We start from the raw sequence: 56,999 nt of genomic DNA, 5'->3' as shown, positions 1-56,999 counted from the left end.
GCCGGCTGCGTGCTGGCCAACCGCCTCAGCGAAGATCCCGACGCCCGGGTGCTGTTGATCGAAGCCGGTCCGCGCGACCGCCACCCCTTCATCCACATGCCCGCCGGGCTGGCCAAGCTGGTCGGCAAGAAAGGCGTGAACTGGAATTACGACACCGCGCCGGAAGCGCAGCTCAATCAGCGGGTGCTGTGGTGGCCGCGCGGCAAGGTGCTCGGCGGCTCCAGCTCGATCAACGCCATGTGCTACATCCGCGGCGTGCCCGGCGACTACGACGACTGGGCCGCGGCCGGCGCCAGCGGCTGGAGCTGGAACGACGTGCTGCCCTATTTCCGCCGTTCCGAGCGCAACAGCCGAGGCGACAGCCCGCTGCACGGCAGCCTGGGCCCGCTCTACGTCTCCGACCTGCGCTATACCAATCCGCTGTCGGGCGTGTTCATCGAAGCCGGGCAACAGGCCGGCTTCGCCGCGAACCCGGATTTCAACGGCCCGCAGCAGGAAGGCTTCGGCCTGTACCAGGTGACCCAGAAGAACGGCGCGCGCTGTTCGAGCGCGGTCGCCTACCTGGACCCGGCACGCGAACGCCATAACCTGCACGTCGTCACCGGCGCCCTGGTCAGCCGCATCACCATCGAACGCGGCCGCGCCACTGGCGTGACCTACAGCGTCGGCGGCCGCGCCTATCACCAGCACGCCGCGCGCGAAGTGCTGTTGAGCGGCGGCGCGATCAATTCGCCGCAGTTGCTGATGCTGTCGGGCATCGGTCCGGCCGAGGAACTGCGTCGCCACGGCATCGAGGTGCTGCACGACGCGCCGCAGGTCGGGCAGAACCTGCAGGACCATCTCGACATCTGCACCCTGCAGCACTCGACCCGGCGCGTGACCTACGACCGCCTCAGCGACCTGCGCATCGCCTTCGACTATTACCTGCGCGGCCACAGCGGCCCGGGCAGCAGCAACATCGCCGAAGCCGGCGCCTTCGTGCGCTCGTCGCTGGCGCCCGACCAGCGCCCCGACATCCAGATGCATTTCGTGCCGGCGATGCTCGACGACCACGGCCGCCATCGCCTGCCCGGCGACGGCTACACCGCCCATGCCTGCTTCCTGCGTCCGCGCAGCCGAGGCCGCATCGGCCTGGCCAGCGCCAGCGCCGGCGACAAGGCGCGCATCGAAGCCAATTACCTGAGCGACCCGGAAGGCTTCGACCTGAAGATGATGCTCGAGTGCGCCAAGCTCTCGCGCACCGTGTTCGCGCAGAAGGCCTTCGACCCGTATCGAGGCGCGCCGATCTTCCCGGCCCGCGACGACCTCAGCGACGCCGAACTGGTCGAGTTCGTGCGCGCCAAGGCCGAAAGCGTCTACCACCCGGTCGGCACCTGCCGCATGGGCGACGACCCGGCCTCGGTGGTCGACTCGCAACTGCGCGTGCGCGGGGTGGCGGGCTTGCGCGTGGTCGACGCCTCGGTCATGCCAAGCCTGATCGGCGGCAATACCAATGCGCCGACGATGATGATCGCCGAGCGCGCCTCGGACCTGATCAGCGGGCGGATCTGAGCCGGGCGGGCGCGCCCGGCCGAGCGCCGACCGAGCATCGATCGGGCCGCCGCGACGCGAGCGGGGCCTGCAACCGGATCGCCGCGACCGCCGGTCGCCTATGCGGGCGACTATCTGAACGAGGACCGCGCTGAGCCATTCATTCGGGCCATTAATGCCTGAAAAATCAGAATCCTGAATGCGCTTGTTGTCCAATTCCCTGAGATCGGCGCTAGAATCGTTGCAACCCGGCTCACGCAGGCGCTGCGACCGATGAAACACGACAAGCATCCGGGCTCGCCCCGGCGGTCACTCAATCCCTGGCGCCTGGGCACGCTCGCTGCCCTGTTGACCTTGACCCTGGGTTCGACCGCACAAACCTCGCTGCGCTGGCAGAGTCCGCAGGCGCCGGTCGCGCGCGCGCAAGGCGTCGACGGCACGCTCGCGCCGGGCCAACGCCTGATGCCGGCGCAGAATCCGAACGGCCGCGCGCTGCCGCTCGCCGCCGATTTCGACATCCGCCAGTTCGAGGCGATGGCGCAGCATCTGGTCGCCGATCAGCGCATTCCCGGCATGGCCATGGCGGTCGTGCACAACGGCCAGGTGCTGAGCGCGCGCGGCTACGGCATCACCGACGTACGCAACGCCGAGCCGATCGACGGCCACACCGTGTTCCGCCTGGCCTCGTTGTCGAAGAGCTTCGCCGGCACCCTGACCGGCCTGCTCGTCAACGACGGCACCCTGCGCTGGGACAGCAAGCTGGTCGACTACATGCCCAGCTTCCAGTTGGTCGACCCGGGCGCGGCGCGCCAGATCACCGTCGCCGACCTGCTGAGCCATCGCGTCGGCCTGACCCACAACACCTACGACCGCGATCTGGAGAACTACGCCGACTACCGCGTGCTGACCCAGAAGCTGGCGTATGCGCCGATGACCTGCCAGCCGGGCACCTGCTACGGCTACCAGAACATCGCCTTCAGCCTGATCGGCGACGTCGTGTTCGCCGCGACCGGCGACTTCTACAGCCAGGAAGTGCAGCGCCGCCTGTTCAAGCCGCTCGGCATGAACGACGCCAGCCTCGGCCTGGAAGGCATCACCGCCAGCGCGCGCTGGGCCAAGCCGCACGTGCGCGGCCGCGGCAACTGGGTGTCGCTGACGCCGAAGCCGACCTATTACCAGCTGCCGCCGGCCGCAGGCGTCAACGCCAGCGCCAGCGACATGGCGCAGTGGCTGATCGCCCAGACCGGCCACCGCCCCGACGTGCTGCCGCTGCCCCTGCTGGCGACCTTGCACCAGCCCCTGGTCGACACGCCGACCGAGATCCGCGGTTCGAGCTGGCGCCGCCAGCGCCTGAGCTCGGCCGGCTACGCGCTCGGCTGGCGCGTCTACGACTACGCCGGCCATCGCATGGTGTTCCATGCCGGCGCCGTGCAGGGCTATCGCGGCGTGGTGGCGCTGCTGCCCGAACGCGACCTAGGCATCGCCCTGCTGTGGAACAGCGAAAGCGGTCTGCCGACCGGCCTGCTGCCGACCATGCTCGATCGCGCGATCGGCTTGCCGCCGGAACGTTGGCTCGATGTCGGCTTCGACGATCCCGGCCTGTACGCGGCCGAATCCAACCCGGCCCAGCCGCGCGATCCCAACGGCAGCAACGCCCAGAAAGCGACCGCCGCACCGCGCTGAGACGGGCGCTTCCCGGCGCGACCGGTCGATCGAAACCAGACGGGCCGCGGCATTGCCGCGGCCCGTTTCGTTTGAACTAGGTCTCGCTGGATTCAGCCGGACGCCGACTGGGTTTCAGATCCGCCGACGCGGTCCGATGCGGCCGCTGCGCAGGCCCTCGCCGGTGGACGGCATGCCCTCATTGCGGCTGTTCTTCGAGCACCCGCTTGAGCTTGGCCAGGCCCTTGTCGTAATCCTTGCCGACCATCTTGTCGAGGACCAGGCCGAACCAGCGCGAGACCAGGTTGTTGCCGTGCGCGCTGTCGAGCGACCAGGTCACCCGGGTGCCGTCGCCCTCGGCCTTGAGGTCGAAGGTGCCGACCGCCTGGGTGCCGTCGAAGTCGAGCGCGTTGACGACCTTTTGCTGCGGCACCGACTCGGCGATGCGCTGGCTGCCCTTGCCGACCTTCGCGCCTTCCCAGGCCAGCGAGGCGCCGACGCCGGATTCGGGCCCGCTGAAGACGTACTTCGCGGTCGGCTCCAGTTCGTACCACGGCGACCACTCGTTGAAGCGCTTGTAGGAATCGAGCATGGCATGTACTTCGCCGGGCGGCCGATCGACCACGATGGATCGTTCGACATGGGTCTTGTCGGGCAGCAGGAAGCCGCCGGCGACGAACACCAGAGCCAGCAGTACGACGAGATACAGCAATCCCTTCAGCAAGGCTTTCATGACGCTCCCCCCGGGCTTAGGACCAGGCCCGATCCTAACCGCTGCCGCGGCGGCGGGAAGCGGCGGCGGCGGGTTCGCCGACGAGAGGCGCGTGGGGTTGGAAGTCGGGACTTGGGACTCGGGACTCGGGACTCGGGACTTGGGACTTGGGACTTGGGACTTGGGACTCGGGACTCGGGACTTGGGACTTGGGACTTGGGACTCGGGACTCGGGACTCGGGACTCGGGACTCGGGACTCGGGACTCGGGACTTGGGACTTGGGACTTGGGACTTGGGACTCGGGACTCGGGACTCGGGACTTGGGACTTGGGACTTGGGACTCGGGACTCGGGACTTGGGACTTGGGACTTGGGACTTGGGACTTGGGACTTGGGAACGGGAGTCGGGAGTCGGGAGTCTGATGGAGGGCTGGTGGCGCACGAGCCGGCCTGTCGTGGCTCGCCCGGGAGGGCAGCCGTCATCGCTAGTTCGGACGGCTGGAGCGGGACCGCCGCACCGCCCTCACGGCCTGATTCCGCGAAGGCAGACTCCAGAGAGTCATAAGGCATGGCGCTGAACTCTTCTGCCGTCCGGCCAGGGCGAGCAGCGCTCGGGCGTTCGCAAAGGCGCGAGCCAGTGGCTGGGAGTCTTTCGCACGCCCGGCCCTCGCGCACAGCGCTCGGGCGTTCGCAAAGGCGCGAGCCAGTGGCTGGGAGTCTTTCGCACGCCCGGCCCTCGCGCACAGCGCTCGGGCGTTCGCAAAGGCGCGAGCCAGTGGCTCGCGAGCGCCTTTGCTCACCCCAAAAAAAAACTCTCTCCCCGCCTGGGCTGCGGGGAGAGAGCTTGATTACGGCTTAATCGGGGTCTTTCTTATTTAGATCAGCGGAGCCGGGGTGGCCGGCAACGCAGCTGCAGCCTTGGACTTGCGGGCCTTCTTGGCGGCCTTCTTCGGGGCCTTCTTGGCGGCCTTCTTAGCAGTCTTCTTGGTCGCCTTCTTGGCGGTCTTCTTGGTGGCCTTCTTAGCCGCCTTCTTGGCGGTCTTCTTGGCGGCCTTCTTCACAGCCTTCTTGGCGGTCTTCTTGGTCGCCTTCTTGGCTGCCTTCTTGGCGGTCTTCTTAGCAGTCTTCTTGGTCGCCTTCTTCGCAGTCTTCTTGGCCGTCTTCTTGGTGGCCTTGCGTGCGGTCTTCTTGGCGGCCTTCTTCACGGTCTTCTTGGCTGCCTTCTTGGCGGTCTTCTTGGTGGCCTTCTTGGCAACCTTCTTCGCGCCAGTTTTCTTGACAGCCTTCTTCGTCGCCTTCTTGGCGGCGGACTTCTTAGCAGCTTTCTTAACGGCCATGTGATGGCTCCTCGTCAGTGGTGATCAGGGATTGATCAGTGGTGGTGCGGTAAGCCCAGTGGAAAGGGACTCTGTGAAGACAGAGCCGCGGGAGTCGGACCCGCGTGCAACCGCCGACGCGCAGTGCGCGCCGGAACGGATCGGGGATCGCATCCGGCCGCAGGCGCGGCGGGACCGATGGCGCGTCCGCCCGGAAGGCGGACGGAGGGGGCCGCAAAGGGGCGCGGCCAAACAAAAACCCGGCCCGCCGAACGCGAACCAGGTTGCATGGAACAGGACGCCAACGATGTCATCTGGGTTTTGGATGTCATCGGCGAAGAGAGTGCGGTCAACATTTCTGCAGAGGAAGCGAATCCTGCGTCCACCGTTTTGACTGTCCGGGCGGAGGTCCGTTTTGTGCTGCATGTTGTCGCGCTGGGTTTTCTCACTCTCGTCTGCAGGAAACGTCTGCTGGGCGAAACCTAATCACGCTTTTTCATACTGTCAACAACCGAGCCTGTTTTTTTTCAGGCCCGCCCGCCCCGGCGGCGGCGGCGTCGGTCGCGCGCTCGTTCGTCGAATACGCGCGCACGCATCCGGTCGATTCGCGACGGGTCTCTTTCGACATCGCTGAAACCCAAGCGTGGCGCGGGTTTCGGCGATGCGATGTTTTTTCGCGCGGAGTTTTTTCGATAACGCGCACGGTCGCGCAAGGCTGTCGAAGGCGATCTTCGAAGGCGAATCCGGAAGAAAAAATTCCGCTCCGCGGCGGCCGCCGATTTCGCGTCGCACAAGCCGAATTGCGCGAAACTGCGCGAACCGTTTTCGGCCTCGAGCGGCGCTCGGCCACCGTCTCGACGGAACGAGGAGCGCGCCGACGCGACGACGCGCTCGGTCGAACGACGGCGACGGACGACGTCGCCGAGCATGTGTGTCTGCGCCTCGGCGGCGCCGACGAACGGCGACGCCGGCATGCGCGGCGACGACCGTTCGTCTGCCGAAGTCGCCGCGCTCGCGCCTCGATGCGGCGCGAGCACGGCGAACTGGAAAGCGTTTTCCGAAGTCGGCCAAGACCGACCCCACCAGCGTGCCCGGCGTTCGCCGACGCTGTCGCCGGCCTGCCTCGAAGATTCGCCGAAACGCAAAAAACCGCTTGTTTTACGCACTGTGGCGCCGAGCGCGCCGTTCGCGCACGACTCCGCCCGTCGCGTCGCGGAGCGCCGCACCGGTCGCGGCGCGCTCGCCTCGGGCGCGACGCGGCGAGGCGACGCGAGCGGCGCGCGGGTGGCTTCGCCGCCAGATCGGCGGCGAGCAAACGGTGCGCTCTTCACGCCGAGTCCACGCGCCGCGCTCGGCTCGTCGTGTCGGGCGAGCAGCGTCGTCGTCGGTCGCGACCGTGCGTCCGACGGACCGGCGACGACGCCTCGCCGCGCACGACCGCGTCGATGGCGTCGCGACCACCTCCGGCATCGGAGCGCATCGCCGGTCGCCGACTCGCCGTCATGTCGTTCGCCTTGCCGCCCTCGCGTCGACCGCTCGTCGGCCGAGTCGCCGAGCGCCGCGGCGAAACCGGAATCGCACCCGCGCTCGCCTCGCCCCAGCCGAAGCAAAAACGGGAACGCGACACCGGCCGCCGCGTTCGCGATCCAGGTCTGCGTTCTCCCGCGTCGGCCGCACTCGCCCGCCGCGGCGCAACCGGACCGCCGAACCCGCGCTCCGCCGCCGCATCGCCCGAACGAAAACGGGAAGCGGGGCCGGCCGCCGCGCTTGCGGTCGGGGTCGATGCACCCCGCCGCCCGCGTCGGCCGCACTCGCGTCGCGGCGAAACCCATCCCGAACCCGCGCTGCGCCGCCCAAACGAAAACGGGGAGCGGAGAACCGGCGGCCGCGTTCGCGGTCCGGTTCTGCGCTCCCCGCTGCCGCCGCCCTCAGGGCGACGGTGCCGGATCGGCCGGGATCAGTGGTCGTCTTCTTCGAGCAGTTCGGCGTAGTCGTCCGGGCCCAGCAGCTCGTTGAGCTGATCCGGCTCGTCGATCTCGACGGTGTAGATCCAACCCTCGCCGTAGGCGTCTTCGTTGATCGTTTCCGGCTTGTCCGCCAGCGCGGCGTTGACCGCGGTCACGGTGCCGGAGACCGGCGAATAAACGTCGGAGGCGGCCTTGACCGACTCGACCACCGCCGAGGCGGTGCCGGCTTCGACGCGGTCGCCGATGTTCGGCAGTTCGACGTAGACCAGGTCGCCGAGCAGGCCTTGGGCATGGTCGGAGATACCGACCGTGACTTTGCCGTCGCCTTCGACGCGGGCCCACTCGTGGGATTTCATAAACTTCAGATCGCCGGGGATTTCACTCATGGCTGGCCTCGAACGTGACGGGAGCGGCTGGTAATGGCGGGTAGTTTAACGATGCGGGAGCTACATGCCACAGGGACGGCGGCCGGAACGTCGGCGGGCGCGTTCAACCCGCCCTCCCGCCGTCGTCGACCCGGTACGGCGCGCGAGCGCTGAGCAGCGCCTCGCGCAACGCCTCGACGCGGTCCTGGCCCCAGAACGGTTCGCCGTGCAGCACGTAGCCGGGCAGGCCCGGCAGGTCGGCGGCGATCGCCTGTGCGGTGTAATCCTGATAGCGCGCGGCGACCTCGGCGGTGTCGGCAGCGGCGATGATCGCCTCCGCATCGTGACCGCGATCGCGCAACAGGCGCGCGACCGTGTTGCGGTCGGCCAGGTCCCGGTCGTGCGCCCAGATCGCCCGGAACGCGGCGTCCATGTAGTCGGCCGGATCGGCGCCGGCCTCGACCAGGGCGATCGCGCAACGATCGGCCAGGCCGGGATCGACCGGGAAGAACTTCGGCGCCAGGTTTAAGGGCAAGGCGCGCTGCTCGCGGGCGCGCTGCAACTCGTACAGGCGATAACGCTGCCGCGCCGGCGCGCGCTGGCCGAGCGGCAGGCCGCCGTTGGCGGCGAACAGCTCGAAGATGCGCACCGGCTTGTAGACCAGGCGCGCGCCGCCCGCCTGCGCCGCCTCGAGCACGGCGGCGTGGCCCAGGTAGGCATAGGGCGAGATCAGGCTGAAGTAGTAATCGACGTGGACCATGGCGGTGGCGACGTCAGACCAGCACGCCGTCCTGGGCCTGGCCGTCGCGCACGAACGGGAACTTCACCACCCGCACCGGCACTTCCTTGCCGCGGATGTCGACGCGGACGTTGCCGGCGGTGCCGAACGGAATCTCGCCGGCCGGCACGCGTGCGAAGGCGATCGACTTGTTCAGCGTCGGCGAGAAGGTGCCCGAGAGGATCTCGCCCTCGCCGTGCGCGGTGAGCACTTTCTGGCCGTGGCGCAGCACGCCCTTCTCGTCCATCACCAGGCCGATCATCTGGCGCGCGGCGCCGCTGGCCTTGAGCTGTTCGAGCGGCTGGCGGCCGATGAAGTCGCGGCCCTCGTCGAGGGCGATGGTCCAGGCCAGCGCGGCTTCGTACGGCGACACGCTGTCGTCCATGTCCTGGCCGTAGAGGTTCATGCCGGCTTCCAGGCGCAGGGTGTCGCGCGCGCCGAGACCGGCCGGCTTGACCCCGGCGGCGAGCAGCGCATCCCACAGCGCCACCGCGCGGTCTTCGGGCACGACCACTTCGAAACCGTCCTCGCCGGTGTAGCCGGTGCGGGCGACGAACAGTTCTATGCCGTCGGCGGTTCGGGCCTGCCCGGCGACGAACTTGCCGAGCTTGCCGATGCGCGCGCGGTCTTCCTCGCGCAGCAGGCCGATCAGCTTGTCGCGCGCGCTCGGGCCCTGCACCGCGATCATCGCCAGTTCCGGACGCTCCTGGACCTCGACGCCGAAGGCCCGGGCCTGCCCGCCGATCCAGGCCAGGTCTTTCTCGCGGGTGGCGGCGTTGACCACCAGGCGGAAGAATTCTTCCTCGAGGAAGTACACGATCAGATCGTCGATCACCCCGCCCTGCGGATTGAGCATGCAGGTGTACAGCGCCTTGCCCGGTTTCTGCAGCTTGTCGACCGAATTGGCGACCAGGTGGCGCAGGAACTCGCGGGTGCGCGCGCCGCGCAGGTCGACCACGGTCATGTGGCTGACGTCGAACATGCCGGCGTCGCGGCGCACCTGATGATGCTCTTCGATCTGCGAGCCGTAGCTGATCGGCATGTCCCAGCCGCCGAAATCCACCATCTTGGCGCCGAGTGCGCGGTGGGCGTCGTTGAGGATGGTCTTCTGGCTCATGGGGCGCTGCCTGCTCTGCTGGGGAGGTTGAGCCGGCGATTATCCCAGAAGCGCGCGTCGCCCGTGGGGCCCGCATTCGGTACGCAAGCGCATGGAGACGCGCCGCGTGCTCCAAAGAGCAGGAGCGGCGCGAAGCGCGTCCGCGAAACTGAGCTCAGATGCCAAGGAGCACGCTCGCGGTTTACAGGTCCGGCCACGCGGCGAAGCGCTGCGGCGACCGATGCCGGGGGCGGCGGCTGCAGAGCTCTGCGACCAACCTCGCAAGCGTGCCGCATTGCGATCCCGCCGCCGGTTCTACTCCCCTTCGGCGCCTTCGTTGTAACAACTTACTTCGGTTGGCTTGACTTCGACGAAGCGTCCCTTGCGGCGATCCAGGCGTACCGCCCAGCGCGAGGCGTCGAACATCTCGCGCGCGTCGGCGTTCTCGACCGCGGTATCGATGATCGCGATCACGCCCGGATCGCCGACGCCATCGATGACACAGGTCGAAATCGACACGCGTTCGCCGCGCAGCAGTTTCGGATAAGGCACCACGTCGGTGATCTTCCAGCGCGCTTCGTTGCCGATCCGGCCGACCAGTTCGGCGGCGTAGAGCTTGAGCGAGCGGTCCTCGGCGTCGTCGATGGTGCCGATGCTGCGGGCGCAGATCTGCTCGGCGCTGCGCCCGGAGCCGACGCAGCCGCCGGTGTTGGATTTGAAGCCGTCCGGGAACGGCGGCACCACGCGGCCGATCCAGGTCTCGGCGCCGCCCGGTTGGCCGGCCAGGCAGGGAACGGCCGTGCACAGCAACGCGAGCATCGCCGATGTGCGCATGGCCGTCATCGTCTCAGTCCACCGCTTCGACCCGCAGGGTCATGCCGTCGGTGCCGATCACCCGCACCGCCGCGCCGGCCGGCAACTCGGGGCCGCTGACGTCCCAGTACGCGTCGGCGATCTGCACTCGTCCGCTGCCCTGGACGATGCCGCGCTCCAGGGTCACCACCCGGCCGACCAACTGTTCGGCGCGGCGGTTGAGCAGGGGCCGGTCGCTCTGGCGCTCGCGGCCGCGGAACCAGGTGCGGTAGACCTGGATCGAGACGAAGCTGAGCAACACGAACGCGGCCACCTGGGCCAGCACGCTCAGTCCCGGGAACACCAGTACCAGCCCGAACATCACCGCCGCGGCCAGGCCGAGCCAGAGCATGAAGGCGCCGGGCGCCATCGCTTCGGCCGCGAACAGCAGCAGCGCGATCGCGGCCCAGGTCACGGTCTGCCAGTTCCAAGCCATGGTTCAGCCTCCGCTGCGCGGCACGGGCGGCGGCACCACCCGGCTGGGCTGGCGCTCCAGCGCTTCCTTGGCCAACTCGCCGATGCCGGCGAGCGAGCCGATGATGCCGGCCGATTCCATCGGCATCATCACGAACTTCTGGTTCGGCGCTTCGGCCAGCGACTTGAAGGCCTCGATGTATTTTTGCGCGATGAAGTAATTGATCGCCTGCACGTTGCCTTGCGAAATCGCGTTGGACACCATCTCGGTCGCCTTGGCCTCGGCCTGGGCCAGGCGCTCGCGCGCTTCGGCCTGGCGGAACGCGGCCTCCCTCTCGCCCTCGGCTTCGAGGATCACCGACTGCTTCTCGCCTTCGGCCTTGAGGATCGCCGCCTGGCGGAAGCCCTCGGCCTCGAGGATGTTGGCGCGCTTCTCGCGCTCGGCCTTCATCTGCCGCGCCATCGAGTCGACCAGATCGCGCGGCGGCTGGATGTCCTTGAGTTCGATGCGGTTGACCTTCAGCCCCCAGGGGTGGGTCGCCGCGTCGACCGCGTTGAGCACCTTGGTGTTGATCTCGTCGCGCTTGGACAACGACTCGTCCAGGTCCATCGAACCGATCGCGGTGCGGATGTTGGTCATGACCAGGTTCAGGATCGCGATTTCGAGCGTCGCGACTTCGTAGGCGGCCTTGGCCGCATCCTGGACCTGGAAGAACACGATGCCGTCGACCTTGACCACCGCATTGTCCTTGGTGATCACGTCCTGGCTCGGCACTTCCAGCACCTGTTCCATCATGTTGATCTTGCGGCCGACGCCGTAGATCACCGGGACCAGAAAGTGCAGGCCCGGGTCCATGGTGTGGGTGTAGCGGCCGAAGCGCTCGACCGTCCATTGATAGCCCTGCGGCACCATGCGCACGGTCTTGAACAGCAGCACCACGCCGGCGAACACCAGTACCGCAGCGAGCAATGTCGCTCCCATGTCTCCCCTCCTCCCTGTCCGTTGACTCAGTATAGGGCTTGGCCGCGGCTGCGACCCTTCACGCCCCTGGCGCATCCTTGTCCTGGAATGCCGACCGAAACCCCGCCCCCGCCGTCCCTCCCGCCCGATCCGGCGCGCCCGGTGTCGAGCTTCGCCATAGACGTGCCGGAGGCGCTGCTGACCCGCGCCCGCTCCGGCGAAGGCGCGGCGTTCGAGCAGATCTACCGCTGGTTCGAGCGGCCGGTATTCACCCTGGCGATGCGGATCGCCGGCGACCGCGACGAGGCCACCGAAGTGTTGCAGGACACCATGCTCAAAGTGTTGACCCGGATCGGCGATTTCCGCGGCCATCGCGACGGCAGCGGCACTCCGTTCTGGGGCTGGCTGCGGCAGATCGCGGTCAACGAATCGCTGATGCGTCTGCGCAGCCGGCGCCGCGACCATGCGGCCGAGCCGGACGACGAATACCTCGCCGACGACCGTACCCCGCCGCCGCCCGCGGCGGCCGACGCGGCGGCGCTGGGCCGCGCCCTGGCGCAGTTGCCGGCGCCGACCCGCAGCGTGCTCTGGCTGTACCACGCCGAGGGCTACACCCACGAGGAGATCGCGGCGCTGATGCAGCGCACGCCGAGCTTCTCCAAATCGCAACTCGCTCGTGGCGGTCGGCGCCTGCGCCAGTTGCTGGAGTCGGGCATCAAGCACAACGATCTGGAGCAGGCCCATGCCTGACCGCACTGACCACCCCCCTTCCACACCGCCGGACTGGTCGTCGGCGTTCGCGCGACTGCCGCCGGAAACGCCGCCGGCCGACGGCTGGTCGCGCATCGCCGCGACCCTCGCCCGGCGCGGCGTCCTGCCGGCCGTGGACGGCACGCCTGCGGACGAACCGATCCGCCCGCATCCTTCAAACGATCCGGTCCAGATCGAACCCCGCAGCGCCGCCGCGAACGCACGGCCGCGCCAGCGCCAGGGCCGGCGATGGATGATCGCGGCGATGTTGGCCGCCGCCCTGCCGCTGGGCCTGTGGCTGTCGCTGCGCGATCACGGCCCGGGTCGTACCGATGCCGGCGCCGATGCGGTCGCGCATTCCGCTGCGGCGCCCGCGGCGGCGCAGCCTACGACCGCGAAGCCGGCCCCCGACGCTGTCGCCTATTCGCGGCACGGCGCCGCGCCGGCTGCCGTCGCTATTGCCGAGGCGTCCGAGCCCAATCCCTCGTCACCGGAGATCCCGGCCACGGCGACCACGCCGGCACCCGCGCCAGCCCCGGCCACCGACCGCATCGCAGCCACGCCGGCGCCGCGACGCGTGCAGGGCCGGCCGATGCGCTCGCCCACGCCCGACAGCGCGGCCCCCGATTCCGCGACGGGCCAGCTCGCAGCGATCCCGCCGGAAGTCTCCGCGCCGACCTCCCCGGACACGGCGTCCACCGCCGCGACCGCGCTCGCCTCTATCGACGACGAGGCCGGCCTGCTGCGCGAACTCGGCGACCTGCAGGCCGAATCGGCCCAGCTCGAGGCCTTGGTCGCGGCCACCCGCGACGAACAGGTCGGCAGCGCCGCCGCCACGGTGATGAGTTCCGAACTCGACGAACGCGTGCGCCTGATCGACGCCACCCTGATCGCCGGTTCGCTGCCCGCCGCGCAACGCCTGGCGCTGTGGCAGCAGCGCGTCGGCGCGCTGCGGACCCTGGCCGGGGTGGAGAGCACGCAACGCTGGTTCGCCGCGCGCGGCGAACGCTACGACGACGCCCTGGTTCGCGTCGACTGATTCCTTCATGCCGTACCGGAGACCGATATGCACCGCTTCTTCCTGACCGCACTGCTGTCGACCGCGATCGGCAGCGCCCTGGCCTATGCGCCGGCCGGCGCCGCGGCCCCCGCGCCGACGCCCCTCGGCGAGCTCTCGCCGAGAGTGACCGTGCACCGGATGGACGGCGAGCGCCCGATGCTGATCGCCCAGGTGCGGCCGCACGTCGTCCAGCAAATCCGTGGCCTGCCCGATCCGATCGCCAAGCCGGTGCTGATCCGCGACGAAATCCGCGGGCCGCAGCTCGGCGTGATCCTGGCGCCCGACGCCAAGGCCGGCGTGCGCATCGTCGCGGTCACGCCCGACAGCGCCGCCGCCAGGGCCGGCCTGCGCAGCGGCGACCGCCTGCTCGCGGTCGGCGACAAGAACATCGTCGGCGCCGACGGCGAGGCGCGCCTGGCCGACGCCCGCGCCCTGCTCGGCCGGCTCGAAGCGCGCAAGCCGCTGCGCATCCGCTATCAGCGCGACGGCCGCGACGCCACCGTCGAGGCGACGCCGCAGCTCGGCGAACGGGTGATGGTGTTCGAGAGCGGCGACGGCTCGCAGTTCGTCACCAGCGGCCAGGTCATGATCCGTCGTTCGGTCGACGGCGAGATGGAAGTTTCCGGCGACCGCATGGAGTTCACCCCGGCCGACGCGGTGGTCGTGCCCCGCCTGCGCACCGAGATCGTCCGTCTCGGCCCGGAGGACTGCAAAGACAAACCCTGTCCGCTGCCGGCGATCAGCGATGCCCTGCGCTGGAATGGCCTCAACCTGGCCTCGGTCGACGCCAGACTCGGCCGTTACTTCGGCGCCGAGCGAGGCGTGCTGGTGCTCAGCACCGGCCCCGAACTCAAGGGCCTGGAACCCGGCGACGTGATCCAGAGCGTCGACGGCCGCCGCGTCGATACGCCCCGCCAGACCATGGAGGCCCTGCGCAACAAACCCGAGGGCAGCCAGGTCGAGGTCGGCTATCTGCGCGACCGCGCCAGTGCCAGCACCCGGCTCAAGGTGCCCAAGGCCGTGCAATGGACGCCGCCGCGCCCGCCACGGCCGCCGGTGGCGCCGCTGCCGCCGCGCCCCCCGGTCGCACCAGGCGCACCGCGTGCGCCGCTGCCGCCCGCACCACCCGCTCCACCGAGCCCGCCGACACCGCCCCAGGCCAAGGCGCCGCCGCTGCCGCCCGCGCCGCCGGCCTGGGCGATCGCGGACGACCGACGCCTGCACCGGGTGTACTGACCCGGCGAAGGCCGGCTTCGACGCAGACGTATAACGAGTACGAAAACGAAACAGAAAGGCCGGGCGCTCAGCCCGGCCTTTCCTGTATCCGCCCTGCGCGCCGCTTACTCGGCGGGCGCCGCGGTCACCCACTTGGCGAACACTGCATCGATCTCGCCGTCGGCGACGTTTTTGCCGTCCTCGAGCTTGGCCGCTTGCTCGAACAGAGGAATGATCATCGCCATGCCGTCGATCTTGGTCTTGAGCTGCACGCCCGGGGCGCGGCCGAGAAAAGCGTCCCAGCGCGCGCGGACCTTGGTCCAATACCCCTGGGTCGCGTTCCAATAGGTATACGCCGGCTTGAAGTCGACTTCGACGGTCTTCTGGTAATCGTTGAAGCCGAACTCGCGCGCCAGCTCTTCCTGGCTGCCGTCGGGCTTGCGCAGCACTTTGGTGTTGAACTGCTCGTGGGTCCAGCCGTTCGGAGTGATGGTGTGGCGATTGACCGCGGAGACCGCGTTGTAGTCGCTGCGCTTGGTGTATTCGCGCCGCGGCAGCGGCCGCCAGCTGGCGTCGCTGGTCCAGGTCGCGACGCCGTTGCGGTAGTCCCAACGGCCGGTGCCGCAGTAGCGCGGCGCGTCGCTGACCTCGTACACGCACTGGGTCCAGGCCCCGCGATTGAGCTCGGCCGGGATCTTGCGCACGTGCCAGGTCTGGTCGGCGCTGAACTCGAAACGCTGCGGCGCCTCGTACACCCAGTCCTGGCGCCAGTGCTTGGTCACGTGGCCGCTCTTGGCGTCGACCAGGATGTGCTGCAGCACGAGCTTGCGCGGGCTGTCCTCGACCACGATGACGGTCTCGTTGCCGCCGCTGCGCATCGCCGGCGCGCGCTCGTAGCCGGGCTTGAGCAGGACGGTCTCGTCGAAGGCGAAGTCGACGATGTATTCGCCCTTCATCGCCAGGATCGAAGCGCGGTCGCGCTCGATCGCAGCCTCGGCGGCCGGCACGGGAGACAGGGCCAGCACCGCGGGGCTGGCAAGAACGGTGAGGGCCAGCAGGCTGGCGGTGTACAGACGTCGGGTCATGGCTGAACTCGATGATTCTCGGTTGGCTGAAGGATTCGGATGAAGGAATGCGGATGAAGGGATTCGGATAGCGCAGCGACGCGGCCGGCTCAGGCGTACTGCGGCGGGGCGCCGTCGCGCAAGCCCGAGGCCATGCAGCAGCACACGTGCGCCTGCGGGCGCAGGCGCGCGCCCTCGCCGGCGGCGATGCGGCGCGCGTGCGCATGGCCAAGCTGCGACAGCCCGGCCGCATCGGCAAGCAGGACGCAATGACCCGCCTCGTCGTGCAGCACGTGCAGGCGCAGCACCTCGGCGCGCCAGCGGCTGCGCAGGCGCCGCCACCAGCGACGGCGCAGACGCGGCCACAGGCCGCCGCGCGCCTCGGAGCCGCGGTGCGCGGGCAGCTCGGCGGCGGCATCGTCCCAGGCCAGGAAGTCGCTGTCGGGCAACAGATACAAACGCCAGCAGGCACGCCCGGCGCCGTTGCGGAACAGCAAGCCCTCGCACGAGGCCTCGCCGTCGTGGCGGACCAGCCGCTCGGCGCTGTGCGCCTGCAGCCAGCCGTCGAGCGCGTCGCGATGGCGCGAGGGATACACGCACAACACCGTCGCGACCGCGGCCAGGCGCTCCGGCGCCGGCAGGCCGGCGCGATCGAGCCTCGCGGTCGGCGACGGCGCGCGCATGGTTTACCAGCTCACCGCCACGCTCATGCCGACGTTGCGGCCGGGCGCGGTGTAGCGGTCGACGATGGCGCTGCCGGCGCTGAGGCCGGGCAGATTGGCGCCGTCCCAGTACTTCTTGTCGGCGAGATTGAACACGCCGGCGTTGAACTGGGCGCCGGGCGCGAAGTCCCAGTGCGCGAGCAAGTCGAGCACGCCGTAGCCGGGCGTGGCGAAGCGGTTCGGCGCCGGCAGGTCGGTCTTGCGGTGGGCGAAACGGCCGGCCAGTTCGAGGCCCCAGCTTTCGCGGTCGTAGGCCACGCCGAGGGTGGCGGTCAACGGCGCGACCGACTCCAGCGGCCGGTCGCTGGTCTTGTCCTCGCCCTCGCTCCAGGCCGCCGCGCCGCGCAGCGACCAGCCGGCGAGGCCTTCGGAGAGCTGGGCGAAGTCGATCCCGCCGCGCAGCTCGACGCCGCGGATGCGCGCCTTGGCGACATTCTGCGACTGGAACACGATCAACGGCGTCTGCGGCGGTGCGCTGACCTGGCGGTTGGATTCGATGAAGTCCTGGTAGTCGTTGGAGTACACCGACAACTGCGCATACGCCGCGGCGGTGCTGAAGCGCAGACCGATTTCGTAACCGTCGCTGGTCTCGGGCTTGAGGTCCGGGTTCGGGATCGCGGTGTAGCCGAACTGCAGATTGGTGAAGCCGAGGTTGACGTCGCTGTAGGGCGGCGCGCGGAAGCCGCGCTGGTAGCCACCGAACAACGACCAGTCCTCGGCGAAGTGCCAGACCGCGCCGAGCTTGGGCGAGACGCTGGTCTTGCTGAGGTCGCTGATCTCCACCCCGGGGTTGTCGGCGTTCCAGATCGGGTCGTGCTGCGGACGCAGTTCGTAACGGTCCACCCGCACCGCCGGTACCAGGCGGAACTTGCCGTCGGCGAAGCGGATCTCGTCCTGCACGAACACACCGGCGTTGCGGGTCTTGCTGACCGGGAAATCGCGCACCGGGAAGGTGTCGGGCGAGATCACGCTGCTGACCGCGCCGGTGGTCAGGTTGATCGCGCGGCCGTCGCGCTTCTGCCGGAACTCGGTGGCTTCGTACTCGAAACCGTAGGTCAGGGTGTGCTCGACCGCGCCGCTCGCGAAGTCCTTGTGCGCGGTGGCCTCGGCGCCGTACACGCGCTGGTCGAAATTGAACTCGCGCAGGCGCAGGGTCGGGCCGACCTCGCGGCCGCCGATCACGCTGACGCGCTGCTCCCGGGTGCGCTGGGTGGTCTCGCTGTCCTGGCGATAGATCTGCCAGCGCAGCGAATCGGCGAGCACGCTGTCGAGGCTGTCGATTTCGTGCGCGAACGCGACCCGCGCGCGGGTCTGGCGATCGTCGCCGGTCTGCGACAGCACCCGCACCTGCGGCGCACCCGGCATCGACAAGGCGGTGCCGCGGGCGCTGAAGACCTGAGTGTCGGTCTGGTCTTCGCTGCCTTCCACGGTCAGGCGAAAGCGCTGGCGGCCGCTCGGCGCGTACACCAGTTTGCTCAGCAGGCTGCGGCCGTCGCTGCTCTGCGGGTTCGGACGGGTGCGGCGCGCGTCCAGCGCGGCGTTGCCGCCCTGGTTGCCGGTTTCCTCGCCCTGGTGATGATTGAGCACCACCAGGCCGGACCAGCGCTCGCCGCCGAACGCCGCGGTGGCGCCGCCGAACAGGCTTTCGTTCTTGCCGTCGTAACCGGCCTTGAGGCCGAAGTAACTGCCGGCATCGTCGTCGAGGTAGTCGGCCGGGTCCTTGGTCGCGAACGAGACCACGCCGCCGAGCGCGTCGGAGCCGTGCAGGGCGCTGCTCGGGCCGCGCACCACCTCGACTTCCTTGACCGTGTCGAGGTCGACGAAATTGCGGCCGGCGCTGGAGAAGCTGCCGATCGAGAAACCGTCCGACACCGAGATGCCGTCGACCAGCACCCGCACGCGGTTGCCGCCGAGGCCGCGGATGCGGATGTCGCCGAGACCGAAGCGTTCGCTGTTGGCGCCGACTTCGATGCCGGGCTCGTAGCGGAACAGGTCCTTCAGGTCGCGCACCAGTTCGCGGTCCATGCGCTCGCGGTCGATCGCGCCGACCGTCGCCGGCACGTCCTGCACGGCACGCTCGGTGCGGGTGGCGCTGACCACGACCCGCTGCATTTCGTTGACGTCGGCGCTGTCGGCGGCTTCGTCCGCGGCGGCGGCCGCCGGCAGGGCCAGCATCAAGGCCAGGGCGAGCGCGGAGCGCACCGGTGCGCGCAGGGACGGGAAAGCGGAACGGGCGGGCACGGCAATAGTAGGAACGCAGGACATTCGGTCGGACTCGGTAGTGGTTTGGCCGAGGCGAGCGGGCGTCCGTTGCAACGACTGTGCAAAGCGGAGGGGCTGGCAGCCTTGAGAGAGAAGGTGCTGGCGAGTCGGCCGGAGCCGACGCGCCATACCGCGCCCCTGCCGGAGCGCGGTATGGCGGATGACGCGGGCGTTACTGCGTCGGATCGGGGCACCGATCGGATCGAGCGCCGATCCGATCGGAAAGCGGCTGCGGCCGGAGGGGCCTGCCGGATCGCGCCGGCCACGCCGATCGCCGGGTTACTTGGTGAGGATCAGCTTGTCGTTGCGGGTGTGACGCAGGCGATAGACCTCGCCGCCATGGCGGATCAACACTTCGCGCGCGCCGCGAAGCAGCGCCGTGCTCTCTACTAGGACGCCCTGGGCGGCGGCGACGACGGCGGAGGTGGCCGACGCCGAAGCGATCGAAGACACGGCGGCAGGCGCCGGGACGGCCGCCAGGGGACGTTCGGCACGGGGTTTCAGTTGCAGCACCGGATTGCGCAGAGACATGACGGTGGCTCGTTGGGGGTGGGCTCGACAAGAATGATAATGATTCTCATTTGACAGTCAACACCCCGACACGCGGATCTGCGACCCCGGTCATGCGCCGCCCGCCCTTCAGGCCGTCGCGCGCTCGACCCGATGCCAGCCGGCCTCGTCGATGCGCTCGATCCAGTCCAACGCCTGCAGGTTCTGCAGCAACTGTTCGGTGCGGCTGGCGCCGAGGATCACGCTGGAGACGTGCGGGTTGCGCAGGCACCAGGCGATCGCCAGCGGCGCCGGCTCCGCGCCGAGTTCGCGCGCGACCTCGACGAAGGCCTCGGCGCGTTGCGGCCGCCGCTGCTCCGAGCTGCCGAACACGACCCGCTGCAGCCACCGCTGGTCCGCTTGGCCGAGCCGGCTCTGCGCGGCGATGCCTTCGCGGTACTTGCCGGTCAGCAGGCCCGAGGCCAACGGCGACCAGATCGTGGTGCCGAGGCCGAGCTCGGCGTACAACGGTGCGTACTCCAGCTCCACCCGCTCGCGATGCAGCAGGTTGTACTGCGGCTGCTCCATGGTCGGCGGATGCAGGTGATGAGCGCGGGCGATCTTGTGCGCCTCGCGGATCAGCGCCGCCGGCCATTCCGAAGTGCCCCAGTACAAGACCTTGCCCTGGCGGATCAGCGCGTCCATCGCCCATACGGTCTCCTCGACCGGCACCTCCGGGTCGGGACGATGGCAGTAGTACAGATCGAGATGTTCGACACGCAGCCGGCGCAGCGCGTCGTGGCAGGCTTCGGTGACATGCTTGCGCGACAACCCCTTCTGGGTCGGTCCCGGTTCCTCGACCGAGCCGAACATGACCTTGCTCGACACGCAGTAGCCGTCGCGCGGCAGGCGCAGGTCGGCGATCGCCTCGCCCATCACCCGCTCGGCCTCGCCGTTGGCGTAACCTTCGGCGTTGTCGAAGAAATTGATGCCGTGGTCCCAGGCCGCGGCGATCAGCTCGCGGGCGGTGTCGCGGCCGATCTGCGCGCCGAAGGTGACCCAGGCGCCGAACGACAGCGCCGAAATCTGGAGGCCGGATGAACCGAGGCGACGGTACTGCATGGATGCACTCCAATCTGAGCGGTGACTGCGGTCATGCTACGCCCCTGGACGATGCGACAAAGGACTGCCCGTGGCGACGACGAACCTGAAAACTCGAGGCGTGATCGTGATCTTCATCGCGATGGCGGTCGCACTGTTGGCTTGGCAACTGTGGCGTCTGCGCACGCCCGCGCCGGCCGCGCCCGAACCCGACGCGACGCAGGCCGAGGCCGCCGACGCCCTGCCCCAAGCGGCCGACGCCGCGCCGGCCGCCGCCACGCCGCGCAAGATCCAGCCGGCCGCCGGCGACTACCGCAGCCCGGCTCTGGCCGAACTCAAGAGTCGCGCCGACGGCGGCGACAGCCGCGCCTCCTGCCAGCTCGGCATGGAGCTGCTGCGCTGCACCGACCTGACCGCCGCCGAGCAAGTGGTGGCCGCGGCCGACGACAACGCGCGCCCGGACATGCCGGCCGAGCAACGCGCCTACATGAGCAAACTCGAGAACCGCGCGCGGCACCTGGTCGCCGAGTGCCGCAACGCACCCGCCGATGCCTGGAAACAGGGCAACCATTACCTGCGCCAGGCCGCCCTGGCAGGCGAACCCGAAGCGATGTACCGCTACGCCCGCGGCGACTCGGTGCTGATCGACTACTCGCGCATGGGCACGCCCGAATTCGACCGCTGGCGCGCCGAGGCCGGCAACATGATGCAGCTCGCGTTCGAAGCCGGTTACCTGCCCTCGGTGTTCGACCTGATGGTCGGCTACAGCGACAACTCCTCGCCGATCACCGGCCTGATCCCGAACGACCCGACCAAGGCCCGCGCCATGCGCCTGCTGATCGGCCGGCTGTCCGGCAAACCCGCCGACCGCCCCGAGGCGCGTTACGCTGCCCTCGAACCGGCCGCCGCCGCCCTGGCCGCGCAGTGGCAGCGCGATTACTTCCCGACCCTGAGACCGCCCCTGCAGCGTATGCCCCGGGTCATGCCGGCGGGGTTCGCTTCGTTGTATGCGGATGAGGGCGTGGAGAGTCCGTGTTCGCAGTGAGGCGTTTGTTGCGGTCGTTGGATCGTTGATTGCATGGAGAAACGCCGCGGCTCTTGGATACAACGCTGCGGCTCTTCGTGTGTTTTTCAATCCTGTAGATCAGGATCAAGTCCAAAGCTTCCGCCGCTGAAGCGGCGGGTTACTTTCTTTTGTCTAAAGCAACAAAAGAAAGGCAACCAAAGAAAAATGCTTCTTTTTGAATCACAAGCCCGCACGAGCGTTGCCGACGCGGTGATTTTTCATACGGGACATCCTAGTCCCGATGAAAAACGGCGCGCATCCCTGCGCGCCGCCCTCCGGGTCTTCCATGGCCTTCGCGAGTGCTCGGCGGCGCACAGCAGCGGCAATAGCCAAAGTCAAAGTCGGCATCAGCAACCGGAGCGCCGCGACGCTTCCCCTGTAGGAGCGGCGTAAGCCGCGACCACGGCACGCGCAGAGACAACAGCGCCGATGCACTCCGTCGAGGCGACACGCTGTCGCAGGGTAGGAGCGGTCACATAGCCATCAACGTTTGCCGCTGCCGTCAGAGATTGGCGCAGCACCGAACTCGCGATGCAACCGTAGACCGGGAGGGCGGCGCACAGGACGTGCGCCGTTTTCCGATAAGACAAGGACGTCTTATCGGAAAATCCCGGCGCGCGCTGCGCACTCGCAGGGGAGCTTCGTCAAGGAAGGCCTTTTCTTTGGTTATCTTTCTTTTGGGCCAGCAAAAGAAAGTAACCCGGCCGCGTCAGCGGACGGAAGCTTTAGATCTTGATGTGGCTTTCATCGTCCTACGATAAGAGGTGCAGCAGCGGATTGCGACGCGGTCGCGGCTTGCGCCACTTCCACAGGGAGCTACCGCCAATAGCGCCGCGAACTGGTGGCGGCGCGGTAGCGGCTTGCGCCGCTCCTATTCCTAGAGCCGAAGCCTCCCAACGGACGCTACGCCCACGCCGCTACTCCGCCCTCGATGGCCCCAGACCCAGCGCGCGCACCCTCAACAGCAAAAGATTCTCATTCCCCACCTTCTCCCCCGTTCCCGCTACAATCCGCCCCACTTTCCTCCTCCGGGGAGTAGCCCACCCGCAGCCGCCAGGCCCGCGGGGACATGCGTCAACACACTTGGCCCACCGGCCATGGCGCATGAGCGGCAGCCAGCGCGAACGATCCGGGTCCACGACCCGACCGGGCGGCGCTAGCGACCACGGGCAAGACCGAAGGCAGGCGTTGCGCGCAACCCGGGTCGGGCCGTGCATCGTCCGCCTTCGCGTCCACGCGAATGCCCGACCCCGGAGTTGTCATGGACCTGTCCTTACTGCCGGCCTCGGTCGTCGCCACCCTCGTCTCGACCGGCACGGTCACGCTCGCCGAAATCGGCGACAAGACCCAGTTGCTCGCCCTGCTGCTCGCCGCGCGGTTCCGCAAACCCTGGCCGATCATCGCCGGCATCCTCGTCGCCACCTTGCTCAACCATGCCCTCGCCGCCTGGTTCGGCACCCTGGTGGCGCATTGGCTGCGGCCCGAGGTGCTGCGCTGGGTGGTCGCCGCCAGCTTCCTCGCGGTCGCGCTGTGGACGCTCAAGCCCGACCGGCTCGACGAGGAGCCGCAGTTCTCGGCGCGCGGCGCCTTTCTCGCCACCACCATCGCGTTCTTCTTCGCCGAGATCGGCGACAAGACCCAAGTCGCGACCGTGCTGCTGGCGACCCGCTACGAGCCGCTGTGGGCGGTGATCGCCGGCACCACCGTCGGCATGCTGCTCGCCAACGTGCCGGTGGCCCTGCTCGGCAGCCGTTTCGCCGACCGCCTGCCGCTGAAAACCGCGCGCTACATCGCCGCAGCGGTGTTCGCGGCGCTCGCAATCTGGGCCGCGGTGCGCGGAATCGGCTGATCGCCACCCACGCGGATGCCACCACGGGAGCCGGGCGACCGGCTCTCGCGCTATGCTCGCCGCGGACGGCAAGGGGATCGCGTAGGGATGCACGGCATCGGCGGAAGGTTGCGCGGCGTACTGGTGGCGCTGTTGCTGCGGCCGGACGAAATCATGCTCGAGATCGGCGCCGGCGGCGAACTGCTGGTGGCGCGACTGCGCGCGGTGCTCGCCGCGATGCTGTTGCTGCTGCCGCTGTTCAACGCGATCGGCGGCGGCAGCGTCAAGGAAACCATGATCGGCCTGGGCGGGGCGGTGTTCGTCAACGTGTTCTCGCAGCTGTGGCTGGCCCTGGCCCGGCGCCAGCGCCGCTACCGCTGGTTGCCCTTCACGACCGCCGGCTTCGACGTGACCGCCACCACCCTGGTCCTGGCCGCGCTCGCCGCCCAGCACCTGCCGGCCGGGCTCAACAGCCTGATCGTCTGGTGCGGCTATCTGTTCGCGATCCTGCTGACCGCGCTACGCAGCGACGGCCGGGTCACCCTGTTCGCGGGCGTGCTCGCCCTGGTCCAGTACGGGGTGCTGATCGTGGCGGTGTTCGCCGCCGCCGATTCGCCGGAAGAGCTGATGTCGAGCGATTACGGCGCGGTCACCGTCGGCAGCCAGGCCCAGCGCATCGTCCTGCTGGCGATGATCACCATCGCCACCTCGATGGTCGTGTACCGGATGCAGCGGCTGATCGAGATGTCCGGCACCGACGGCCTGACCCGGCTGCCGAACCGCACCTGGCTGACCCACCGCATCCCGCGCCTGTTCGACACCGTGCGCCGCGACGGCGGCAGTCTGACCCTGGCCCTGATCGACCTCGATCATTTCAAGCGCATCAACGACGACTACGGCCACCGCCTCGGCGACCGCAGCCTGCGCCACCTGGTCGCGGTGCTGCGCGAGCAGGCCGAACCCAGCGAGTGGCTGGTCCGGCTGAGCGGCGGCGAGTTCCTGCTGGTGATGCGCAAGCCGCTGGGCACCGCCTTCGAGGAAGTCGACGCGATCCGCCGCACCGTCGCCGAGCGCCCGTTCGAGCCCGGCCGCGGCGCCGAGCCGCTGTGGCTGAGCTTCAGCGCCGGCCTGGTGACGTTTCCGCAGGAAGGCGGCGACCTCTCACGGCTGCTCCGCCGCGCCGACCTGCGCCTGCAGCGGGCCAAGCAATCCGGCCGCAATCGCGTGGTCGCCCGCGATATCTGAACGAGCCGGCCCTGGCAAGCCTCGCGGCGCAACTTGCCGCTGGCGCCGTCACTGCACTAGGCTGCCCCGATTAATAAGTCGCTAACAAGCCGCCGGGGCTCCGGCGCCCGGGGAGAGTGGAGTGGATTCGATTACGCGCGTGGCCTTCGGCCTGTTCGGTTTGGCGGTGCTCGTCGGCATTGCGTGGGTGTTCTCGGTCAACCGCCGTTCGGTCGACTGGAAGCTGGTCGCGATCGGCATCTCCCTGCAGATCGCCTTCGCCTCGGTGGTGCTGCTGGTGCCGGGCGGCAAGGACGTGTTCGACGCGATCGGCAAAGGCTTCGTGCACGTGCTGGAGTTCGTCGGCGCCGGCTCGAAGTTCATCTTCGGCGACCTCATGGACGTCAGCAAATTCGGCTTCATCTTCGCCTTCCAGGTGCTGCCGACGATCATCTTCTTCTCCGCGCTGATGGGCGTGCTCTACCACCTGGGCGTGATGCAGGCGGTGGTGCGGGCGATGGCCTGGGCGATCACCAAGGTAATGCGCGTGTCCGGCGCCGAGACCACCAGCGTCTGCGCCAGCGTCTTCATCGGCCAGACCGAAGCGCCGCTGACCGTACGGCCGTACATCCCCAAGATGACCGAGTCCGAGCTGATCACCATGATGATCGGCGGCATGGCCCACATCGCCGGCGGCGTGCTCGCCGCCTATGTCGGCATGCTCGGCGCCGGCGACCCGGACGCGCAGGCGTTCTACGCCAAGCACCTGCTCGCCGCCTCGATCATGGCCGCGCCGGCGACCCTGGTGATCGCCAAGATCCTGGTGCCCGAGACCGGCGAACCGCTGACCCGCGGCACGGTCAAGATGGAAGTCGAAAAGAACACCGCCAACATCATCGACGCCGCCGCCGCCGGCGCCGGCGACGGCCTGCGCCTGGCGCTCAACATCGGCGCGATGCTGCTGGCCTTCATCGCCCTGATCGCGCTGGTCAACGCGCCGCTGACCTGGCTCGGCGAACAGACCGGCCTGGCCGCGGCCATCGGCAAGCCGACCGACCTGTCGACCCTGCTCGGCTTCCTGCTCGCGCCGATCGCCTGGGTCATCGGCACGCCCTGGGCCGACGCCAACGTGGTCGGCGGCCTGATCGGCGAGAAGGTGGTGCTCAACGAGTTCGTCGCCTATACCCACTTGGCCGACATCGTCAACGGCAAGGTCGCCGGGGTCGCCCTCAGCGACGAAGGCCGCCTGATCGCCACCTATGCCCTGTGCGGCTTCGCCAACTTCAGCTCGATCGCGATCCAGATCGGCGGCATCGGCGGCCTGGCCCCGGAGCGTCGCCAGGACCTGGCCCGCTTCGGCTTGCGCGCGGTGCTCGGCGGTTCGATCGCGACCTTCATGACCGCGACCATCGCCGGCGTGCTGACCCACTTCTCCGCCTAAGCCCATGAGCCAAGCCAGCACAGGCCGCGTCGTCGTCGTCGGCTCGTTCAACGTCGACCATGTCTGGTCCCTCGCCGCGCTGCCGCAGCCCGGCGAGACTCTGGCCGGCCGCTACCACACCGGTCCCGGAGGCAAAGGCTTCAACCAGGCCACCGCAGCCGCGCGCGCCGGCGCGCAGACCAGCTTCGTCTGCGCCCTGGGCGAGGACAGCGGCGGCCAGCTCGCCCGCGCGCTCGCCGCCGCCGACGGCATCGACCTGCGCGACCTGCGCAGCGCAGCGCCGACCGGCACCGCCGGCATCTACGTCGACGCCGACGGCCGCAACACCATCGTCATCGGCCCGGGCGCCAATGCCGAGCTGTCGGCCGAGTTCGTCGCCAGCCACGATGCCCTGCTCGGCACCGCCCGGGTGCTGTTGAGCCAGTTGGAGACGCCGGTCGAATCGGCCGAAGCCGCCTTCGCCGCGGCGCGCCGCATCGGCGCGCTGACCGTGCTCAACCCGGCCCCGGCCGACGCCGTCGTCAGCGACGCGCTGTGGGCGCTGGCCGACGTGGTCACCCCGAACGAAACCGAGTTCTGCGCGCAACTGCGCCGGCGCACCGGCAGCGCGCTCGACCCCGACACCCTCAGCGCCCTGCCGGACGCCGAACTGCACGCGCACTGCCGCCGCCTGTTCGGGCACGGCAGCGTGATCGTGACTCTGGGCAAGGCCGGCAGCTTCGTGTCCCATGCCGATGGCGTCCTGCGCGGCGACGACCGCGCTTTCTACCGTTGCCCCGCCGCGGCGGTGAAAGCGGTCGACACCACCGGCGCCGGCGACGCCTTCAACGGCGCCCTCGCCGCCGCTCTCGCCCGCGACCCGGCGGCCCCGTTCGGGCGCCAGGTCGCTTATGCGAATCGTTACGCCGGCCTGTCGACCGAGCGCGCCGGCGCCGCGGCGGCGATGCCGCGCGATGCCGAAGTGAGCGCGCGCTTCGGCTGAGAATTGGCCGCTCCCCGGCGGGATTTAGCCTTGAGGGGCGGCATTGTCTTAAGGGTAGGAGCGACGCGAGCCGCGCCTGCATCCCTCAACTCGGGTCATCACATACGACTTCTGTAGGAGCGACGTGAGTCGCGACCGCGGGACGCGCAGAAACGCCAAGGCCGCTGTCGCCCATCGAAGCAACGCGCTTTCGCCGGGGTAGGAGCGGCGCAAGCCGCGACATCGCTGCGGCGGTCTTGCGGCGTTTCTTTCAATCGACATCAAGATCAAGATCAAACCCAAAGCTTCCGCCACTAAAGCGGCGGGTTACTTTCCTTTGTCTAAAGCAACAAAAGAAAGATAACCAAAGAAGTTGCTTTGTTTTGAATCAATGGCCCGCGCGATCGGTGCTTCCGCGGGGATTTTTCACACGGGACATCCTTGTCCCGATGAAAAACGGCGCGCATCCCTGCGCGCCGCCCTCCGGGTCTTCGATGGCCTTCGCGAGTGCACGGCGACGCACGGCAGCAGCAACAGCCAAAGTCGATAACACGAACCCGGAGCGCGGCGACGCCTCCCCTGTAGGAGCGGCGTAAGCCGCGACCACGGGACGCGCGGCACAACAGGCCAATGTCGTCCATCGAAGCGGCGCGCTTTCGCCGGGGTAGGAGCGTTCGATCAAGGGTTGCCGTTGCTGGGATTTTGATCTGCCCTGCCGCTTTGCCGGGCAATTGGAAGACCCGTAGGGCGGCCCGCAGGGAGGCGGGCCGTGCGCAAGCAGGCCAGGGATGGCCTGTCTGGAGCATCCCTGCGTCGGCAGCGATCGCGCGGGCTGGTGCCCTTGCAAGGAGAGCCCTTTTCTTTGGTTAGCTTTCTTTTGGGCTCAGCAAAAGAAAGTAACCCGGCCGCGTCAGTGGACGGAAGCTTTAGATGCTGATGTGGCTTCACCGCCTTATGGCCAGCGACGCCGCAACGACAGACAGCGCGGTCGCGACTTACGTCGCTCCTACCCTCGCGTAAGTGCACCGCTTCGATAAGCGGCATCGGCGTTGCCGCCTTTGCGCGTCCCTTGGTCGCCGCTTACGCCGCTCCTACCCTGAGGCCAGGCGGCCTCCGACGCGAAGCCGCGGCCCCTTTCACAGGTCGATAACGCCCGCCTCCCGCCCCTGGCAGGGGCAAAACCCCAGCCCACCCTTTTGTTTGAGAATGGTTCGCATTAACATGCCAACCCTGTCGCAGTTCTCAGGCCTATCCCGAATGCCCCGATTCACTCTACTCGCCAGCGCCATGCTGGCGGCCCTCGCCGCGTCCGTCGCCCACGCCGATGAGGCCAAGGACATCGACCGGGTCACCGTGTCGGCCAGCACCAGCCGCATGCCGAACTCCGAGGCCGCGCTGGCCAATACGATCACCGTGATCGACCAGGAACAGCTGCGCCAGCAGCTGGCCGTGACCCAGGACATCTCGCAGGTCCTCGCCAACCTGATCCCCTCGTTCGCGCCGTCGCGGCAGAAGCTCACCAACGGCGGCGAAACCCTGCGCGGGCGCAAGCCGCTGTACCTGATAGACGGCGTGCCGCAATCGACGCCGCTGCGCGAGGGCGGTCGCGACGGCCACACCATCGACCCGGCGATGATCGAACGCATCGAAGTCATCCACGGCGCCAATGCGCTGCAAGGCCTCGGCGCCTCGGGCGGCATCATCAACATCATCACCAAGCGCGCGCCGCGCCAGGACGGCGAAAGCTTCCACGAGCTTAGCCTCGGCGCCAGCACCGCGCTGCCGGGCCAGAGCGACGGCAGCGGCTACCGCGGCTCCTACCTGTTCGGCACCCGCCAGGGCGCGTTCGACTTCGTCGGCGGCGTGTCCTTCGCCAGCGAAGGCCTGTACTACGACGGCAACGGCGACGCGATCGCGGTCAACGACATCCAGGGCGACCTGATGGACGCGCGCAGCCACAACCTGTTCGCCAAGGCCGGCTGGGACATCGACGAGCAGCGCCGCCTGCAGCTCACCGCCAACCGCTACGAGCTCGAAGGCAACAACGACTACGTCACCGTCAACGGCGACATCCGTACCGGGCGCCTGGCCACCTCGGCGCGCGGCAGCCGGGAAGGCCAGGGCGCGCGCAACCGCTCGACCTCGCTGGTGCTCGACTACACCGACAAGTCCATGGCCGGCGGTTATCTGCAGGCGCAGTTGTATTGGGTCGACTTTAAGGGCCTGTACGGCGCCACCGACTGGGAAGACTTCTGGCGCGACGGCCGCGACCTGCACTGGTGGGACCAGTCGCAGAACGTCTCGGAAAAGCTCGGCGGCAAGTTCAGCTGGTCGCGCGACAACCTGTTCGACCAGCGCCTGCGCGTCACCCTCGGCCTCGACTGGGGCCGCGACACGACCTATCAGGAACTGGTGGTCAGCGGCCTGAAATGGGTGCCGGAAACGCAGTACGAATCGTGGTCGCCGTTCGTCCAGGCCGAATGGCGGGTCGCCGATAAGTTGATGCTGACCGGCGGCCTGCGCCACGAACGCGGCCGGCTCAAGGTCGACGACTTCAGCACCATCCCGGCCAACGCCGGCGGCAGCCGCTTCGTCGAGGGCGGCTCGCCCAAGACCAGCAAGACCCTGCCGAACTTCGGCGCGGTCTGGGAAGCGAGCGACTCTCTGAAATTCTATGCCTCGTACTCGGAAGGCTACACCGTCGCCGACATCGGCCGGGTGCTGCGCGGCATCACCGCGCCGAACCAGCGCGTCGACAACCTGGTCGACCTGTCGCCGGTGGTCTCCGACAACCGCGAGGTCGGCCTGGACTTCGACAACGGCCGCTGGGTCGCGCACGTAGCGGCGTACTGGTCCGACTCCGACCTCGGCTCGCGCCTGTCCTTCGACCGCAACACCCAGAGCTACAACGTGGTGCGCGAACGCACCGAGATCAGCGGCGTCGAAGCCAACCTGGCGTTCCGGTTCTCCGAGGCCGGCCGGGTCGGCCTGGGCTACGCCGGCGCGGAAGGCCGCTACGACAGCGACGGCGACGACCGCGTCGACAGCGACCTGCCGGGCATCAACATCAGCCCCGACCGCATCATCGCGTTCTGGGACCACAGTTGGAGCGAGACGATCTCCACTCGCCTGCAGGGCAGCCGCTCGCTGGACCGCGACTTCGATCTCAAGGGCGTGCGCGTCGCCAGCACCGACGGCTACACCACCCTCGACCTGCAGGCCCGCTTCAAGCTGCCGGTCGGCCAGCTCAACCTCGGCGTGGAGAATCTGCTCGACGAGCAGTACGTGACCTATTACTCGCAGAGCACGCCGCGCAACGACACCTACGTCGCCGGCCGCGGCCGGGTGTTGAGCGCGAGCTGGCAATATCGTTTCTGAGTCCGTTTCCGGCCCGCCCAGCATGCCGCATCGCCAGGCCCACACTTCGTTGCGTTCGCGCCTGCGCACGAGCCTGAAGTGGCTGCACCTGTGGCTCGGCCTCAGCGCCGGGCTGGCGTTCGCCGTGGTCGCCTTGTCGGGCACGGCGCTCGCGTTCCAGCGCGAGCTGCTGGTCCTCGCCTACCCGCAGCTCGCCGAACACGCCTTGCCGACCGCGGAGCAACGCGGACGCGCGCTCGAGCGCATCGTCGGCCATTGGCAGAGCCAGGGAATGAGCTCGCTCGACCTGCCCACAGCGAAACTGCCGGTGTGGCAGGCGTATTTCCCCGACAACGAACGCCGTTACTTCGACCCGGCCAGCGGCGAGCTGTTGTTGTTGCGCAATACCGACAACGACCTGCTGCTGTGGCTGCGCGACCTGCACATCCACCTGCTCGCCGGCAAAGCCGGCGAACAGGCGCTCGGCTTGGTCGGGCTGGTCGCGGTGTTCCTGCTCGCCAGCGGTCTGTACCTGTGGTGGCCGCGCTGGCGGGCGTTGGCGGCCAGCCTGAAATGGTATCGCGGGCCGCCGACCCGGCGCTGGCTCAGCTGGCATCGCGGCATCGGTCTGTGGCTGCTGCCGCTGACCTTGCTGGCGACCTTGACCGGCGTATCGATGATCTACGACGGCGTGGTCCGCGACGGCCTGCAGGCGGCCTTCGGCGATGCCACGCCGCCCAAGCCGCCCAAGCTCGTCGCACGCGACGAACCGATCGACTGGAACGCGACCCTGCGCGCGGCCGAGGCCGCGGTCGCGGCAGGCGGCCCGCTCGCGGGCGCGGGCCTGAGCCGCATCAGCCTGCCCAAGGCCGGCAGCGGCCTGATCGCGATCCGCAGCCGCGCCGTCGACGAATGGCATCCAGTCGGGCGCAGCATGGTCTGGCTCGACCCCTACCAAGGCCGTCTGATCGGCACGCTCGACGCGACCCGGCAGGGCCTGGGTACCCGCAGCTACGACTCGATCTATCCACTGCACGGCGGTTTCGTCGGCGGCCGCCTGTGGCAAGCGCTGATTGCGCTGACCGGGCTGGCGCCGCCGTTCCTGCTCGTCACCGGCTTCCTGTTCTGGCGCCGGCGCCGCAATCGCTGAACCCTCGCCGCTCGCTCGCGGGCTGAGGTTGACCGCCTGCCCGAACCGCGCCGGCAGACCTGCCGCGCCCGCACCTGCATCGCCACGAAAGCCAGCGGCGACGCGACCGCGGCCCTGGGTCGGGACCGCCGAGGCGACCGGCGCTCGCGGCCCGCGGCCGGATCGGCTTCACAACCGCGTTCTATCGACGTGTAACCGGATGTCACACGTCCGCCGCCGGCGGCTATAACCGAGGGAACGAAAATGGCAGGCAAGTTCGTAATCAGCAAGCGCAGCAACGGCGAGTTCCAGTTCGTGCTCAAGGCCGGCAACGGCGAACCGATCCTCAGCAGCGAGGGCTACAAGGCCAAGGACTCGTGCGCCAACGGCGTCGAATCGGTGCGCGCCAACAGCCAGAACGACGCCCGTTACGAGCGCAAGACCTCGTCCAACGACCGCCCCTATTTCGTCCTGAAGGCCGGCAACGGCGAGATCGTCGGCACCAGCGAGCTGTATTCCAGCGCCGGCGCGCTCGAAAAAGGGATCGCCTCGGTCAGGCTGAACGCCCCGACCGCCGTCCTGGACGATCACGCCGTCTGAGCCGGGTCCGCCTCGGCCAGCCCGCCTCGCCGGCCGTCGCGGCCCGCCCAGCCAGGCCCGCGCGCAGGGTGGCTTACAATGCCGCCATGCGCATCGGCCCCTATTCCCTCATGCCGCGCGTGATCCTCGCGCCCATGGCCGGGGTCACCGACAAACCCTTCCGGGTGCTGAGCAAGCGCCTGGGGGCGGGCCTGTGCGTGTCGGAGATGACCACCAGCGACCCGCGCTTCTGGGGCACGGCCAAGTCGCGCCACCGCATGGACCACGACGGCGAACCCGACCCGATCAGCGTGCAGATCGCCGGCACCGTGCCGCAGATCATGGCCGACGCGGCGCGCTACAACGTCGACCACGGCGCCCAGATCGTCGACATCAACATGGGCTGCCCGGCCAAGAAGGTCTGCAACGCCTGGGCCGGCTCGGCGCTGATGCGCGACGAGGCCCTGGTCGGGCGCATCGTCGAGGCGGTGGTCAAGGCGGTCGAGGTACCGGTCACCTTGAAGATCCGCACCGGCTGGGACCACGACCAGCGCAACGCCCCGAACATCGCCCGCATCGCCGAGGACGCCGGCATCGCCGCCCTCGCCGTGCATGGCCGCACCCGCGACCAGCAATACACCGGCAGCGCCGAGTACGACACCATCGCCGCGATCAAGGCGGCACTGTCGATCCCGGTGATCGCCAACGGCGACATCGACTCGCCGCAGAAGGCCGCCTACGTGCTCGCCCACACCGGCTGCGACGCGGTCATGGTCGGGCGCGCCGCGCAGGGCCGGCCGTGGATATTCCGCGAGATCGCCCATTACCTGGAGCACGGCGAAACACTCGCGCCGCCGACCCTGGCCGAAGTGCGCGACATCCTGCTCGGCCATCTCGAACATCTGCACGCGTTCTATGGCGAAGTCTCGGGCGTGCGCATCGCCCGCAAGCACCTGAGCTGGTACGCCAAGGACCGCCCCGAAAACGCCGCGTTCCGCGCCGTGGTCAACCGCGCCGATACCGCCGAGCTGCAGTTGCGGCTGACCCGCGATTACTTCGACGCCCTGGTCGCGGGCGTGTCGCCGGAGCTGCCGGTCGCGGCCTGAACCATTGGCCCACGCAGCGCAAGACGCTTCAATATCTCGCAGCGACGCCGTGCATGCCGCGCGGCCTGCGGCCGCGACTCAACGCATGCCGCCGTTGTGGCTCTGCGCCGGAATAGCCGCGGCGCGCGTCGACACCGGCGCGGGCGGTTCCACGTCGGCCACGATCTCCGGCTCCTGCCAGATCCGCGTCCACATCGCCGGCAGCTTGCGCGCCGCATCCCAGGGCCACTTCAACTGCTGCGGCGGAATCTCGCGCCAGGATTCGGCGGCGCGTTCGGCCACCGCGAAGCGGAAACTGTAGTCGGGCTCGGCGCCCATGCGCAGGTCGGTCACGATCAGGCGGCCGTCGCGCTGTTCGGCCTTCATGAAACCGTGGTTGAACCAGTTCAGGCGATGCACGGCCGGATAACCGCTGACTTGCCAGTAGGCCTCCATGTCCGAGTCGTAGGCGCGGAACCGCATGGGCCCGCGGTCGGCCACCAGCGAACGCTCGCCTTCGACGAAGCCGCCGGGCGTCATCGCCACTACCCGCCACAGCAGGGTATTGAACGGCATCGGCACCGAGAACCGCGGCGCGTCCTCCAGGCCGAGCTTGGCCAGCGCGGTTTCGGCATCGCGTTCGACCCGCGCCTTGGCCCACAGCGAGCCGCCGAGGTAGAGCGTGCTCAAGGCCAGGCCGGCGACCAGCGCCGGCTGCGCGAGCCTGCGTTCGCGCGCGAACCAGGCCACCACGCAGGCGAGCAACAGCCACACCGTATACAGCGGGTCGATGATGAACACGCTCGACCACATCACCGGCTTGACCGGCAGCGGCCACAGCAGCTGAGTGCCGTAGACGGTGAACGCATCGAGTATCGGATGGGTCAGCAAGGCCGCCTGCATCGCCCAGAACCAGCGCTTGGGCGACTGCGCGACGCGGCCGCCGCGTTCGCGGCACCAGGCCCAGATCGCCCAGGCGATGAAGGGCAGCACCAGCAGCGAATGGCTGAGGCTGCGGTGCCAGGTCATGCGCTCGACCGGGTCGGCGGTGAACAGGTTGACCGGAATGACGTCGAGGTCGGGCAAGGTGCCGAGTGCGGCGCCCGCGAGCAAGGCCGCGCGGCGATGCCCGGCAGGCGCGATGGCGGCGCTCAGCGCCGCGCCGAGCACGATTTGAGTCAGAGAATCCATGCGCGAATGCTAACCGCAGGCCCGCCGCCGGCGAGTTTGTTTTTCGTTGCGAGGGCGCGGCCGGTGCCCAGGCCTCGCCATCGACCTCGCCATCGACCTCGCCATGAACCTCGCCCCGGACCCCGCCTGGAAGCGCTTGCGGCGCTGCCCGATAATCGCCGCGATCCCATCCGGAACCGCCCGCATGCCTAACCACCCGCCCCAGCCCATCGGCATCGTCGCCTGTTCGGCCGAGGGCGCGGCGCTGTGCTACCGGACGATCTGCGCCGAGGGCGCGCGCCTGCTCGGCCCGCATGCGCACCCCGACATCGTCCTGCACGGCCATTCCCTGGCCGACTACGTGACCTGCCTGGACCGCGGCGACCTCGACGGCGTCGGCGAGCTGATGCTGTCGTCGGCGCGCAAGCTGGCCGCGGCCGGCGCGCGGTTCCTGATCTGCCCCGACAACACCATTCACCAGGCCATGGCCTATGTCGAGCCGCGCTCGCCGCTGCCGTGGCTGCACATCGCGCAGGTCGTGGCGCAGCGCGCGGCCGAACGCGGCTTCCGCCGGATCGGCATCACCGGCACGCGCTGGCTGGTCGAGAGCGAGGTCTACCCGGACAAGCTCGGCGCGCTCGGCCTGGACTGGCTGCGGCCGAACGCGGAGGAACGCGCGCAGATCGGCCGGATCATCATGGACGAGCTGGTCTACGGCGAGTTCAAGCCCGAGTCGGTGGCGTATTTTCAGCAGGTCATCGGCCGGCTGCGCGATGCCGGCTGCGATGCGGTGGTGCTGGGCTGCACCGAGATCCCCCTGATCATCGACGATGCGAACTCGCCGCTGCCGACCCTGGATTCGACCCGGCTGCTGGCGCAGGCGGCGTTGCAGCGGTCGCTGTCGGAGGCCTGAGGGCGTCGGAAGGGTTTCGGCCAAGGGCTTCGGATGGGAACACGGCGTCTGCCGCCCTCGCCCCTACGCGGGAGAGGAGCAAAGCGTAATCGCGATGTCGGAGCGTACTCAGGCCGCGTGCGGCAACGCGCCCGGCAACTGCCGCGGTGCGCGCGCCGGCAACAGCGCCAGGGTCTCGCCGGTGTGGGCCAAAAGGCGCAGGGTCCCGTCGGGGTCTTCGGCCAGCGCGGTCAGGCTTTCGACCCAGTCGCCGTCGTTGGCATAGACGCAGCCGTCGCGTTCGAACAGGGCGGCGCGATGGATGTGGCCGCAGACGATGCCGTCGAGGCCGCGCCGGCCGGCATCGCCCAGGCCGGCCTGGACGAAACGCGAGATATAACGTTCGGCCGCGCCGCTCTGGCGTTTGAGGAAATCCGCCAGCGACCAGTAGCGCAGGCCGAAACGGCGGCGCACCCGGTTGGTCAGGCGGTTGCCGGTGAGGATGCGCTCGTACAGCCAGTCGCCGAACCTCTCCTGCATGCCGCCGAACTGGGTCACGGTGTCGTAATCGTCGCCGTGGGTCACCAGCAGACGGCGGCCGTCGGCGGTCAGGTGGATCGCCCGCCGCCGCACCTGCATGCGCGGCAGCACCAGGCCGCAGAAGCGTCGGATCGAGCGGTCGTGGTTGCCCGGCACGTAGATCAGCTCGGTGCCGGCGCGCACCAGCGCGTGCAGCGCCTCGACCACCCGATACTGGGCCGAACCCCAGGCGGCGCGGCGCTGCGCCATCCACCACAGGTCGACGATGTCGCCGACGAGGTACAGGCGATCGCAGCGCAAACCCTGCAGGAAGTCGGCGAACTCCTCGGCATGGCAGTGCTTGGCGCCCAGGTGCACATCGGAGACGAACACGGCTCTGCGGCGTACCGGCAACTGCACGATCGATGCAGGACTCATGACACGGCCTCGTTGGCGACGGGTTCGGTGCCGGACTCGGCCGCGCGAGGCGCGGCGCCGAGGTAGCGCTCGCGCTTCTTCGGGCGCAGGCGCTGCAGGTCCACTTCGATCAGGCCGTCGACCGCGTCGCTGAACGCCGGGTCGACGCCGAAAGCGAGAAAACGCGCACCGCCGGGTTCGCACAGGTCGGTGTATTGCTTGTAGAGCATCGGCAGGGTGGCGCCGAGCGCATCGAGATTGCCCTTGAGCACGCGGAACGCGGTCGCCGCATCGAGCGCGTCGAACTGCGGCGGCGCGGCCCGGTAGACGAAGGGTTGCTTCGACACCGCGGCCGATTGCTCGCTGCCGTAGTAGCGGGCGTAGTAGGCGACGATCTGCTCGCGCGCATCGGCCGGCAGGGCCGCGCTGATCGAGACCGGCCCGAACAGGTAGCGCACGCCCGGGTGCCGGGCCAGATAGGCGCCGATGCCCTGCCACAGGTAATCGATGCTGCGGCTGCCCCAGTACTCGGGCACGACGAAGCTGCGGCCGAGTTCCATGCCCTGGGCCAGGCGCGGGATTGCGTCGTCGGCATAGCGGAACAAGGACGCGGTATACAGTCCGGCCAGGCCGCGCTCGGCCAGCACCCGGCTGCCGCGCGCGATCCGGTAGGCGCCGGCGATCTTCGCCTCGGCCGCGTCCCACAGCACGATGTGTTCGTACCAGCTGTCGAAGACGTCGACGTCGAGGCGCTGGCCGGTGCCCTCGCCGACCGCGCGGAAGGTCAGCTCGCGCAGGCGGCCGATCTCGCGCAACAGGGGCGCGCCCGCCGGCAGCACGCCGACCCGGATCTGCTTGCCGTCGACGGTGCGGCCCAGCGACTCCATCGCCTCGACCCCGGACCGCACCAGCGCCGGGTCGACCGCGTCGATCAAGGGCTCCGGCCCGACCGGCGCGGCGCGCTCGCGCGGCGTGCCGATCGCGTGCAGTTCGCTGCGCACTTCGCGCAGCAGGCGCTCGGCGTCGCCGTCGAGCGGCAGCTGCAGCGGCCGGCCGATGCGCAGCGCCACCCGGCGCGCGCGGCGGGCGAACATCTCGCGCGCCAGCAAGGCGGTACCGGCCGGCTTGAACAAGGCCGAGGCGCCGTAGAACAGCGCCGAATTGCGTGCCTCGATCCGCACCGGCAGCACCGGCGCGGCGGTCCTGTGAGCGAAGCGCAGGAAGCCGCGCCGCCAGCGGCCGTCGGTGACCCCGCGCAACCCGAGCCGGGCGACTTCGCCGGCCGGGAACACGATGACGCATTGTTCGGCCTGCAGCGCGGCCTCGATCGCGTGCAGGCTGTCGGGGCTCGGCCGGCCGCCCAGAATGCGCACCGGCAGGATCAGGCCTTCGAGGCCGTCGAGCGCCGACAGCAAATCGTTGGCGACGATGCGCACGTCGCGGCGCACACGGCCGACCGCATCGAGCAGGGCCAGGGCGTCGACCGCCCCGGACGGATGATTGGCGACGATCAGCAGGCGCCCGGTGGCCGGGATCCGCTGCAGTTCGGCGGCCTCGACCAGGTAGCGCGCCTGCAGGAAATCCAGCGCGGCGGTGACGAAGGCGAAGCCGCGCAGGTGGCCGTTCTCGGCCAGGAAGCCATCGACCCGGTCGAAACCCGACCAGCGGCCGATGGTGCGCAGCAAAGGACGGGCGATCCCGGCCCGGCGGCCCCGGAACCATTGCGGGAAGCGCTCTTGCAGTCGGCGTTCGAATTGCAGCATGGCGTCGCATCGGCGGCGGTATGCCGCGGAGCCTGAGCCGGGCCGGCGACAGCATCATGGCGGTTTCGGGTCAGTCCGGTGACACGCCCGGCGGCGCCCGGCAGGCCGGCTTTTCCCCGAAGATTCCGGACATAGGCCGCAGTTAAAGACCGCTTAACCCTCGGCAACCCCAAGACACGGCACAATGCGCGCTCGCGGCCGAGTCTGTATCATGTGCGGCCATCTTTCTATCCGAATACGAGGATATAGCCTCGATGTCCAGCTACCTGTTCACCTCCGAATCCGTCTCCGAAGGCCACCCGGACAAGATCGCCGACCAGATCTCCGACGCCGTCCTCGACGCCATCCTGGCCCAGGACAAGCGCGCGCGCGTGGCCTGCGAGACGATGGTGAAGACTGGCGCGGCCATCGTCGCCGGCGAAGTCACCACCAATGCGTGGGTCGACATCGAGGCGATCGCGCGCAAGGTCATCAACGACATCGGCTACGACAACTCCAACGTCGGCTTCGACGGCCACACCTGCGCGATCATCAACATGCTCGGCAAGCAGTCGCCCGACATCGCCGCCGGCGTCGACCGCAAGAAGCCGGAAGAACAGGGCGCGGGCGACCAGGGCCTGATGTTCGGCTACGCCTGCAACGAAGCGCCGGAATTCATGCCGGCGCCGATCTACTACTCGCACCGCCTGGTCGAGCAGCAGGCCAAGATCCGCAAGGCCAAGAACTCCAAGCTGCCCTGGCTGCGTCCGGACGCGAAGTCGCAGGTCACCCTGCGCTACGACAACGAGCACAAGGTGGTCGGCCTCGACGCCGTGGTCCTGTCGACCCAGCACGACCCGGGCATCAAGCAGAAGGACCTGGTCGAGGGCGTGTACGAGCACGTGCTCAAGCCGGTGCTGCCGAAGGCCTGGCTCGAGAAGCTGCCGAAGAACAAGATCCACATCAACCCGACCGGCATCTTCGTGATCGGCGGCCCGGTCGGCGACTGCGGCCTGACCGGCCGCAAGATCATCGTCGACAGCTACGGCGGCATGGCCCGCCACGGCGGCGGCGCGTTCTCGGGCAAGGATCCCTCGAAGGTCGACCGTTCGGCCGCCTACGCCGCGCGCTACGTCGCCAAGAACATCGTCGCCGCCGGCCTGGCCGACAAGTGCGAAGTGCAGGTCTCCTATGCCATCGGCGTGGCCGAGCCGACCTCGATCTCGGTCACCACCTTCGGCACCGGCAAGATCAGCGACGACAAGATCGAGAAGCTGATCCGCAAGCACTTCGACCTGCGCCCGTACGGCATCGTCAAGATGCTCGACCTGATCCACCCGGTCTACCAGCCCACCGCCGCCTACGGCCACTTCGGCCGCAAGCCGAAGGAAGTCGGCTACGTCGACAGCGCCGGCAAGAAGCAGACCGCGACCGCGTTCTCGTGGGAAAAGACCGACAAGGCCGACGACCTGCGCAAGGATGCCGGGCTGAAGAAATAAGCCGGCAGCGACGTCGCCTCAAGAGAAAGGGCCGCGAAAGCGGCCCTTTTTCGTGGTCGCGCCGCTTGGCCGCGGCCTTACAGATGCTGGGGCGAGGTGCTGCCCAGGGTCTGCGACGGGTTCGTATTCGACGGCGTCGCCGACAGCGCGCGCGCGGCATGCAGGCTGGCCGCCTCGGCGCTCAGCTTCGACATCGACATATCGCATACGTCTTCCAGATTCACCGCGGCGAAGGTGCGCGATTCGATGGGCGCGCGGTTGGTCGCGCTCAGCATCGTGTCCTCCTTGCCCGGCGGGACGAAGGTCTTGATCTCGTCGATGTCGCCGTAGATGCCCCGCTTCATGCAGGCCACGGTCAGGGCCGCTGCCGCTTGTTGAGCGCTGAACAAATCGGCGACGTTCTCGCCTTCCTGCAGATCGAACGCCTTGCCGGGCACCTTACCCAGGATTTCCGCGTACAAGCCATGCATCGGGTGGTGCTTATCGGTCAGTGCCGCCGCCTCGGCCGGTTTGCTCGCCCCGACCGCCAAAACCGGCGCCGACACGCTGGGCGTTTCCCTCGCCTGCGCCAGCGCCGCCGGGTAACAAGGCTTGCCGAGCGTCGCCAAGGTGGCCGCTTCGGTACTCGGGTCGGCCGACAATCCGTAATCGCGCGAGGTCTTGTAACCGTGGCTGTAGAACTCGGCGGTGTCGTGCTTCTTCAGGGTCGAGGTCACCCCATCGGCGTCGACCGAAATCCGGCAGCCGTTGTCCTGCCGGGTTTCGACGACCGCGCCTTTGCTTTCGAGCCAGGTCTTGAGCTTTGCCGGCAACCATCCGTCCTGGCCGCCGGCGTCTCCGCCCTGGGCGCATACCAGCACGGCCTTCTTCCCGCGCAGGTCGCCCAAGCCCGAATTTTCCAGGGCCGCTTCCAGCTTGGGATGGTAGTCACCCCAGGCCTTCTCGCTGTCGCAACCCGAGTAGACGTGCGACAGCGCGACTTTGCCGTTGCCCGCCAGCCCCACCGCCACGCAACCGGACAAACCATCGGTGACCAGGTCCGTGGTGCCGGCATCGGCGACGATCCATTCGTTCAGACCGACTTTGACTCGATCGTTCATTGCATTCTCCGTCATGACGAGCAGACTTCGGGTTCGAGGGATGGCGGCGACGAATTCGCCGCGTCGAACTGATTACTCAACGCGAAACGGCGGCCGATACGGTCGGGGCGCGCCGTCGCAACGCCGCTTTAGATGCCCTTGGTCAGGCCGCTGTGCTGGGTTTGCGCGTGGACCCCCTGCGTTTCGCTGTGCTGGCCGATCGGCGCATAGTGCTTGAAGGCGCGTTCGCTCGCGTTGGCGATGGTCTCCTCGTTGACGTCCAAGGCGTCCACGCACAGATCGTGCGGTGCGGACTCCTGCCGGCCGGCAGGGAGCACGAACACTTGATCGGCATCGTTGGCGCCCGAAGCGACTTGCCTGACCTCGCGGACGCCGGCATCGAGGCATCGCGCGGTCAATTCGGCGGCGATCTGCTGCTCCCAGATATCGTTGCCTTTGAACATGCCGCCGTCCAAAGCCTTTACGCCGCCGAGAATCGAGGCATACAACGGATATCCCGGATGCGACGGCTCGCCCAAGGTCGGCGTCTTCGCGTCCGCCAGCGAAATCCGCGGGTCCCGCAACGCCGGCGTGGCCGCCCCCGCGTCCTTCGACAACGCGGACCGCACCACCGGCAGGTCGGCCTCGCTCGTGGTCCGATAGCCGTAGCTGTAGTCGTCGCTGCGGTCCAGACTCTTGCCGACGACGATCGGCCCGGACACCGAATCCGACACCCGGCAGCCGTCGTCCTGCCGTCGTTGCGACTGGATGCCATGCTGCGACAGCCAACTCCCGATACGCTCGCACAACGGCCCGCTGGTGTGATCGGAATACACCAGCACCGCGCGGATATCCTTCGGCTCGCCCAACTGCGAGGCTTGCAAGGCATCGTCGAGTTTCTCGCGGTACCCCGGCCAAAGCTCGCCGTCCTTGGCGACGTCGTAGACATGCGTCAGGGCGATCCGGTCCTTGCCGGTCAATGCCACCGCAACGCATCCCAGCAGACCATCGGTGATCAGCTCGGTCTGCTTCGGGTCGGCCGCCAGCCATTCGTCCAGGCCTACTTTGACTCGCATGGTGTTCGCGCTCCTTCGTCAGGGGTTCGATGCGCCTGCCGTGCGGAGATCCGACACCCGCCGGCGCAAGGCCGGACGCAGCCGGTGCCGGCGGCATGGTCCTTCGTTGTCCTGCTTAACGAAAAAGGGCCGCATGAGCGGCCCTTCGGGATCGGTGCGATGTCCGGCGGCGAGCCGGACGGGCTACTTCGCCGCCGCCGACTTGTCCTTGCCCTTCGCGGCGGGCGCCGCCGCTGGCTTGGCGTTCTTGACGTACTGGTCCAGCCAGCGGTTCGTCTCGGCCAGCATGTGCAGGATCGATTCGCGCGCGCGGTAGCCATGGCTTTCGTTCGGCAGCATCACCAGGCGCGCCTTGCCGCCCAGGCCCTTGATCGCGGCGAACAGGCGTTCGCTCTGCACCGGGAAGGTGCCGGAGTTGTTGTCCTGCTCGCCGTGGATCAACAGCAGCGGGTCCTTGATCTTGTCGGCGTAGTTGAACGGCGACATCGCCCGGTAGGTCGGTTCGGCCTGCCAGTAGTTGCGCTCTTCGGCCTGGAAGCCGAACGGCGTCAGGGTGCGGTTGTAGGCGCCGCTGCGGGCGATGCCGGCCTTGAACAAGCGCGTGTGGGCGAGCAGGTTCGCGGTCATGAAGGCGCCGTAGGAATGGCCGCTGACCGCGATGCGCTCGCGGTCGGCGACGCCGCGGCGTACCACTTCGTCGACCGCCGCCTGCGCGCTCGCGGTGAGCTGCTCGATGTAGGTGTCGTTGGGCTCGCGCTCGCCTTCGCCGACGATCGGCATCGACGGGTCGTCGAGCACCGCATACCCCATCGCCAGGTACGGCAGCGGACCCCAGTAGCTGACCGAGTTGAAGCGATACGGCGAACCATTGACCTGGCTGGCCGCGGCGGCCGACTTGAATTCGGCGGGATAGGCGTACATCAGCAACGGTAGCGGCCCGTCGCGCTTGGCGTCGTAACCGGGCGGCAGGTACAGGTCGGCGGTCAGCTCGACCCCGTCGCCGCGCTTGTAGCGGATTTGTTCTTTCTTGATGTCTTTGAGCTGCGGCGTCGGATGCGGGAAGCGGGTCAGTGCGCGGGGCGCCGCATCGGCGGCGGACAGGTCGCGCAGGTACAGATTGCCCGGCTCGGTCGGCGACTCGCGCAAGGTCAACAGGCGCTGGCCGCGATCGTCGAGCAACGCCTGCGGCGCTTCGTAATGCGGCGCCTGCGAGTGGAACAGCCGGGTCCGCTTCCTGTCGGCCAGGTCGTAACGGTCGAGGAAGGGCCGGTCGCCTTCGGGCGAAGCGCCGCGGCCGATGTAGAACAGGCTCGCGCCGTCGGCGCTGGTCAGCAGGCGGCGCTGGCCGTTTTCGTCGCGCATGATCACCGGATCGCCGGGATCGTTGTAGCGGTCTTCGCTCGAGCCTTCGAAGATCAGTTCGGGCGCGCGATCGCCGTGGTCCGGCGCGATCCGCCATTGCCGGGTCTGGCGGGTCTTCCACCAGAATTCGTCGACCAGGGCGAGATCGCCGCGGCCCCAATGCGCACCGGCGTAACGTGCGCCCAGACGCATCAGGGTCTGCGGCGGACGCTCGAACGGCGCGGCCTGCATCATCACCGCATCGCGGATCTCGGTCTTGCGCGCGGGGTCGCCGCCGTCCTGGGCTTCGGCCCAGATCAGCGTCGCCGGCGCATCGCCGCGCCAGGCGATCTCGCGCACGCCGGTCGGCACCGCATCGTTGCCGGTCGGCAGGCCGTCGACCAAGGGCAGGCGCGCGATCTCGTGCTCGAACTTGCCGTCCGGGGCCAACACCTCGATACGGTGCGCGAACATCGACACCGGCACCTGGTACGAAAACGGCCGCTCGACCCGGGTCGCCAGGACATGGCGGCCGTCGGGCGACGGCGTGGCTTCCAGGTACAACTGCGGCGCGCCGGCGCGCACGACCGTCCCGGCCAGGTCGACGGTGGCGAGTTGCGAGCGCAGGTAGTACTCGAACACGCGCGCATCGCTCTCGTTGCGCAGCAGGTCCTGGTAGGTGCGGATCTGCCGCACCGTCGCGCTGATTTCGGTTTCCTGCACCGCCGGCCCGTTCGGGGTGGCGTCGGTCGGCGGCGCCTCGCCCTGCCCTTCGGGTTGCAACTGCACCAGCAGGCGGCGGCTGTCGGGCATCCAGGCATAGCCGCGGCCGGACACGGTGTTGAGGCCCGAAACCAGCTTGTGCGCGCGGCGCCGGCTCACTTCGACCAGCCACAGCTCGTTGGCGCCGCTGGCGCTGTCGACCCGGTTGAAGGCGATCCAGCGCTGGTCCGGCGACCAGTCCAGGGTGGCCAGCGACAACGGCGCCGGCAAGCCTTCCACGTCCAGGCTCTTGCCGCCGGCGATATCGAGCAGGCTCAGGCCGGCGCCGAAGGTGAAGCGGCTTTGCGCGCGCGTGCGCGGATGAATGCGCAGGCCGGCGAGCTTGAGTTCCGGCTGCGCGACTACTTCGATGCCAGGCAACGACGGCGTCTGCACCAGGGCGACCAGGTCGCGCTTCGGACTGGTGAACATCTGCGGCGGTCGCGGCGCATCGACGATGGCCTGCAAGGCCTTCGGCGGTAGCTGGTAACCGCTGGCCGGCGCGGTCTGCGCGCTCGCCGCCGAGAGCGGCAGGAGCAGCAGGAGCAGCAGGTCCGGCCGGCGCAAGGCCCGGAACGGCGGCTTCGGGAAGGACAGGCCGTCGTGGCCGCTGCGTCGCGCGATTGAGTTCATGCTCGATCCGATCCGTAAGTGAAGAAGTCTTGAGCGCCGCAACCCGGCCGGCGCTCGGCCGATGCGAACTCGCCTGGGCCGGGCACCCCGCCCGAGCTTAGCCCGAGGCGGCGACCGCCGGCCTATGCCATTGGGGCTGCCCGGGCCGCCGCCGGGCGGATGCATTCGGGCGACGTTCGGGACCGCAAACCGGCTCCACGCGGTTTCGCGATGAACGTCATATTCAGGCGCATCCGGCCCGGCGCCGTGCGGCGGTCATGGGCGCCGCGATATACTGCGCGCTCAGCCCGCCGAGGGGCGCTGCGACCGTCGTCCGCGGATCTTTCCGCAAAGCCCGCACCCGCTGCGGACTTCCAGAATGACGGCCAGGCTCGGCGAGGCGTAGTCCTAACGGCGCCCGGTTTGAGCGATCGCTTTGAAGCGATGACTCGCCGGACCCGGCATCCGCCGGCTCCCCAAAGAACTGGAGCGACACAGCATGAACGCAGTACCTAAGACCTTCTCGACCGAAGGCGACTACAAGGTCGCCGACATCTCGCTGGCCGATTGGGGCCGCAAGGAAATCGACATCGCCGAGCACGAAATGCCGGGCCTGATGTCGATCCGCAAGAAGTACGCCGCTGCGCAATCGCTCAAGGGCGTGCGCGTGACCGGCTCGCTGCACATGACCATCCAGACCGCGGTGCTGATCGAGACCCTGCGCGACCTCGGCGCCGACGTGCGCTGGGCGTCGTGCAACATCTTCTCGACCCAGGACCACGCCGCCGCCGCGATCGCCGCGAGCGGCACGCCGGTGTTCGCCTGGAAGGGCGAGTCGCTGGAAGAGTACTGGGACTGCACCCTCGAAGCGCTGACCTTCCCGGGCGACGGCGCGGTCAAGTTCCGCGGCCCGGAACTGGTCGTCGACGACGGCGGCGACGTCACCCTGCTGATCCACAAGGGCTATGAGCTCGAAAACGGCGACGGCTGGGTCAACACCCCGTCGGGCAACCACGAAGAACAGGTCATCAAGAACCTGCTCAAGCGCGTGCACGCCGAGCGTCCGGGCTTCTGGCACGAAGTGGTCAAGCATTGGAAGGGCGTGTCCGAAGAGACCACCACCGGCGTGCACCGCCTGTACCAGCTCGCCGAAGCCGGCTCGCTGCTGGTCCCGGCGATCAACGTCAACGACTCGGTCACCAAGTCGAAGTTCGACAACCTCTACGGCTGCCGCGAGTCGCTGGCCGACGGCCTCAAGCGCGCGATGGACGTGATGCTGGCCGGCAAGGTCGCGGTGGTCTGCGGCTACGGCGACGTCGGCAAGGGCTCGGCCCACTCGCTGCGCGCTTACGGCGCCCGCGTGGTGGTCACCGAGATCGACCCGATCAACGCCCTGCAGGCGGCGATGGAAGGCTTCGAAGTCAACACCGTCGAGAGCACCCTCGGCCGCGGCGACATCTACGTCACCACGACCGGCAACAAGGACGTGCTGACCCTGGCCCACATGCAGCAGATGAAGGACCAGGCGATCGTCTGCAACATCGGCCACTTCGACAACGAGATTCAGGTCGATGCGCTGGCCGCCTCGGGCGCGAAGCGCCTGAACATCAAGCCGCAGGTCGACAAGTACACCTTCGCCAACGGCAATTCGATCTTCCTGCTGGCCGAAGGCCGCCTGGTCAACCTCGGTTGCGCCACCGGCCACCCGAGCTTCGTCATGTCGAACTCCTTCGCCAACCAGACTCTGGCGCAGATCGACCTGTGGGCCAACAAGGACAACTACGAAGCCAAGGTCTACATCCTGCCGAAGAAGCTCGACGAAGAAGTCGCGCGCCTGCACCTGGAAAAGATCGGCGTGAAGCTGACCACCCTGACCGAAGACCAGGCCAAGTACCTGGGCGTCTCGGTCGACGGCCCGTACAAGCCGGATCATTACCGCTACTGATCGGTCCCGCCGCGAGGCGGATCGATGCGACACGAAACGGGCGCTTCGGCGCCCGTTTTTTTTTGCGGTCTCTGCTCGCCGCGACGTTCCCTCGCTCGTCGCCGACATCGCTCACCGCAACGACGCCGCCAACCGCGGCATCGCGGTCGCGGCTCGCGACGCTTCTACCCCAAAGCCGCGCATCCAAGGGTAGGAGCGGCGCAAGCCGCGACACGCCGCCGCAAGCACCGTGCATCGGCCGAAGGGAGGCGTGTAATGGTCCACACAACACACTGATGCCCCCATGGCTGAACCGGCGAACGATCCGCCGACCTAGGGTCCTACCGAGGCTGGCAGGCGCAACCGCGGCCGCTAGGCTGGCGGCGCAACCCTGCAGGAGCACGCCATGATCCGCCCCATCGACGGCCCGTCGTTTCCGAGCTACACCCCGCCTGCCAACGACCCGGCCCCGGTCGAAGTCGGCACCCCGGCTTACTACGAACAGCGCCTCGCCGACTTCCAGGCGCGCAATCCGGGCGTGGAACCGCCGGACTACTACCTGGGCTATGGCGACAAATACATGGAACGGTTCGCCGCGCTGGACGGCACCGACCTGTCGCCGGAAGGGCTGGAATGGCGCGACAAGACCACCCTCGCCCTGCAGACGGCGATCGAGGACTACCGCATCCGCGACCCGCAGGGCTTTGCCGAGCTGGAGCGCGATTCCGCCGCGTTCCGCCGCTTCGCTTTCGCCAGCCATCCCGACGCCTACGTCGACTCGGGCCTGTACGACTTGTCCGTGCAGGACCTGACGGTGATCGCGCTGACCCCGGACATCGGCGACGTGCTCAACCAGGAAGGCATCGACCAGACCAAGATCACCATCGGCAAGCTCGAACCCGAAGACGTGCCGGAGATCCTCGGCGACACCGGCGTGCAGTACCTGCGCGATGCCGGCCCCTTCGCCTTCACTCCGCTGGGGCCGTCGCTCGCCCTCGGCAAACAGGGCGAACGTTTGTTCGACCGTTTGACCGAACAATCCTGGTTCCCCGACATCACCGACCTGCCGCCGGTAGCCGTGCCCGATCTCAACCTGGACCTGTTGCCGGACGTCGACTTGCCCGACGTGAGCCTACCGGATATCGATCTGCCCGATATCGACTTGCCGGACGATGTGCCGGGAATTCCGGGAATTTGAAGACTACGCGGCTAAGCTGGAGTAGCGCCGCGAGCCTCGGCATCGTGTCGCGGTTTGCGCCGCTCCTACCCCTGGATGCGCGCGTTGGGGGTAGGAGCGGCGCAAGCCGCGACACGCCGTTGCACGACCGAGGCATCGATCACGTAGCCCGCACCACCTTGCGGCTTTCGCTCAAGCGATGGGCCAGCGCGGCAACCGTTGGCGCCTACGAACGCCGCAACGACCAAAACGGAATATCCCGCCGCAGGCGATAGCCGTTGCGTTCGTACAACCCGACCGCGCGCGGGTTTTCGTGGCTGACGTGCAGGAACGGAATCAGCCCGCGTGCGTGGTTGTCGTTGGACAGGAACCTCAACAGCCGGCGCGCATGGCCGTGGCCGTTGAAGTCCGGGTGGGTGCAGACGGCGCTGATCTCGGTGTAGCCGTCCATGCCCATGCGCTCGCCGATCATCGCCGCAAGGAGGCCGTCGCGGTAAACGCCGAAGTAGCGGCCCAGGCGCATCGTGTGCGGGCGAAAGTAATGGGGGTATACCAGGGCGGTCAATGCGAGCACATCGCCGCGCTGGTCTTCGCCGAGTTCGACGATGTCGTTCGTGTCCTCGCTCGCCGGGTCGCCGGCGATAGGCGCCTCGCAGATCATCTGCGCCAGGTCGGCGAGGTGTTTGAGCTCCCAGCCGGTCGGGATCGCCGGCACCCGGTCGAGCAGCAACACGGTGTCCTGCGCCGGCACCAGCTCCTCCAGAGCGGCCGCGGCGTCGGCGCCCTCCTCGGCCACGCCCATGAACGGCGCGACCTGCGCCGGGTAGCGCGCGAGCGGCCCGGCGCTCAGCGCCAGCGCGACGTGGCGACTGCGCAGGGACGACCAGATCGGGTTATCGAGAACATGGGGCTCGGCGGCACTCATCGGCTCGTACTCATGGGAATGGGCGGCTTATCGCGGCAATGGCCCCAGTTTAGGCAAGCGCCGGCCCGGACTGGAACAGGCTTGTTTCATTCATCGCGATAGAGAGATATTATCCAGCCACCCACCACCGTGCGACTCGCCCATGCTGCCGATCAGCTTCGAGTTCTACCCGCCCAAGACCGACGAGCAGCGCACCCAGCTGGACCGGTCCGCGGCCAAGCTCAAGCCCTACTCGCCGAACTACGTGTCCTGCACCTTCGGCGCCGGCGGCTCGACCCTGAGCTACACCCCCGACACGATCCAGCGCCTGCGCGATAAACACCGGCTCGACGCCGCGCCGCACCTGTCCTGCGTCGGCGGCACCCGCGCGGAGATCCGCGAGCTGCTGGCGCGCTATCGCGACCTGGGCTGCCGGCGCCTGGTGACGCTGCGCGGCGACCTGCCCTCGGGCATGGCCAGCGCCGGCGACCTGCGCTACGCCAACGAACTGGTCGAATTCATCCGCGCCGAAACCGGCGACCATTTCCATATCGAAGTCGCGGCCTATCCGGAGACTCATCCGCAGGCGCGCGACGCGCTGTCGGACCTGGAGAACTTCAAGCGCAAGGTCCGCGCCGGCGCCGACGGCGCGATCACCCAATACTTCTACAACCCCGATGCGTACTTCCGTTTCGTCGACGACGTGCGCGCCGCCGGGATCGACATTCCGATCGTGCCGGGGATCATGCCGATCTCGAACTTCAGCCAGTTGCGGCGGTTTTCCGACCTGTGCGGCGCCGAAATCCCGCGCTGGATCGGCCAGCGCATGCAGGCCTACGGCGACGACGCCGACAGCGTGCGCGAGTTCGGCGCCGATGTGGTCGCGCAGTTGTGCAGCCGCCTGATCGAGGGCGGCGCGCCGGGCCTGCACTTCTACACCCTCAACCTGGCCAAGCCGACCCTGACGGTGCTGTCGCGCATCGCCTGATGCATTCAGGCACCTGAAAGAACAAGTGCAGGCGTCAAGAAACGGCTTGGCACGGCGAGCGCCGATGACGAATTGCTAACAAAGGTCTCATCTCCGATTTGTCCTGCGACAAGTTGGGTCTTGAGCGGCGCGACGGCGCGGTAGCTCACTGCCAGCAGGACGCATCGCCACGACGGGCGATGCCCTCGCGACCGCCGTCGGAGCCCCGCGCCCCGACGCGCAGCGGTCCTCACTGGAGAGAGCGCATCATGTCCGCACGCAAGTTGCTGCCGTTGAACCTCGCCATCGCTCTGTCGCTCGGCCTCGCCGGCGCCGCCTCGGCCGCCGAACCGGCCCCGCTGTTTTCTTCGCCCGCCGTCAGTCAGATACGCAGCGCCAACTCCGATACCGCCTACCAGGCCGTCAAGGCCGAGCGCGCCGCGGTCAAGGTCGACCTGGTCCGCGCCAACACCGCTCAGATCACCGAGAACCAGCAGGAACTGCTGCTCAACCTCGCACCCGGCGTCAGCCTCAAGGCGCACAAGCTGCAGGCCGAGCGCAAGTCCGACGGCGTGGTGATCTGGCAGGGCCTGGTCGGCGACCCGAACACCCAGCTCAAGCGCATCAACCAGTTCACCGGCGCCGAACTCATCGGCGATCCGGAGGAATCGGCCACCATCGTGCGCCAGGGCGATCAGATGTCCGGGACCGTGCGCAGCGGCGGCAAGCTCTACCGCATCGATCCGCTCAAGAACGGCGGCCACACCATCAGCCTGATCGACGAGGCGCTGATGCCGCCGGATCATCCGGCCGCGGCCTACACTGCCAAGCCGATCGTGCCCTTCCTCAACGACCCCAAGTTCAATGAAGCCGCCGCCGGCGAGAAGGCGCCGGTCACCGTGCGCGTCATGGTGGTCTACACCCAGGCGGCCGCCAACGCGGTCGGCAACATCACCACCAAGTCCAACCTGGCGATCACCGAGAGCAACCAGAGCTTCGCCAACAGCGCGGTCAACGTGCGCTTCGAGCTGGCCGGCAACTACACCAACAGCTACGTCAGCGCCGGTTTCGACACCGACCTGAGCCGCTTCCGCGGCACCAGCGACGGCTATCTCGACAGCTACCACACCACCCGCAACACGATCGCCGCCGACGTCAACGTGTTGATCATCACCGACCCGGCGTACTGCGGCCTGGGCTATCTCAACTCGAACGCGGCCAGCGCCTTCAGCGTGGTCGGCAACACCTGCATGACCGGCTACTACAGCTTCGCCCACGAGATCGGCCACAACTTCGGCGCCCACCACGATCCGAACAACGGCACCAACGGCACCTATGCCTACGGCCACGGCTATTGGGCGCCGAACAAGACCTGGCGCACCATCATGGCCTACAACTGCGGCTCCAACTGTCCGCGCCTGAACTATTGGTCCAACCCGAACATCACCTACAACGGCGTGCCGATGGGCACCGCGGCGAAGAGCAACAACGCCCGCGTGCTCAACGAACGCGCCGCCACCGTGGGTGCGTTCCGCTGATCGCCGTCTAGGCGACAGCCGCGAGGACGCAGCCCGTGGGCTGCGTCCTCGCACCACGCCGCGGCGATCCGGCCGCGGCGTCGGCGACGCGGCGACGGCGCCACCGCGGCCCCCGGCCCCTCGCGGTATCGCCGCACTGTCCCTGGCCGCCCCTCGGCGCTAGTCTTCGCCGATGCCTTCGTTCGCCCGCCTTTGCCTGTTGTCGTCGTCGACCGCCCTGTGGGCCGTGGCGATGCTGTACCCGGGCGCCGCCCCGGCGCAGATCCGCCGTTGCACCGACATCCACGGCAATTCGGTCTATACCGACCGCGACTGCGCCGCGGTCGGCGGGGTCGACCGCCTGCCGCGCGGCGCCGCCGCCCAGCAGAAGCAGCAGCAGGCCTACGTCGGCGGCTGCGCGCGCAATCTACGCGACCTGATCGGGCTGATCACCAGCGCGATCGATACCCACGACAGCAACCGCCTGGCCTCGGCCTATCACTGGGCCGGCATGTCCGGCGACCAGGGCTATGCGGTGCTGCAGCGGCTCGACGCCATCGCCCAGCGTCCCTTGCTCGACATCGCCCCGATCCTGTCGTCGCCGTCGCCGGCACCGCCCGAACCGAGCGGCGTGGGCTGGACCACCTTGCCGCCGGCCGCGCCGAACGCCGCCACCGCGCCACTGCCGCCGATCCCGGCGCCGGCGACCCCGCTGGGCAGCCCGGCCGGCGCCGCCACGGCCGACGCGCCCGAGGCCGCGAGCGAGGGCAGCGCGGCCGCGCCGCCGCCCGCAGCGCCGGTCGCGCAGCGGCGCACGCCGGTGGCGCTGCGTCTGGAGCAGACCATGGCCAACGGGGTGACGCCGTCGCGCACCGTGTTCGGCCTATACCGCCATTTCGGCTGCTGGTGGATCCGCGGCGGCTGATCGCCGTGCGCGCGGCCGCAGACGTTCCATACGCCGCTCGATTGGGCCTGAACCCGGCAGGCAGGGCACAATAGGGGTTTCCCCAACCCCACCACGGAAGCCGACGATGCAATACCCCGAATGGATCTGGCACAACGGTGCGATCAAGCGCTGGGCCGAAGCGACCACCCACGTCATGTCGCATGCGTTGCACTACGGTTCGTCCGTATTCGAGGGCATTCGCACCTACGACACGCCGCAGGGCCCGGTCATCTTCCGCCTCAACGACCACAACACGCGGCTGTTCGCCTCGGCCAAGATCTACGACATGGGTATCCCGTACTCGGTCGAGCAGATCAACCAGGCCTGCCACGAAGTGATCAAGGCCAACGGCCACACCACCGACTACCTGCGCCCGGTCGCCTACCGCGGTCTCGGCGGTTTCGGCCTGTCCGCCGACACCCCGACCGACGTCGCCGTAGCGACCTGGAAGATGGGCCAGTACCTCGGCGCCAGCGTGCTCGAGGAAGGCATCGACGCCTGCGTCTCGAGCTGGCAGCGCTTCGCCCCGAACACCATCCCGGCCGGCGCCAAGGCCGGCGGCAACTACCTGTCCGGCCAGTTGGTCGCGCGCGAAGCGCGTCGCCTGGGCTTCGGCGAGGGCATCGCGCTCGCCTCGACCGGCCTGCTCTCGGAAGGCGCGGGCGAAAACCTGTTCCTGGTGTTCAACGGCGCCCTGCACACCACCCCGGTCAGCGCCGCGCTGCTCAACGGCCTGACCCGCAACACCATCATCACCCTCGCCCGCGACGTCGGCATCGAAGTGGTCGAACGCGATCTGCCGCGCGAGTACCTGTATCTGTGCGACGAGCTGTTCATGTGCGGCACCGCCGCCGAGATCACCCCGATCCGCTCGGTCGACGGCCGCCAGGTCGGCAGCGGCCGCCGCGGCCCGGTCACCGAGCGCATCCAGGAACTGTTCTTCGGCCTGTTCAACGGCAAGACGGCGGATAAGTATGGGTGGCTGGAGCCCGTCAGCTGAGCTGACGGGACTCGGGATTCGGGATTCGGGATTCGGGATTCGGGACTGGGGACTGGGGACTCGGGACTCGGGACTCGGGACTCGGGACTCGTAAAGCGGTCCGGCGCGAGCCTGTAGCTCATCACCGGCTCGGTAGAAACAAAACGCCCGGCTTCGACGAAGCCGGGCGTTTTGTTTTTGCTTTACCGAGTCCCGAGTCCCGAGTTCCGAACCCCGAGTCCCGGCTCTTACCGAGTCCCGAGTTCCGAACCCCGAGTCCCGGCTCTTAGCGAGTCCCGAGTCCCCAGTCCCGAGTCCCGGCTCTTGAGCGAGTCCCGAGTCCCCAGTCCCGAGTCCCGGCTCTTGAGCGAGTCCCGAGTCCCGGCCCTCAGAAAGTAAGCGTGGCCACCACCCCCACGTCCTTCCCGGGCTTGACCCGAACGTCCCAGCCGTAGAGCTCGCACAGGCGACGCACGATCGACAGGCCGATGCCGCCGCCTTGCGAGTGGCCGGCATGGGTGCCGCGGTAGCCGCGCTCGAACAACTTGGCCGCGTCTTCGGCGCTGAGGCCGGGGCCGGAATCGATCACGTCGACCGAGCGCGCGTGCAGGCGCACCACCACCTCGCCCTGGGTCGTGTACTTGACCGCATTGCCGATCAGATTGCCCAGCGCGACCGCGACCGCCGCTTCCGGGGCGTCGACGACCAGCCCCTGTTCGCCTTCGATGCGCAGCACCAGCGGCTTGCCGCCGAGCTGGGCGCGATGAGCATCGAGCAGTTGTTCCGACAGCCGCGCGACGTCGGTCGAGCCGTGCCCGCGCTCGTTGCGCGACAGCAGCAGCAAAGCGCTGATCAGGTCGGTGCACTGCTGCTCGGCGCGCTGGATACGCAATAATCGATTGCGAGTCTTTTCCTCGATGTCCGGGCGCGACAGCAGCAGCTCGACCGCGCCCTTGATCACCGCCAGCGGCGTGCGCAGCTCGTGGCTGACGTCGGCGTTGAACTCGCGGTCGCGCTGGACCACGTTGGTCAGGCGCTCGGCGTAGTCGTCCAGCGCTTCGGCGAGCTGGCCGACTTCGTCGTCGGGGAAGTGCGCTGCCAGCGCCTCGGCCTGCGCGCTGCGGCCGGAACGCTTGAGCCGGTTGGCCAGTTCCGACACCGGGCTCATCACGCGCGAGGCTGCCCACAGGCCGACCAGCAGCGAGAACAGGGTGAACACCGGCACCGACAGATAGATCGCCCGGTTGAACTGCTCCTCGCTCTTCGCGCCCTGGCTCATGTCGTAGGCCAGGAAAAACCACTCGGTCGGCGTCTTGCGCACGCCGAGCTTGTACGAGAACGGAGTGCCGTCGGGGTCCTTGCCCTCGATGTTGTGAATGCCGTCGGGCAAGATGTACCAGTCGGGTTGCTCGATGCGTACTTTTTCGAAGCGGTCGCTCTTATATACTCGCAGCGTCATCTGCTGGAACGGCAGTTCGGGCTTCGAGTCCGGCGCCGAGTAGTACTGCCGGGCGTACTCGTCGATGTTGCGATTCACCACGTCCGCGACGAGCTCGTTCTCGACCCGCGTCCGCGTCCAATTGGTCGCGAACGCGAACATCGCCGTCAGGCCGAAGCCCAGCAGCACGAACGACAGGACGATACGGCTGCGCAACCGTCGCCGGTAGCGCTTCTTCTTCAACCGCGCTGCGGAAGGTTCCCCTGAGGCCACGCGGTCAACCGTTGCTTTCGGGCGCTGCGATGCGGTAGCCGATGCCGTGGCGGGTCTGGATCAGCGGCGTCTCGAACGGTTTGTCGACCACCGCGCGCAGCCCGTGGATGTGCACGCGCAAGCTGTCGGAGTCGGGCAACTCTTCGCCCCACACGCGGGTTTCCAGCTCCTGGCGGGTGACCACCGCCGGCGAAGCTTCCATCAGCGCCTGCAGGATCTTCAGCGCGGTCGGATTGAGCTGCAGCAGCTTGCCCTGGCGACGCACTTCCAGGGTGTCGAGGTTGTATTCCAGGTCGGCGGCATTGAGCACTCGGGTCTGCACGCCGCGGCCGCGGCGCGACAGGGCGTTGAGGCGAACCTCGACTTCCTGGAGGGCGAACGGCTTGATCAGGTAGTCGTCGGCGCCGGAATCGAAGCCGGCCAGCTTGTTGTCGAGGCTGTCGCGCGCGGTCAGCATCAGCACCGGGGTCTGCTTGCGCGCTTCGTTGCGCAGCTTGCGGCAGACCTCCAGGCCGTCGAGGCCGGGCAGGTTCAGATCGAGGACGATGGCGTCGAAGTCGTGCACGACGGCCAAGTGCAGTCCGGTGATGCCGTCGGCGGCGAAGTCCACCGTGTGGCCGCGGTCTTCGAGAAAATCGCCGAGGTTGGCGGCGATGTCTTGGTTGTCTTCGATCACGAGTATGCGCATGGGCTCTTCCCAGTTGAGTGGCGTTCGACCGCAAGATCGCGCCCGGGTTCCAGAGTCGGGCTGCTGCGCGAAGCGCAACAGCGGCAAGCGAACGATTCTGCCAGAGCGCGGGGCAATGCCGGATGAGCCGGATGGCATGGCGGCAGGCCGCGGCCGTCACGGTTCGCGGCCGGCGCCCTGCCCGCCGCGATGCCGGACCGCCTCGCGCGGCGTCCGCGGCGCCGGCGGCCGAGGGCTTGGATCGGCAAAAAACCCGCAAAACAAAGGCCCAAGCGCGGGGCCACCGCGCTTGGGCCAAAAGGGTATTGCCCCGATTACCGTAACCTGCTTTCGACCAGATCCCTATCCGTAACGTTCTGACGAGGAGCGTGACTTGGAGGAGCGGCAGTGCTGCGGTCCGGGTAACGCTACGCGGATTTCGATTAAACGGTCGTTAAAAACGATGTTAAAAAATAATTAATAGCAACCCGAAGTTGTCATCTCGAGGGCCCGGCCCTTCCGCGCCGGGGAGGCACCGTTCGGCGGATCGCCGGCAGATGACCTGCCAGGCTTGCCATTCCCCCCGCCCGGCCGGCTCGGGGGCTCGACTGGGCGCCTGTTCAGCGTCTGGTGGCGGTGCGGCGCCCGGACCCGAGCTTCAGCTGGCCGGCCACGTGCTGGATGATTTCCCCGGCCACGTCGACTCCGCTGGCCTCCTCGATGCCCTCCAGGCCCGGCGAGGCGTTCACCTCCAGGACCAGCGGGCCGCGGACCGAGCGGATCAAGTCGACGCCGGCTACGCCCAGGCCGAGCACGCGGGCGGCGCGGACCGCCACCTCCTGCTCGGCCGCGCTCGCGCGCACGCCCTTGGCGGTGCCGCCTCGGTGCAGGTTGGAGCGGAAGTCGCCCTTCGGCGCCTGCCGCTTCATCGCCGCGACCACCCGGCCGCCGACCACGAAGCAGCGCAGGTCCGCGCCCTTGGCCTCGGCGACGAACTCCTGGACCAGGAAGTTGGCGTACAGGCCGCGCAGCGCCTCGATCACGCCCTTCGACGCCGACAGCTTCTCGGTCAGCATGACCCCGGCGCCCTGGGTGCCCTCGTTGAGCTTGATCACGTGCGGCGGCGGGCCGAGCATCGACAACAGGTCGGCGGTGTCGTCGGGGTTGTCGCCGAACACCGTCGCCGGCAGGCCGATGCGCTCGGCGGCCAACAACTGATGGCTGCGCAGCTTGTCGCGCGCGCGCAGGATCGCGTCGGAGGTGTTCGGGGTGTAGGTCTCCATCAGCTCGAACTGGCGCAGCACCGCCGAACCGTAGCGGGTCACCGAGGCGCCGATGCGCGGGATCACCGCGTGGTAACCGGAGATCTCGCGCCCCTTGTAGTGCATCTCGAAACCGTCGGACGCGATGCGCATGTAGCAGCGCAGCGGGTCGAGCACGCGCACGCTGTGGCCGCGCTCGCGGGCAGCCTCCACCAGCCGGCGGGTCGAATAGAGCTTGGTGTTGCGCGACAGGATCGCAAGCTTCATCGGAAGGGATTCGCGTGGGTGCAAGAACATGGAGGAGAGGACAGGCCGGCGGCCGGCGCGTTCAGACGCGCGGGTGGCGCCGCCGGACGCGTCCGTGGAGGAACGAGCGTGACGGATCGACCGTGAACAGCTCGGTCACCGCGGTGCGGCCGAGCAACATCGGGAAACGCATGCCACGACGATCCGCCAGGTTTATTTCAATTTCGCGTTCGACGCCGGCCAGACTCAGCACGGTCCGGATGAACACCCGGCTGCTGCGATGACCGCCGGAGTCGGTGACCCAACGCTCGTCGTGCACCGGCGCCCGTGCCTCGACGCGCTCCGCCCCCGGCGCCCCCAGGGTCAGCTCGAAGCCCACCCAGGGCCCGCCGGCCTCGACGAAGCGCCATTGCGAATCCACGTGCAGCGCCGAGCTGCGCGCGCCGGTATCGATCTTGGCGCGGATCGCGGCCAGCCCCAACGCGGGCAACGCCGCCGCCTCGCGCCAACCGAGGAGGATTTTCGATGACATCGTACCTCCGCAGTAGCGACCGCTGCCGGCCTGGACGACCGCGACCGGGCTTGGACCGCGACCGCCGCCGGT

48 protein-coding genes and 1 riboswitch (1 of these 49 cut by a window edge) are annotated in these 56,999 nt (G+C 68.6%); of the genes, 23 read left to right on the top strand and 25 right to left on the bottom strand.

All coding sequences use genetic code 11. The features are described from left to right. Nucleotides 1–1,551, top strand: partial view of a GMC family oxidoreductase gene (locus tag AC6CH2_RS13840; protein WP_498269728.1) — the 3' portion only. Its footprint begins 42 nt before the window's first position; 1,551 of the gene's 1,593 nt are visible here — the last part of the coding sequence; its start codon lies off the left edge, out of view; its stop codon occupies nt 1,549–1,551. Nucleotides 1,552–1,803: 252 nt separating this feature from the next. Further along, nucleotides 1,804–3,213, top strand: a complete 1,410-nt coding sequence (locus AC6CH2_RS13835; RefSeq protein ID WP_498269727.1) for a serine hydrolase domain-containing protein — start codon at nt 1,804–1,806, stop codon at nt 3,211–3,213. A 178-nt stretch (nt 3,214–3,391) separates the two neighbouring features. Here AC6CH2_RS13835 and AC6CH2_RS13830 read toward each other — a convergent pair whose 3' ends face one another. Together AC6CH2_RS13830 and AC6CH2_RS13825 are read right to left on the bottom strand one after the other, a co-directional pair. Beyond that, on the bottom strand, nt 3,392–3,925 hold the full coding sequence (locus tag AC6CH2_RS13830; RefSeq protein WP_498269726.1) for an SRPBCC family protein: 534 nt from the start codon (nt 3,923–3,925) through the stop codon (nt 3,392–3,394). Between the two features lie 854 nt (nt 3,926–4,779). Continuing rightward, a complete protein-coding gene (locus AC6CH2_RS13825) occupies nt 4,780–5,241 on the bottom strand; it encodes a hypothetical protein (protein ID WP_435394999.1) in 462 nt (153 codons plus the stop codon). A gap of 267 nt (nt 5,242–5,508) precedes the next feature. Here AC6CH2_RS13825 and AC6CH2_RS13820 point away from each other — a divergent pair, with 267 nt between their 5' ends. Further along, nucleotides 5,509–5,706 carry a hypothetical protein gene (locus AC6CH2_RS13820; RefSeq protein ID WP_057917171.1) on the top strand — a complete coding sequence of 66 codons (198 nt, stop codon included), beginning with the start codon at nt 5,509–5,511 and terminating at the stop codon, nt 5,704–5,706. Between the two features lie 41 nt (nt 5,707–5,747). Here the strand turns inward: AC6CH2_RS13820 and AC6CH2_RS13815 are convergent, their stop codons facing one another. The 7 genes from AC6CH2_RS13815 to AC6CH2_RS13785 all read right to left on the bottom strand — a co-directional run bounded on the left by AC6CH2_RS13815 (nt 5,748) and on the right by AC6CH2_RS13785 (nt 11,674). After that, the gene (locus AC6CH2_RS13815; protein WP_498269725.1) at nt 5,748–6,551 is read right to left on the bottom strand and encodes a hypothetical protein; all 804 of its coding nucleotides are present in this window, start codon (nt 6,549–6,551) and stop codon (nt 5,748–5,750) included. A 626-nt stretch (nt 6,552–7,177) separates the two neighbouring features. Next, a complete protein-coding gene (gene gcvH, locus AC6CH2_RS13810; protein ID WP_435397184.1) occupies nt 7,178–7,573 on the bottom strand; it encodes a glycine cleavage system protein GcvH in 396 nt (131 codons plus the stop codon). Nucleotides 7,574–7,676: 103 nt separating this feature from the next. Next, nucleotides 7,677–8,312 (bottom strand): 2-hydroxychromene-2-carboxylate isomerase, encoded by a 636-nt coding sequence (locus AC6CH2_RS13805; protein ID WP_498269724.1) that lies wholly within the window; start codon nt 8,310–8,312, stop codon nt 7,677–7,679. 13 nt (nt 8,313–8,325) lie between these two features. Further along, complete coding sequence (gcvT, locus tag AC6CH2_RS13800; RefSeq protein ID WP_498269723.1) at nt 8,326–9,447, bottom strand: glycine cleavage system aminomethyltransferase GcvT; 1,122 nt, start codon at nt 9,445–9,447, stop codon at nt 8,326–8,328. A 294-nt stretch (nt 9,448–9,741) separates the two neighbouring features. Continuing rightward, entirely contained in the window at nt 9,742–10,260 is a 519-nt protein-coding gene (locus tag AC6CH2_RS13795; RefSeq protein ID WP_498269722.1) for a hypothetical protein, read from the bottom strand. Nucleotides 10,261–10,273: 13 nt separating this feature from the next. Next, nucleotides 10,274–10,714, bottom strand: coding sequence for an NfeD family protein (locus AC6CH2_RS13790; protein WP_435397188.1), 441 nt, complete (start codon nt 10,712–10,714; stop codon nt 10,274–10,276). Nucleotides 10,715–10,717: 3 nt separating this feature from the next. Then, nucleotides 10,718–11,674 (bottom strand): SPFH domain-containing protein, encoded by a 957-nt coding sequence (locus AC6CH2_RS13785; protein ID WP_498269721.1) that lies wholly within the window; start codon nt 11,672–11,674, stop codon nt 10,718–10,720. 141 nt (nt 11,675–11,815) lie between these two features. Between AC6CH2_RS13785 and AC6CH2_RS13780 the strand changes: the two genes are divergently transcribed. Genes AC6CH2_RS13780 through AC6CH2_RS13770 form a run of 3 tightly spaced genes read left to right on the top strand, consistent with a single transcriptional unit; the run spans nt 11,816 to nt 14,699 of the window. Continuing rightward, complete coding sequence (locus tag AC6CH2_RS13780; protein WP_498269720.1) at nt 11,816–12,403, top strand: RNA polymerase sigma factor; 588 nt, start codon at nt 11,816–11,818, stop codon at nt 12,401–12,403. Further along, nucleotides 12,396–13,442, top strand: coding sequence for a hypothetical protein (locus AC6CH2_RS13775; protein ID WP_498269719.1), 1,047 nt, complete (start codon nt 12,396–12,398; stop codon nt 13,440–13,442). The genes AC6CH2_RS13780 and AC6CH2_RS13775 overlap by 8 nt, the downstream gene beginning before the upstream one ends. Nucleotides 13,443–13,469: 27 nt before the next feature. After that, nucleotides 13,470–14,699: a PDZ domain-containing protein gene (locus AC6CH2_RS13770; RefSeq protein ID WP_498269718.1), complete on the top strand. Its 1,230-nt coding sequence runs from the start codon at nt 13,470–13,472 to the stop codon at nt 14,697–14,699. 104 nt (nt 14,700–14,803) lie between these two features. Here the strand turns inward: AC6CH2_RS13770 and AC6CH2_RS13765 are convergent, their stop codons facing one another. The 5 genes from AC6CH2_RS13765 to AC6CH2_RS13745 form a co-directional block, all read right to left on the bottom strand. After that, entirely contained in the window at nt 14,804–15,763 is a 960-nt protein-coding gene (locus AC6CH2_RS13765) for a DUF6607 family protein (RefSeq protein ID WP_498269717.1), read from the bottom strand. Nucleotides 15,764–15,852: 89 nt separating this feature from the next. Then, nucleotides 15,853–16,425, bottom strand: a complete 573-nt coding sequence (locus tag AC6CH2_RS13760; protein WP_498269716.1) for a Hemin transport protein — start codon at nt 16,423–16,425, stop codon at nt 15,853–15,855. 3 nt (nt 16,426–16,428) lie between these two features. Further along, entirely contained in the window at nt 16,429–18,705 is a 2,277-nt protein-coding gene (locus AC6CH2_RS13755; protein WP_498269715.1) for a TonB-dependent hemoglobin/transferrin/lactoferrin family receptor, read from the bottom strand. A 300-nt stretch (nt 18,706–19,005) separates the two neighbouring features. Further along, complete coding sequence (gene hemP, locus AC6CH2_RS13750) at nt 19,006–19,257, bottom strand: hemin uptake protein HemP (RefSeq protein ID WP_498269714.1); 252 nt, start codon at nt 19,255–19,257, stop codon at nt 19,006–19,008. Nucleotides 19,258–19,365: 108 nt separating this feature from the next. Continuing rightward, nucleotides 19,366–20,337, bottom strand: a complete 972-nt coding sequence (locus tag AC6CH2_RS13745) for an aldo/keto reductase (protein ID WP_498269713.1) — start codon at nt 20,335–20,337, stop codon at nt 19,366–19,368. Between the two features lie 70 nt (nt 20,338–20,407). Here AC6CH2_RS13745 and AC6CH2_RS13740 point away from each other — a divergent pair, with 70 nt between their 5' ends. The 9 genes from AC6CH2_RS13740 to dusB all read left to right on the top strand — a co-directional run bounded on the left by AC6CH2_RS13740 (nt 20,408) and on the right by dusB (nt 33,007). Continuing rightward, on the top strand, nt 20,408–21,361 hold the full coding sequence (locus AC6CH2_RS13740) for a hypothetical protein (RefSeq protein WP_498269712.1): 954 nt from the start codon (nt 20,408–20,410) through the stop codon (nt 21,359–21,361). 1,282 nt (nt 21,362–22,643) lie between these two features. After that, nucleotides 22,644–23,231, top strand: a complete 588-nt coding sequence (locus AC6CH2_RS13735) for a TMEM165/GDT1 family protein (RefSeq protein ID WP_498269711.1) — start codon at nt 22,644–22,646, stop codon at nt 23,229–23,231. A gap of 87 nt (nt 23,232–23,318) precedes the next feature. Further along, nucleotides 23,319–24,455 carry a GGDEF domain-containing protein gene (locus AC6CH2_RS13730; protein WP_498269710.1) on the top strand — a complete coding sequence of 379 codons (1,137 nt, stop codon included), beginning with the start codon at nt 23,319–23,321 and terminating at the stop codon, nt 24,453–24,455. A gap of 121 nt (nt 24,456–24,576) precedes the next feature. After that, nucleotides 24,577–25,875: a NupC/NupG family nucleoside CNT transporter gene (locus AC6CH2_RS13725; protein ID WP_435395380.1), complete on the top strand. Its 1,299-nt coding sequence runs from the start codon at nt 24,577–24,579 to the stop codon at nt 25,873–25,875. A 4-nt stretch (nt 25,876–25,879) separates the two neighbouring features. Beyond that, nucleotides 25,880–26,857: a ribokinase gene (locus AC6CH2_RS13720; RefSeq protein ID WP_498269709.1), complete on the top strand. Its 978-nt coding sequence runs from the start codon at nt 25,880–25,882 to the stop codon at nt 26,855–26,857. A gap of 1,236 nt (nt 26,858–28,093) precedes the next feature. Next, nucleotides 28,094–30,214, top strand: a complete 2,121-nt coding sequence (locus AC6CH2_RS13715) for a TonB-dependent receptor (protein ID WP_498269708.1) — start codon at nt 28,094–28,096, stop codon at nt 30,212–30,214. A gap of 22 nt (nt 30,215–30,236) precedes the next feature. After that, entirely contained in the window at nt 30,237–31,343 is a 1,107-nt protein-coding gene (locus AC6CH2_RS13710; RefSeq protein WP_498269707.1) for a PepSY-associated TM helix domain-containing protein, read from the top strand. Nucleotides 31,344–31,586: 243 nt separating this feature from the next. Next, nucleotides 31,587–31,922 carry a YegP family protein gene (locus tag AC6CH2_RS13705; RefSeq protein WP_498269706.1) on the top strand — a complete coding sequence of 112 codons (336 nt, stop codon included), beginning with the start codon at nt 31,587–31,589 and terminating at the stop codon, nt 31,920–31,922. 86 nt (nt 31,923–32,008) lie between these two features. After that, entirely contained in the window at nt 32,009–33,007 is a 999-nt protein-coding gene (dusB, locus tag AC6CH2_RS13700) for a tRNA dihydrouridine synthase DusB (RefSeq protein WP_498269705.1), read from the top strand. A 78-nt stretch (nt 33,008–33,085) separates the two neighbouring features. Here dusB and AC6CH2_RS13695 read toward each other — a convergent pair whose 3' ends face one another. Next, nucleotides 33,086–34,177: a metal-dependent hydrolase gene (locus AC6CH2_RS13695; protein ID WP_498269704.1), complete on the bottom strand. Its 1,092-nt coding sequence runs from the start codon at nt 34,175–34,177 to the stop codon at nt 33,086–33,088. A 184-nt stretch (nt 34,178–34,361) separates the two neighbouring features. On the opposite strand from AC6CH2_RS13695, the gene AC6CH2_RS13690 reads away from it, so the two are divergent. Next, complete coding sequence (locus AC6CH2_RS13690) at nt 34,362–35,069, top strand: aspartate/glutamate racemase family protein (RefSeq protein WP_498269703.1); 708 nt, start codon at nt 34,362–34,364, stop codon at nt 35,067–35,069. Nucleotides 35,070–35,177: 108 nt separating this feature from the next. Here the strand turns inward: AC6CH2_RS13690 and AC6CH2_RS13685 are convergent, their stop codons facing one another. Both AC6CH2_RS13685 and olsF read right to left on the bottom strand, forming a co-directional pair. Further along, entirely contained in the window at nt 35,178–36,005 is an 828-nt protein-coding gene (locus AC6CH2_RS13685) for a UDP-2,3-diacylglucosamine diphosphatase (protein WP_435395388.1), read from the bottom strand. Beyond that, nucleotides 36,002–37,747, bottom strand: coding sequence for a bifunctional ornithine lipid synthase OlsF (gene olsF, locus AC6CH2_RS13680; RefSeq protein ID WP_498269702.1), 1,746 nt, complete (start codon nt 37,745–37,747; stop codon nt 36,002–36,004). The genes AC6CH2_RS13685 and olsF overlap by 4 nt, the downstream gene beginning before the upstream one ends. A gap of 254 nt (nt 37,748–38,001) precedes the next feature. Between olsF and metK the strand changes: the two genes are divergently transcribed. Beyond that, entirely contained in the window at nt 38,002–39,225 is a 1,224-nt protein-coding gene (metK, locus tag AC6CH2_RS13675) for a methionine adenosyltransferase (protein WP_498269701.1), read from the top strand. A 77-nt stretch (nt 39,226–39,302) separates the two neighbouring features. Here metK and AC6CH2_RS13670 read toward each other — a convergent pair whose 3' ends face one another. The 3 genes from AC6CH2_RS13670 to AC6CH2_RS13660 all read right to left on the bottom strand — a co-directional run bounded on the left by AC6CH2_RS13670 (nt 39,303) and on the right by AC6CH2_RS13660 (nt 44,116). After that, a complete protein-coding gene (locus AC6CH2_RS13670; RefSeq protein ID WP_498269700.1) occupies nt 39,303–40,325 on the bottom strand; it encodes a hypothetical protein in 1,023 nt (340 codons plus the stop codon). Nucleotides 40,326–40,453: 128 nt separating this feature from the next. Beyond that, entirely contained in the window at nt 40,454–41,380 is a 927-nt protein-coding gene (locus AC6CH2_RS13665) for an XVIPCD domain-containing protein (RefSeq protein ID WP_498269699.1), read from the bottom strand. Between the two features lie 183 nt (nt 41,381–41,563). Further along, on the bottom strand, nt 41,564–44,116 hold the full coding sequence (locus AC6CH2_RS13660) for an alpha/beta hydrolase family protein (RefSeq protein ID WP_498269698.1): 2,553 nt from the start codon (nt 44,114–44,116) through the stop codon (nt 41,564–41,566). Nucleotides 44,117–44,402: 286 nt separating this feature from the next. After that, nucleotides 44,403–44,522, top strand: a riboswitch (S-adenosyl-L-homocysteine riboswitch). Between the two features lie 72 nt (nt 44,523–44,594). Between AC6CH2_RS13660 and ahcY the strand changes: the two genes are divergently transcribed. Together ahcY and AC6CH2_RS13650 are read left to right on the top strand one after the other, a co-directional pair. Then, nucleotides 44,595–46,040: an adenosylhomocysteinase gene (gene ahcY / locus AC6CH2_RS13655; RefSeq protein ID WP_435395394.1), complete on the top strand. Its 1,446-nt coding sequence runs from the start codon at nt 44,595–44,597 to the stop codon at nt 46,038–46,040. A 385-nt stretch (nt 46,041–46,425) separates the two neighbouring features. Further along, a complete protein-coding gene (locus AC6CH2_RS13650) occupies nt 46,426–47,217 on the top strand; it encodes a hypothetical protein (RefSeq protein WP_435395396.1) in 792 nt (263 codons plus the stop codon). Between the two features lie 205 nt (nt 47,218–47,422). On the opposite strand, the gene AC6CH2_RS13645 is transcribed toward AC6CH2_RS13650, so the two are convergent. After that, entirely contained in the window at nt 47,423–48,121 is a 699-nt protein-coding gene (locus AC6CH2_RS13645) for a GNAT family N-acetyltransferase (RefSeq protein ID WP_498269697.1), read from the bottom strand. A gap of 142 nt (nt 48,122–48,263) precedes the next feature. Between AC6CH2_RS13645 and metF the strand changes: the two genes are divergently transcribed. The 4 genes from metF (at nt 48,264) to AC6CH2_RS13625 (ending at nt 52,530) form a co-directional block, all read left to right on the top strand. Then, nucleotides 48,264–49,088 carry a methylenetetrahydrofolate reductase [NAD(P)H] gene (metF, locus tag AC6CH2_RS13640; RefSeq protein WP_498269696.1) on the top strand — a complete coding sequence of 275 codons (825 nt, stop codon included), beginning with the start codon at nt 48,264–48,266 and terminating at the stop codon, nt 49,086–49,088. A 248-nt stretch (nt 49,089–49,336) separates the two neighbouring features. Further along, nucleotides 49,337–50,605, top strand: coding sequence for a M12 family metallo-peptidase (locus AC6CH2_RS13635; RefSeq protein ID WP_498269695.1), 1,269 nt, complete (start codon nt 49,337–49,339; stop codon nt 50,603–50,605). Between the two features lie 172 nt (nt 50,606–50,777). Then, nucleotides 50,778–51,509: a hypothetical protein gene (locus AC6CH2_RS13630; protein WP_498269694.1), complete on the top strand. Its 732-nt coding sequence runs from the start codon at nt 50,778–50,780 to the stop codon at nt 51,507–51,509. 106 nt (nt 51,510–51,615) lie between these two features. Beyond that, nucleotides 51,616–52,530 carry a branched-chain amino acid transaminase gene (locus AC6CH2_RS13625; protein WP_498269693.1) on the top strand — a complete coding sequence of 305 codons (915 nt, stop codon included), beginning with the start codon at nt 51,616–51,618 and terminating at the stop codon, nt 52,528–52,530. 367 nt (nt 52,531–52,897) lie between these two features. Here AC6CH2_RS13625 and AC6CH2_RS13620 read toward each other — a convergent pair whose 3' ends face one another. The 4 genes from AC6CH2_RS13620 to AC6CH2_RS13605 form a co-directional block, all read right to left on the bottom strand. Further along, nucleotides 52,898–54,220, bottom strand: a complete 1,323-nt coding sequence (locus AC6CH2_RS13620; RefSeq protein WP_498269692.1) for a sensor histidine kinase — start codon at nt 54,218–54,220, stop codon at nt 52,898–52,900. Nucleotides 54,221–54,224: 4 nt separating this feature from the next. Then, on the bottom strand, nt 54,225–54,908 hold the full coding sequence (locus AC6CH2_RS13615; RefSeq protein WP_031371404.1) for a response regulator transcription factor: 684 nt from the start codon (nt 54,906–54,908) through the stop codon (nt 54,225–54,227). 599 nt (nt 54,909–55,507) lie between these two features. Then, the gene (gene rimK, locus AC6CH2_RS13610; RefSeq protein WP_498269691.1) at nt 55,508–56,416 is read right to left on the bottom strand and encodes a 30S ribosomal protein S6--L-glutamate ligase; all 909 of its coding nucleotides are present in this window, start codon (nt 56,414–56,416) and stop codon (nt 55,508–55,510) included. Nucleotides 56,417–56,477: 61 nt separating this feature from the next. Next, the gene (locus AC6CH2_RS13605) at nt 56,478–56,927 is read right to left on the bottom strand and encodes an ATP-dependent zinc protease family protein (RefSeq protein ID WP_498269690.1); all 450 of its coding nucleotides are present in this window, start codon (nt 56,925–56,927) and stop codon (nt 56,478–56,480) included. Between the last annotated feature and the right edge of the window lie 72 nt (nt 56,928–56,999).

It is taken from the genome of Lysobacter sp. GQ73 (assembly GCF_059758755.1).
This window is presented reverse-complemented; position numbering and strand designations above follow the sequence as displayed.

Excerpts from the sequence above, each read along its gene's own strand:
- AC6CH2_RS13835 (WP_498269727.1), top strand. The coding sequence starts at position 1,804 with ATGAAACACGACAAGCATCCGGGCTCGCCCCGGCGGTCACTCAATCCC.
- AC6CH2_RS13830 (WP_498269726.1), bottom strand. The coding sequence starts at position 3,925 with ATGAAAGCCTTGCTGAAGGGATTGCTGTATCTCGTCGTACTGCTGGCT.
- AC6CH2_RS13825 (WP_435394999.1), bottom strand. The coding sequence starts at position 5,241 with ATGGCCGTTAAGAAAGCTGCTAAGAAGTCCGCCGCCAAGAAGGCGACG.
- AC6CH2_RS13820 (WP_057917171.1), top strand. The coding sequence starts at position 5,509 with ATGGAACAGGACGCCAACGATGTCATCTGGGTTTTGGATGTCATCGGC.
- gcvH (WP_435397184.1), bottom strand. The coding sequence starts at position 7,573 with ATGAGTGAAATCCCCGGCGATCTGAAGTTTATGAAATCCCACGAGTGG.
- AC6CH2_RS13805 (WP_498269724.1), bottom strand. The coding sequence starts at position 8,312 with ATGGTCCACGTCGATTACTACTTCAGCCTGATCTCGCCCTATGCCTAC.
- gcvT (WP_498269723.1), bottom strand. The coding sequence starts at position 9,447 with ATGAGCCAGAAGACCATCCTCAACGACGCCCACCGCGCACTCGGCGCC.
- AC6CH2_RS13795 (WP_498269722.1), bottom strand. The coding sequence starts at position 10,260 with ATGCGCACATCGGCGATGCTCGCGTTGCTGTGCACGGCCGTTCCCTGC.
- AC6CH2_RS13790 (WP_435397188.1), bottom strand. The coding sequence starts at position 10,714 with ATGGCTTGGAACTGGCAGACCGTGACCTGGGCCGCGATCGCGCTGCTG.
- AC6CH2_RS13785 (WP_498269721.1), bottom strand. The coding sequence starts at position 11,674 with ATGGGAGCGACATTGCTCGCTGCGGTACTGGTGTTCGCCGGCGTGGTG.
- AC6CH2_RS13775 (WP_498269719.1), top strand. The coding sequence starts at position 12,396 with ATGCCTGACCGCACTGACCACCCCCCTTCCACACCGCCGGACTGGTCG.
- AC6CH2_RS13770 (WP_498269718.1), top strand. The coding sequence starts at position 13,470 with ATGCACCGCTTCTTCCTGACCGCACTGCTGTCGACCGCGATCGGCAGC.
- AC6CH2_RS13765 (WP_498269717.1), bottom strand. The coding sequence starts at position 15,763 with ATGACCCGACGTCTGTACACCGCCAGCCTGCTGGCCCTCACCGTTCTT.
- AC6CH2_RS13760 (WP_498269716.1), bottom strand. The coding sequence starts at position 16,425 with ATGCGCGCGCCGTCGCCGACCGCGAGGCTCGATCGCGCCGGCCTGCCG.
- hemP (WP_498269714.1), bottom strand. The coding sequence starts at position 19,257 with ATGTCTCTGCGCAATCCGGTGCTGCAACTGAAACCCCGTGCCGAACGT.
- AC6CH2_RS13745 (WP_498269713.1), bottom strand. The coding sequence starts at position 20,337 with ATGCAGTACCGTCGCCTCGGTTCATCCGGCCTCCAGATTTCGGCGCTG.
- AC6CH2_RS13735 (WP_498269711.1), top strand. The coding sequence starts at position 22,644 with ATGGACCTGTCCTTACTGCCGGCCTCGGTCGTCGCCACCCTCGTCTCG.
- AC6CH2_RS13730 (WP_498269710.1), top strand. The coding sequence starts at position 23,319 with ATGCACGGCATCGGCGGAAGGTTGCGCGGCGTACTGGTGGCGCTGTTG.
- AC6CH2_RS13720 (WP_498269709.1), top strand. The coding sequence starts at position 25,880 with ATGAGCCAAGCCAGCACAGGCCGCGTCGTCGTCGTCGGCTCGTTCAAC.
- AC6CH2_RS13715 (WP_498269708.1), top strand. The coding sequence starts at position 28,094 with ATGCCCCGATTCACTCTACTCGCCAGCGCCATGCTGGCGGCCCTCGCC.
- AC6CH2_RS13710 (WP_498269707.1), top strand. The coding sequence starts at position 30,237 with ATGCCGCATCGCCAGGCCCACACTTCGTTGCGTTCGCGCCTGCGCACG.
- AC6CH2_RS13705 (WP_498269706.1), top strand. The coding sequence starts at position 31,587 with ATGGCAGGCAAGTTCGTAATCAGCAAGCGCAGCAACGGCGAGTTCCAG.
- dusB (WP_498269705.1), top strand. The coding sequence starts at position 32,009 with ATGCGCATCGGCCCCTATTCCCTCATGCCGCGCGTGATCCTCGCGCCC.
- AC6CH2_RS13695 (WP_498269704.1), bottom strand. The coding sequence starts at position 34,177 with ATGGATTCTCTGACTCAAATCGTGCTCGGCGCGGCGCTGAGCGCCGCC.
- AC6CH2_RS13690 (WP_498269703.1), top strand. The coding sequence starts at position 34,362 with ATGCCTAACCACCCGCCCCAGCCCATCGGCATCGTCGCCTGTTCGGCC.
- AC6CH2_RS13685 (WP_435395388.1), bottom strand. The coding sequence starts at position 36,005 with ATGAGTCCTGCATCGATCGTGCAGTTGCCGGTACGCCGCAGAGCCGTG.
- olsF (WP_498269702.1), bottom strand. The coding sequence starts at position 37,747 with ATGCTGCAATTCGAACGCCGACTGCAAGAGCGCTTCCCGCAATGGTTC.
- metK (WP_498269701.1), top strand. The coding sequence starts at position 38,002 with ATGTCCAGCTACCTGTTCACCTCCGAATCCGTCTCCGAAGGCCACCCG.
- AC6CH2_RS13670 (WP_498269700.1), bottom strand. The coding sequence starts at position 40,325 with ATGAACGATCGAGTCAAAGTCGGTCTGAACGAATGGATCGTCGCCGAT.
- AC6CH2_RS13665 (WP_498269699.1), bottom strand. The coding sequence starts at position 41,380 with ATGCGAGTCAAAGTAGGCCTGGACGAATGGCTGGCGGCCGACCCGAAG.
- AC6CH2_RS13660 (WP_498269698.1), bottom strand. The coding sequence starts at position 44,116 with ATGAACTCAATCGCGCGACGCAGCGGCCACGACGGCCTGTCCTTCCCG.
- ahcY (WP_435395394.1), top strand. The coding sequence starts at position 44,595 with ATGAACGCAGTACCTAAGACCTTCTCGACCGAAGGCGACTACAAGGTC.
- AC6CH2_RS13650 (WP_435395396.1), top strand. The coding sequence starts at position 46,426 with ATGATCCGCCCCATCGACGGCCCGTCGTTTCCGAGCTACACCCCGCCT.
- AC6CH2_RS13645 (WP_498269697.1), bottom strand. The coding sequence starts at position 48,121 with ATGAGTGCCGCCGAGCCCCATGTTCTCGATAACCCGATCTGGTCGTCC.
- metF (WP_498269696.1), top strand. The coding sequence starts at position 48,264 with ATGCTGCCGATCAGCTTCGAGTTCTACCCGCCCAAGACCGACGAGCAG.
- AC6CH2_RS13635 (WP_498269695.1), top strand. The coding sequence starts at position 49,337 with ATGTCCGCACGCAAGTTGCTGCCGTTGAACCTCGCCATCGCTCTGTCG.
- AC6CH2_RS13630 (WP_498269694.1), top strand. The coding sequence starts at position 50,778 with ATGCCTTCGTTCGCCCGCCTTTGCCTGTTGTCGTCGTCGACCGCCCTG.
- AC6CH2_RS13625 (WP_498269693.1), top strand. The coding sequence starts at position 51,616 with ATGCAATACCCCGAATGGATCTGGCACAACGGTGCGATCAAGCGCTGG.
- AC6CH2_RS13615 (WP_031371404.1), bottom strand. The coding sequence starts at position 54,908 with ATGCGCATACTCGTGATCGAAGACAACCAAGACATCGCCGCCAACCTC.
- rimK (WP_498269691.1), bottom strand. The coding sequence starts at position 56,416 with ATGAAGCTTGCGATCCTGTCGCGCAACACCAAGCTCTATTCGACCCGC.
- AC6CH2_RS13605 (WP_498269690.1), bottom strand. The coding sequence starts at position 56,927 with ATGTCATCGAAAATCCTCCTCGGTTGGCGCGAGGCGGCGGCGTTGCCC.